The 55,251-nt window shown below is 59.4% G+C and carries 60 protein-coding genes (2 of these 60 cut by a window edge); 29 read left to right on the plus strand and 31 right to left on the minus strand.

Going from position 1 to position 55,251, the window contains the following annotated elements; translation table 11 throughout:
- The 3 genes from SynNOUM97013_RS13170 to SynNOUM97013_RS13180 all read right to left on the minus strand — a co-directional run.
- Positions 1-238, minus strand: the beginning of a protein-coding gene (locus SynNOUM97013_RS13170; protein WP_186480182.1) for an alpha/beta hydrolase. It extends 1,382 nt beyond the left edge of the window; only the first 238 of its 1,620 coding nucleotides appear in the window; its start codon is at positions 236-238; the stop codon falls past the left edge of the window.
- A 72-nt stretch (positions 239-310) separates the two neighbouring features.
- Positions 311-1,117: an HAD-IIB family hydrolase gene (locus tag SynNOUM97013_RS13175; RefSeq protein ID WP_186480183.1), complete on the minus strand. Its 807-nt coding sequence runs from the start codon at positions 1,115-1,117 to the stop codon at positions 311-313.
- A gap of 5 nt (positions 1,118-1,122) precedes the next feature.
- Positions 1,123-2,850 (minus strand): alpha-amylase family glycosyl hydrolase, encoded by a 1,728-nt coding sequence (locus SynNOUM97013_RS13180; RefSeq protein WP_186480184.1) that lies wholly within the window; start codon positions 2,848-2,850, stop codon positions 1,123-1,125.
- A gap of 69 nt (positions 2,851-2,919) precedes the next feature.
- Here SynNOUM97013_RS13180 and SynNOUM97013_RS13185 point away from each other — a divergent pair, with 69 nt between their 5' ends.
- Both SynNOUM97013_RS13185 and SynNOUM97013_RS13190 read left to right on the plus strand, forming a co-directional pair.
- Positions 2,920-4,218: a glycosyl transferase gene (locus tag SynNOUM97013_RS13185; protein WP_186480185.1), complete on the plus strand. Its 1,299-nt coding sequence runs from the start codon at positions 2,920-2,922 to the stop codon at positions 4,216-4,218.
- Between the two features lie 163 nt (positions 4,219-4,381).
- Positions 4,382-4,621: a DUF1830 domain-containing protein gene (locus SynNOUM97013_RS13190; RefSeq protein ID WP_186480186.1), complete on the plus strand. Its 240-nt coding sequence runs from the start codon at positions 4,382-4,384 to the stop codon at positions 4,619-4,621.
- Positions 4,622-4,716: 95 nt separating this feature from the next.
- Here the strand turns inward: SynNOUM97013_RS13190 and urtE are convergent, their stop codons facing one another.
- The 8 genes from urtE to ureE all read right to left on the minus strand — a co-directional run bounded on the left by urtE (position 4,717) and on the right by ureE (position 11,842).
- Positions 4,717-5,427 carry an urea ABC transporter ATP-binding subunit UrtE gene (urtE, locus tag SynNOUM97013_RS13195; RefSeq protein WP_186480187.1) on the minus strand — a complete coding sequence of 237 codons (711 nt, stop codon included), beginning with the start codon at positions 5,425-5,427 and terminating at the stop codon, positions 4,717-4,719.
- Positions 5,424-6,179, minus strand: coding sequence for an urea ABC transporter ATP-binding protein UrtD (urtD, locus tag SynNOUM97013_RS13200; RefSeq protein ID WP_186480188.1), 756 nt, complete (start codon positions 6,177-6,179; stop codon positions 5,424-5,426). The genes urtE and urtD overlap by 4 nt, the downstream gene beginning before the upstream one ends.
- On the minus strand, positions 6,176-7,438 hold the full coding sequence (urtC, locus tag SynNOUM97013_RS13205; RefSeq protein ID WP_255442820.1) for an urea ABC transporter permease subunit UrtC: 1,263 nt from the start codon (positions 7,436-7,438) through the stop codon (positions 6,176-6,178). Before urtC ends, urtD begins: the two co-directional genes overlap by 4 nt.
- 4 nt (positions 7,439-7,442) lie before the next feature.
- Positions 7,443-8,597 (minus strand): branched-chain amino acid ABC transporter permease, encoded by a 1,155-nt coding sequence (locus SynNOUM97013_RS13210; protein WP_186480189.1) that lies wholly within the window; start codon positions 8,595-8,597, stop codon positions 7,443-7,445.
- A 92-nt stretch (positions 8,598-8,689) separates the two neighbouring features.
- On the minus strand, positions 8,690-10,000 hold the full coding sequence (gene urtA, locus SynNOUM97013_RS13215) for an urea ABC transporter substrate-binding protein (protein WP_186480190.1): 1,311 nt from the start codon (positions 9,998-10,000) through the stop codon (positions 8,690-8,692).
- A 119-nt stretch (positions 10,001-10,119) separates the two neighbouring features.
- Positions 10,120-10,725 carry an urease accessory protein UreG gene (gene ureG / locus SynNOUM97013_RS13220; RefSeq protein WP_186480191.1) on the minus strand — a complete coding sequence of 202 codons (606 nt, stop codon included), beginning with the start codon at positions 10,723-10,725 and terminating at the stop codon, positions 10,120-10,122.
- Entirely contained in the window at positions 10,725-11,393 is a 669-nt protein-coding gene (locus SynNOUM97013_RS13225; RefSeq protein WP_186480192.1) for an urease accessory protein UreF, read from the minus strand. Before SynNOUM97013_RS13225 ends, ureG begins: the two co-directional genes overlap by 1 nt.
- The gene (ureE, locus tag SynNOUM97013_RS13230; RefSeq protein ID WP_186480193.1) at positions 11,390-11,842 is read right to left on the minus strand and encodes an urease accessory protein UreE; all 453 of its coding nucleotides are present in this window, start codon (positions 11,840-11,842) and stop codon (positions 11,390-11,392) included. The genes SynNOUM97013_RS13225 and ureE overlap by 4 nt, the downstream gene beginning before the upstream one ends.
- Before the next feature lie 100 nt (positions 11,843-11,942).
- On the opposite strand from ureE, the gene SynNOUM97013_RS13235 reads away from it, so the two are divergent.
- From SynNOUM97013_RS13235 to SynNOUM97013_RS13260, 6 genes are all read left to right on the plus strand, one after another.
- Positions 11,943-12,881: an urease accessory protein UreD gene (locus tag SynNOUM97013_RS13235; protein WP_186480194.1), complete on the plus strand. Its 939-nt coding sequence runs from the start codon at positions 11,943-11,945 to the stop codon at positions 12,879-12,881.
- Between the two features lie 18 nt (positions 12,882-12,899).
- Positions 12,900-13,202 (plus strand): urease subunit gamma, encoded by a 303-nt coding sequence (locus SynNOUM97013_RS13240; RefSeq protein WP_038552166.1) that lies wholly within the window; start codon positions 12,900-12,902, stop codon positions 13,200-13,202.
- Between the two features lie 10 nt (positions 13,203-13,212).
- Positions 13,213-13,533 carry an urease subunit beta gene (locus SynNOUM97013_RS13245; protein ID WP_114988750.1) on the plus strand — a complete coding sequence of 107 codons (321 nt, stop codon included), beginning with the start codon at positions 13,213-13,215 and terminating at the stop codon, positions 13,531-13,533.
- A 3-nt stretch (positions 13,534-13,536) separates the two neighbouring features.
- The gene (gene ureC / locus SynNOUM97013_RS13250; protein ID WP_186480195.1) at positions 13,537-15,246 is read left to right on the plus strand and encodes an urease subunit alpha; all 1,710 of its coding nucleotides are present in this window, start codon (positions 13,537-13,539) and stop codon (positions 15,244-15,246) included.
- A 14-nt stretch (positions 15,247-15,260) separates the two neighbouring features.
- Complete coding sequence (locus SynNOUM97013_RS13255; RefSeq protein WP_255442821.1) at positions 15,261-16,004, plus strand: type 1 glutamine amidotransferase; 744 nt, start codon at positions 15,261-15,263, stop codon at positions 16,002-16,004.
- A 197-nt stretch (positions 16,005-16,201) separates the two neighbouring features.
- Positions 16,202-16,369, plus strand: coding sequence for a DUF4278 domain-containing protein (locus tag SynNOUM97013_RS13260; RefSeq protein WP_186480197.1), 168 nt, complete (start codon positions 16,202-16,204; stop codon positions 16,367-16,369).
- 303 nt (positions 16,370-16,672) lie between these two features.
- Here the strand turns inward: SynNOUM97013_RS13260 and SynNOUM97013_RS13265 are convergent, their stop codons facing one another.
- The 6 genes from SynNOUM97013_RS13265 to SynNOUM97013_RS13290 all read right to left on the minus strand — a co-directional run bounded on the left by SynNOUM97013_RS13265 (position 16,673) and on the right by SynNOUM97013_RS13290 (position 23,592).
- The gene (locus SynNOUM97013_RS13265) at positions 16,673-17,350 is read right to left on the minus strand and encodes a DUF1028 domain-containing protein (protein WP_186480198.1); all 678 of its coding nucleotides are present in this window, start codon (positions 17,348-17,350) and stop codon (positions 16,673-16,675) included.
- Positions 17,347-18,636: a Zn-dependent hydrolase gene (locus SynNOUM97013_RS13270; protein ID WP_255442822.1), complete on the minus strand. Its 1,290-nt coding sequence runs from the start codon at positions 18,634-18,636 to the stop codon at positions 17,347-17,349. The genes SynNOUM97013_RS13265 and SynNOUM97013_RS13270 overlap by 4 nt, the downstream gene beginning before the upstream one ends.
- Before the next feature lie 95 nt (positions 18,637-18,731).
- Positions 18,732-20,756: an asparagine synthase (glutamine-hydrolyzing) gene (asnB, locus tag SynNOUM97013_RS13275; RefSeq protein ID WP_186480200.1), complete on the minus strand. Its 2,025-nt coding sequence runs from the start codon at positions 20,754-20,756 to the stop codon at positions 18,732-18,734.
- 9 nt (positions 20,757-20,765) lie between these two features.
- Complete coding sequence (locus SynNOUM97013_RS13280; RefSeq protein WP_186480201.1) at positions 20,766-21,836, minus strand: aspartate carbamoyltransferase; 1,071 nt, start codon at positions 21,834-21,836, stop codon at positions 20,766-20,768.
- A 188-nt stretch (positions 21,837-22,024) separates the two neighbouring features.
- Positions 22,025-22,168, minus strand: coding sequence for a hypothetical protein (locus SynNOUM97013_RS13285; protein ID WP_186480202.1), 144 nt, complete (start codon positions 22,166-22,168; stop codon positions 22,025-22,027).
- A complete protein-coding gene (locus tag SynNOUM97013_RS13290; RefSeq protein WP_370586432.1) occupies positions 22,165-23,592 on the minus strand; it encodes a sodium:solute symporter family protein in 1,428 nt (475 codons plus the stop codon). Before SynNOUM97013_RS13290 ends, SynNOUM97013_RS13285 begins: the two co-directional genes overlap by 4 nt.
- Before the next feature lie 318 nt (positions 23,593-23,910).
- Here SynNOUM97013_RS13290 and SynNOUM97013_RS13295 point away from each other — a divergent pair, with 318 nt between their 5' ends.
- From SynNOUM97013_RS13295 to SynNOUM97013_RS13305, 3 genes are read left to right on the plus strand one after another with little or no spacing between them, the layout of a single operon-like run.
- The gene (locus SynNOUM97013_RS13295) at positions 23,911-25,386 is read left to right on the plus strand and encodes a circularly permuted type 2 ATP-grasp protein (protein ID WP_186481652.1); all 1,476 of its coding nucleotides are present in this window, start codon (positions 23,911-23,913) and stop codon (positions 25,384-25,386) included.
- The gene (locus tag SynNOUM97013_RS13300) at positions 25,380-26,375 is read left to right on the plus strand and encodes an alpha-E domain-containing protein (RefSeq protein ID WP_186480203.1); all 996 of its coding nucleotides are present in this window, start codon (positions 25,380-25,382) and stop codon (positions 26,373-26,375) included. Before SynNOUM97013_RS13295 ends, SynNOUM97013_RS13300 begins: the two co-directional genes overlap by 7 nt.
- The gene (locus SynNOUM97013_RS13305) at positions 26,348-27,241 is read left to right on the plus strand and encodes a transglutaminase family protein (RefSeq protein ID WP_186480204.1); all 894 of its coding nucleotides are present in this window, start codon (positions 26,348-26,350) and stop codon (positions 27,239-27,241) included. The genes SynNOUM97013_RS13300 and SynNOUM97013_RS13305 overlap by 28 nt, the downstream gene beginning before the upstream one ends.
- Here SynNOUM97013_RS13305 and SynNOUM97013_RS13310 read toward each other — a convergent pair.
- Both SynNOUM97013_RS13310 and SynNOUM97013_RS13315 read right to left on the minus strand, forming a co-directional pair.
- Complete coding sequence (locus SynNOUM97013_RS13310; RefSeq protein ID WP_186480205.1) at positions 27,229-27,720, minus strand: redox protein; 492 nt, start codon at positions 27,718-27,720, stop codon at positions 27,229-27,231. The two genes, SynNOUM97013_RS13305 and SynNOUM97013_RS13310, sit on opposite strands and share 13 nt — an antisense overlap.
- Before the next feature lie 82 nt (positions 27,721-27,802).
- Positions 27,803-28,189, minus strand: a complete 387-nt coding sequence (locus SynNOUM97013_RS13315) for a hypothetical protein (RefSeq protein WP_255442825.1) — start codon at positions 28,187-28,189, stop codon at positions 27,803-27,805.
- Between the two features lie 70 nt (positions 28,190-28,259).
- Between SynNOUM97013_RS13315 and SynNOUM97013_RS13320 the strand changes: the two genes are divergently transcribed.
- Positions 28,260-29,129, plus strand: coding sequence for a hypothetical protein (locus tag SynNOUM97013_RS13320; RefSeq protein WP_186480207.1), 870 nt, complete (start codon positions 28,260-28,262; stop codon positions 29,127-29,129).
- Positions 29,130-29,139: 10 nt separating this feature from the next.
- Here SynNOUM97013_RS13320 and SynNOUM97013_RS13325 read toward each other — a convergent pair whose 3' ends face one another.
- Positions 29,140-30,189: a GTP 3',8-cyclase MoaA gene (locus SynNOUM97013_RS13325; protein WP_186480208.1), complete on the minus strand. Its 1,050-nt coding sequence runs from the start codon at positions 30,187-30,189 to the stop codon at positions 29,140-29,142.
- Complete coding sequence (locus tag SynNOUM97013_RS13330) at positions 30,186-30,773, minus strand: molybdenum cofactor guanylyltransferase (protein ID WP_255442826.1); 588 nt, start codon at positions 30,771-30,773, stop codon at positions 30,186-30,188. Before SynNOUM97013_RS13330 ends, SynNOUM97013_RS13325 begins: the two co-directional genes overlap by 4 nt.
- Before the next feature lie 250 nt (positions 30,774-31,023).
- On the opposite strand from SynNOUM97013_RS13330, the gene SynNOUM97013_RS13335 reads away from it, so the two are divergent.
- Together SynNOUM97013_RS13335 and SynNOUM97013_RS13340 are read left to right on the plus strand one after the other, a co-directional pair.
- Positions 31,024-32,577, plus strand: a complete 1,554-nt coding sequence (locus tag SynNOUM97013_RS13335) for an MFS transporter (protein ID WP_186480209.1) — start codon at positions 31,024-31,026, stop codon at positions 32,575-32,577.
- A gap of 98 nt (positions 32,578-32,675) precedes the next feature.
- Positions 32,676-34,904 carry a molybdopterin oxidoreductase family protein gene (locus tag SynNOUM97013_RS13340; protein WP_186480210.1) on the plus strand — a complete coding sequence of 743 codons (2,229 nt, stop codon included), beginning with the start codon at positions 32,676-32,678 and terminating at the stop codon, positions 34,902-34,904.
- On the opposite strand, the gene SynNOUM97013_RS13345 is transcribed toward SynNOUM97013_RS13340, so the two are convergent.
- Positions 34,885-35,352, minus strand: a complete 468-nt coding sequence (locus SynNOUM97013_RS13345; protein ID WP_186480211.1) for a nitrate reductase associated protein — start codon at positions 35,350-35,352, stop codon at positions 34,885-34,887. The genes SynNOUM97013_RS13340 and SynNOUM97013_RS13345 overlap by 20 nt on opposite strands.
- 294 nt (positions 35,353-35,646) lie before the next feature.
- On the opposite strand from SynNOUM97013_RS13345, the gene SynNOUM97013_RS13350 reads away from it, so the two are divergent.
- The 3 genes from SynNOUM97013_RS13350 to glp are packed head-to-tail and all read left to right on the plus strand — an operon-like array spanning position 35,647 to position 37,606.
- Positions 35,647-35,862, plus strand: coding sequence for a hypothetical protein (locus SynNOUM97013_RS13350; RefSeq protein ID WP_186480212.1), 216 nt, complete (start codon positions 35,647-35,649; stop codon positions 35,860-35,862).
- Positions 35,863-35,895: 33 nt separating this feature from the next.
- Entirely contained in the window at positions 35,896-36,372 is a 477-nt protein-coding gene (gene moaC, locus SynNOUM97013_RS13355; protein WP_186480213.1) for a cyclic pyranopterin monophosphate synthase MoaC, read from the plus strand.
- On the plus strand, positions 36,353-37,606 hold the full coding sequence (glp, locus tag SynNOUM97013_RS13360) for a gephyrin-like molybdotransferase Glp (protein ID WP_186480214.1): 1,254 nt from the start codon (positions 36,353-36,355) through the stop codon (positions 37,604-37,606). The genes moaC and glp overlap by 20 nt, the downstream gene beginning before the upstream one ends.
- A gap of 9 nt (positions 37,607-37,615) precedes the next feature.
- Here the strand turns inward: glp and SynNOUM97013_RS13365 are convergent, their stop codons facing one another.
- Positions 37,616-38,437: a hypothetical protein gene (locus SynNOUM97013_RS13365; protein WP_255442827.1), complete on the minus strand. Its 822-nt coding sequence runs from the start codon at positions 38,435-38,437 to the stop codon at positions 37,616-37,618.
- A 38-nt stretch (positions 38,438-38,475) separates the two neighbouring features.
- Here SynNOUM97013_RS13365 and SynNOUM97013_RS13370 point away from each other — a divergent pair, with 38 nt between their 5' ends.
- Positions 38,476-39,339, plus strand: coding sequence for an NAD-dependent epimerase/dehydratase family protein (locus SynNOUM97013_RS13370; RefSeq protein ID WP_186480215.1), 864 nt, complete (start codon positions 38,476-38,478; stop codon positions 39,337-39,339).
- Here the strand turns inward: SynNOUM97013_RS13370 and SynNOUM97013_RS13375 are convergent.
- Together SynNOUM97013_RS13375 and SynNOUM97013_RS13380 are read right to left on the minus strand one after the other, a co-directional pair.
- On the minus strand, positions 39,303-39,731 hold the full coding sequence (locus SynNOUM97013_RS13375) for a molybdenum cofactor biosynthesis protein MoaE (RefSeq protein ID WP_186480216.1): 429 nt from the start codon (positions 39,729-39,731) through the stop codon (positions 39,303-39,305). The genes SynNOUM97013_RS13370 and SynNOUM97013_RS13375 overlap by 37 nt on opposite strands.
- Before the next feature lie 3 nt (positions 39,732-39,734).
- Positions 39,735-39,998: a MoaD/ThiS family protein gene (locus SynNOUM97013_RS13380; RefSeq protein WP_255442828.1), complete on the minus strand. Its 264-nt coding sequence runs from the start codon at positions 39,996-39,998 to the stop codon at positions 39,735-39,737.
- 18 nt (positions 39,999-40,016) lie between these two features.
- On the opposite strand from SynNOUM97013_RS13380, the gene moaB reads away from it, so the two are divergent.
- Complete coding sequence (gene moaB, locus SynNOUM97013_RS13385; protein ID WP_186480218.1) at positions 40,017-40,514, plus strand: molybdenum cofactor biosynthesis protein B; 498 nt, start codon at positions 40,017-40,019, stop codon at positions 40,512-40,514.
- Positions 40,515-40,522: 8 nt separating this feature from the next.
- On the opposite strand, the gene cobA is transcribed toward moaB, so the two are convergent.
- Both cobA and SynNOUM97013_RS13395 read right to left on the minus strand, forming a co-directional pair.
- Complete coding sequence (gene cobA / locus SynNOUM97013_RS13390; protein ID WP_186480219.1) at positions 40,523-41,311, minus strand: uroporphyrinogen-III C-methyltransferase; 789 nt, start codon at positions 41,309-41,311, stop codon at positions 40,523-40,525.
- Positions 41,308-41,913 (minus strand): DNA mismatch repair protein MutS, encoded by a 606-nt coding sequence (locus SynNOUM97013_RS13395; protein WP_370586433.1) that lies wholly within the window; start codon positions 41,911-41,913, stop codon positions 41,308-41,310. Before SynNOUM97013_RS13395 ends, cobA begins: the two co-directional genes overlap by 4 nt.
- An 81-nt stretch (positions 41,914-41,994) precedes the next feature.
- On the opposite strand from SynNOUM97013_RS13395, the gene SynNOUM97013_RS13400 reads away from it, so the two are divergent.
- From SynNOUM97013_RS13400 to SynNOUM97013_RS13415, 4 genes are all read left to right on the plus strand, one after another.
- Positions 41,995-42,243: a hypothetical protein gene (locus tag SynNOUM97013_RS13400; RefSeq protein WP_255442829.1), complete on the plus strand. Its 249-nt coding sequence runs from the start codon at positions 41,995-41,997 to the stop codon at positions 42,241-42,243.
- A 251-nt stretch (positions 42,244-42,494) separates the two neighbouring features.
- Entirely contained in the window at positions 42,495-44,036 is a 1,542-nt protein-coding gene (locus SynNOUM97013_RS13405) for a ferredoxin--nitrite reductase (protein ID WP_186480221.1), read from the plus strand.
- Between the two features lie 298 nt (positions 44,037-44,334).
- The gene (locus SynNOUM97013_RS13410) at positions 44,335-45,225 is read left to right on the plus strand and encodes a formate/nitrite transporter family protein (RefSeq protein WP_186481656.1); all 891 of its coding nucleotides are present in this window, start codon (positions 44,335-44,337) and stop codon (positions 45,223-45,225) included.
- Between the two features lie 9 nt (positions 45,226-45,234).
- The gene (locus SynNOUM97013_RS13415) at positions 45,235-45,966 is read left to right on the plus strand and encodes a HEAT repeat domain-containing protein (protein ID WP_255442830.1); all 732 of its coding nucleotides are present in this window, start codon (positions 45,235-45,237) and stop codon (positions 45,964-45,966) included.
- An 83-nt stretch (positions 45,967-46,049) separates the two neighbouring features.
- Here SynNOUM97013_RS13415 and cynS read toward each other — a convergent pair whose 3' ends face one another.
- Entirely contained in the window at positions 46,050-46,502 is a 453-nt protein-coding gene (cynS, locus tag SynNOUM97013_RS13420; protein WP_370586481.1) for a cyanase, read from the minus strand.
- A 181-nt stretch (positions 46,503-46,683) separates the two neighbouring features.
- Here cynS and SynNOUM97013_RS13425 point away from each other — a divergent pair, with 181 nt between their 5' ends.
- Both SynNOUM97013_RS13425 and SynNOUM97013_RS13430 read left to right on the plus strand, forming a co-directional pair.
- Entirely contained in the window at positions 46,684-46,848 is a 165-nt protein-coding gene (locus SynNOUM97013_RS13425) for a cyanate hydratase (RefSeq protein ID WP_186480223.1), read from the plus strand.
- A 73-nt stretch (positions 46,849-46,921) separates the two neighbouring features.
- The gene (locus tag SynNOUM97013_RS13430) at positions 46,922-47,992 is read left to right on the plus strand and encodes an anthranilate phosphoribosyltransferase family protein (RefSeq protein ID WP_186480224.1); all 1,071 of its coding nucleotides are present in this window, start codon (positions 46,922-46,924) and stop codon (positions 47,990-47,992) included.
- Here SynNOUM97013_RS13430 and SynNOUM97013_RS13435 read toward each other — a convergent pair.
- Positions 47,953-48,420: a GNAT family N-acetyltransferase gene (locus tag SynNOUM97013_RS13435; protein WP_186480225.1), complete on the minus strand. Its 468-nt coding sequence runs from the start codon at positions 48,418-48,420 to the stop codon at positions 47,953-47,955. The genes SynNOUM97013_RS13430 and SynNOUM97013_RS13435 overlap by 40 nt on opposite strands.
- A gap of 48 nt (positions 48,421-48,468) precedes the next feature.
- On the opposite strand from SynNOUM97013_RS13435, the gene SynNOUM97013_RS13440 reads away from it, so the two are divergent.
- The 4 genes from SynNOUM97013_RS13440 to SynNOUM97013_RS13455 all read left to right on the plus strand — a co-directional run bounded on the left by SynNOUM97013_RS13440 (position 48,469) and on the right by SynNOUM97013_RS13455 (position 53,784).
- On the plus strand, positions 48,469-49,719 hold the full coding sequence (locus SynNOUM97013_RS13440) for an MFS transporter (protein ID WP_186480226.1): 1,251 nt from the start codon (positions 48,469-48,471) through the stop codon (positions 49,717-49,719).
- A 79-nt stretch (positions 49,720-49,798) separates the two neighbouring features.
- The gene (ppk1, locus tag SynNOUM97013_RS13445; protein WP_186480227.1) at positions 49,799-51,934 is read left to right on the plus strand and encodes a polyphosphate kinase 1; all 2,136 of its coding nucleotides are present in this window, start codon (positions 49,799-49,801) and stop codon (positions 51,932-51,934) included.
- A gap of 181 nt (positions 51,935-52,115) precedes the next feature.
- Complete coding sequence (locus SynNOUM97013_RS13450) at positions 52,116-53,135, plus strand: RpoD/SigA family RNA polymerase sigma factor (protein WP_186480228.1); 1,020 nt, start codon at positions 52,116-52,118, stop codon at positions 53,133-53,135.
- A 4-nt stretch (positions 53,136-53,139) separates the two neighbouring features.
- A complete protein-coding gene (locus tag SynNOUM97013_RS13455) occupies positions 53,140-53,784 on the plus strand; it encodes a diacylglycerol/polyprenol kinase family protein (protein ID WP_255442834.1) in 645 nt (214 codons plus the stop codon).
- On the opposite strand, the gene SynNOUM97013_RS13460 is transcribed toward SynNOUM97013_RS13455, so the two are convergent.
- Together SynNOUM97013_RS13460 and SynNOUM97013_RS13465 are read right to left on the minus strand one after the other, a co-directional pair.
- Positions 53,781-54,101: a hypothetical protein gene (locus SynNOUM97013_RS13460; RefSeq protein ID WP_186480229.1), complete on the minus strand. Its 321-nt coding sequence runs from the start codon at positions 54,099-54,101 to the stop codon at positions 53,781-53,783. The two genes, SynNOUM97013_RS13455 and SynNOUM97013_RS13460, sit on opposite strands and share 4 nt — an antisense overlap.
- Positions 54,102-54,205: 104 nt before the next feature.
- Positions 54,206-55,251, minus strand: the 3' portion of a protein-coding gene (locus tag SynNOUM97013_RS13465; protein ID WP_186480230.1) for a 3-deoxy-7-phosphoheptulonate synthase. 34 nt of this gene lie beyond the right edge of the window; 1,046 of the gene's 1,080 nt are visible here — the last part of the coding sequence; its start codon lies off the right edge, out of view; it ends in the stop codon at positions 54,206-54,208.

Below are 55,251 nucleotides of genomic sequence, written 5' to 3' on the forward strand. Positions count from 1 at the left end.
GCTGACTGAGCGCCGTGCGCAGAGCCTCTCGCTCCGCAGGTTTCAAACGCCGCAGGATCGGTTTCAGTCCTGACGCGACGGCACCGGTCTCGCTGAATTGCCGCAGCTCCGGCACAGAAACATCTCTGGCGAACTCGCCAAAGCGAAACACAATGCGCTCAGCCGCCACACTCGCTGATCCGGAACTGACAAGTAGTCCGGTGATCAGAGAACCGAGCCAAGAACGCAGACTGCTCATCTTGATACCACCACTGGCTGCATGATCACCCGCATCCGAGTGCAAGCCAAAGCGGAACAGCATCCACCCGCCCTACAGACCAGGGATGAGACGCAGCACGGCCTGCGACCAGCCGACCCCGTGCGGTGATGGTGCCAACTGATAAAGACCCGCCTCAAGGCCTGATTTCAAAGCCGGGTGCGGTCCATTGGCACCGGGAACCACCACCGCACAATCGCTGGCGTCCAGCAAGGGCAGATCGTTCGGCGAATCACCAAGACCCAGCACCTTCACATCCGGACACCCCAGATGCTGCTTCAGCCGCTGCAACGCCTTGCCCTTGCTGACGCCCAGACCCAAGAGGTGCCCGAGGCGATTGCCTTGCACCACCGTCAGTTGCCGTTGGGCCGCGAGAGCCTTCAGCTTGTCGCGTGACGCAGGGTCCGTCGGCGACACAAAAGGAACGCTGCATTGACGCCGCTGCGCCTGGAGCAATGCGTCTCCCTGGAGCCCCAGCAAGCGGTCAGCATCGTCGGCATTGAGATCATCCAGGGCCTGCAAGGGTTGCCCCAAGTCCTGGGCGAGCTGATTCAACTGTGGTCGCAGCTCTTGCCAGCTGGGGCCCAGAGCCAGATGCCAGGGTTCGCCATCCGGTGTTTCCCCGTGAATCGCCCCACCGTTTTCAACAATGAACGGGTCACGCAATCCGATCTGCTTGCGAAAACGCGCCACCTCTTCGGCGGTCTTACTGGTGCAAGGAATCACAGGGACACCACAACGCTGCAGTCGCTGAATGGCTGCTTTGGCGGGGGACCAGTCGTAGTGATGGTCCATCAAGGTGCCGTCCAAATCCGTGACGACCCACCACAGGGATTGCGGAGTCGGGGATTGGGTAGTCATTGTCATCACTGAACCAACCACAGCACTGCGTAAGGCTCCAGGGCATGCAGCCTGCGCGGGTCAAGCACCTGACCGCTGAAACAATCGGTCCAGGCCGTCTCTGGATCACCGCCGAGCCGTGCTGGGTCCAAGGTCAGACGGGATGACGTCATGTTGTGCACGGCCACAAGACTCTGACCGCCATGGGTGCGGCGCAACACCACGCGATCCATCCTCTCGGGACTGAGCAGCTCCATGTCGGCATCGGGATGGAGCGCTGGCAACTCCGCCCGTCGTGCGAGTGCTTGCTTCATCACCGTCAGCACGGCCGTCGCATCACTCTCTGGATCCTCAAGACGACGTTCCAGCGTTGATGCCTTGAACTGAGGCCGATTCAGATCGCGGCGATGGCCACTGATGCGGAATCGGGCCAGATCATTGGGTGTGGCAAGGATGGCAGGGAGATAGAACGCCGGCACTCCGGGCAGCACCAACATCAGCAGATGGGTCAGCAGAAACCGTTCCCGCTGAAGGTGAGCGGGATCGATTCCCCCATCAGCCATCGCACTCCACCAACTGATGTTGATCTCATAGGGAACCTCCTCTCCCGAGGCCAGGCGGCGATGACTGACCAGACCGCCACGCTGTTCACAGTCGATCAACAGATTCAACAGACGCTGCTGCGGCATCAATCCCTCCAAGGGTCTCAATCCCACGCCGTCGTGGCAGGCGGTGAAATTGAGCAATGAGGTGGATTTCGGCAGGTCCGGCCAACGGGCCAACCAGCTGTTGAGCAGATCTGCAGAGCCACTGATCGCTGCTTCCAGCAGCAGGGGTGGCAAGGGAAAGTTGTAGGCCAGATGCGCCTCTCGCCCACTGCGCAGATAAGACAGGTTCTCCTGTTCAGGAACGTTGGTCTCGGTCACAACGACACCACCGTCGCCACAAGCATGGGACATCAAATGGCGCAGCACTTCCACCAGCTGATGCGCCTCAGGACGGTGAATGCAGTCGGTGTGCGGCTCTTTCCAGACGAAACCCACGGCATCGAGTCGAATCCAGCGCACGCCATGGGACAGCTTCTGTTTCAGCAGGCGCACGAATCCGAGCAGCACCTCTGGATGCCGCCAGTTCACATCCACCTGATCGGGACCAAACGTGGTCCACACCTGACGCTGGCCGGAAGGGCCCTGCAAGCGGGTGAACAATGCGGAACTGCGGGGGCGCACGACTGAATCCCAGCAGGGATCCGGCTCTGCCTCCAGAACACAGAACCGACCGGGTGCCTCGTCGCGCAGAAACTGACGCACCCACGGGTGAGACGCCGACACATGATTGAGCACCAGATCGGCCATCAAACGTCGGCCTTCAGCCAAGGCCGCAAGATCACTCCACTCGCCATGACGGGACGCCAGACGTTCATGACTGGCAACGGCGAACCCGCCGTCGCTGGTGGATTCCAGAAACGGCAGAACGTGGATCACCGGCGCAAACAGGCGCAAATGGCGGTTCACAAACGTGCTCAACCCTTGCAACCCAGGCTTTTGCTCGCCGAGGACGGCATCGGCGTAGGTGATCAGCACGACGTCATCGCCAGACCACGGCTCAACGTCGACAGATCTGTCGGCATGAACAGCAGCGTGACCGAGAATTTGCAGCAATTGCGACGACAACTCTTCGAGATCACCGGAAGAATTACCCGGGTAGAGATTTCCCAGCAGAGCTCGCAGCGTTTCATCACGCGGAGACTGCATCACGCTTCCACTGAACACGTGTCAGATATGGAGCAGGACTCTCTCCTCTGTTGTCGCATTGGACACCGCATGGATTTTCAGCAGAGTCTGATCACCACGGTTCATGACTACAGCCTTGGCAATCTCGATGCCATTGCCTTCAACAAAGAGCTCAAGCAGCGACCAACGGCTCTGCTGATTCCGTGCCTGATGGAGGAATTCAGTCGTCCGGCCCTGACGCTGATCCGCGACACCCTGGCGTCGCTCACCGAGCTGACATCCCTGGTGATCGCACTCTCGGCCGACAGTGCTGAGGATGTCGCGGAGGCGGAGCGCTTCTTCGCCGACATGCCCTTCCCAGTGCGCGTGCACTGGACCAACGGCCCCGCCGTGGGCGAGGTGCTGTCGTCCATGGCAAGTCTTGGGCTTGACCTAACCGGCCCTCCCGGCAAGGGCTGGGCTGTATGGCAAGGCCTGGGCGTCGCCTGCCAGGACGCTGAGGTCATCGGCCTGTTCGACGCCGACATCCGCACCTTCGGATCGGGCTATCCCGAACGGATGCTGCGGCCGTTGCTGGACCCCTCCCACGGCATGGCCTACGTGAAGGCCTTTTACAGCCGCCTCTCCCTGGAAACCCAGGCACTTCAAGGACGTGCCACACGCTTGTTTGTGGGACCGCTGCTGGCCAGTCTCGAGCAGATCTTCGGCCCACTCCCCTACCTGCGCTACCTGCAGACCTTCCGTTATCCCCTCGCCGGGGAGTTCGCGTTCACCCGCGATCTGGCCATGAACCTGCGCATTCCCTCCGACTGGGGCCTGGAAATGGGACTGCTGTCTGAGGTGTACCGCCACGTGGCACCCAGCCGCATCACCCAAGTGGATCTGGGCCTGTTTGACCACAAACACAAAGGGCTCGGCCAGAAGCCCAATGAGGGCCTGCAACGCATGGCCAGCGAGATCTTCTGCACGGTGCTTCGCAGCCTCATGGAGCATGAGGGTTGCGTGGTCTCCATGGATCAGCTCCCGACCCTCGAAGTGCTCTACCGACGCGTCGGAGAAGATCGCGTGCGCCAGTTCGGTCTGGACTCCGCCATCAATCGACTCCCCTATGACCGCCATGGAGAGGAACTCGCTGTTCACCGATTCGCCGATCTGCTGCGACCTGGTCTCGCCTCCTTGATGGAATCCCCCATCGCCCATCAGCTACCGAGCTGGTCGCGCCTGAACAGCTGCAATCCTTCCTTCGCAGACGACCTGGCGCAGGCCGGACAAGCTGATCGTTCCACTTACAGCACCACTACGGTGCGTCGACCGCGCAGACCCAACTGCGAGACCATCAGTCCTCGTCCGGCGCGCCCCAGCCGACCCTCCGCGCCCACAGCCGCCTGAATCGCCATCATCCAAGTCGTCGATGCATGCAGCAATCGCTACACAAATCGAGCATTTGGTATCAACAGGGAAAATCAATTCCAATTCAATGCTGATTCGGTGACCAATCAGACATTGACCTTGCTGCGGGCTCGCAACATTGGGAACATTATTTTTGACTCCAATGCTTGAGTGCGTATATCGCAACGACACCAACCGGATGGTGATCGTGAAGCTGATCGGCGATCAACACTTCTATCGAGAAAAGGTGGTCATGCCAATGGAGGTGTTCTGGTTCGAAGCGCCGGAACAAGCGCGTCTTGAGATCTGGCAGATGTCGGCCCAGGGGCAGATGCTGCATGTGCGTGCTGATATCACCGACTACGTTCATGTGGAAGAGACGGCAGCAGCGAAGAGTGCCTGAACTGCACCGGCTAGGGCTGGCCTGACAGAAGACCTGCACAGACCGAGCAGACCCGGTGGGTCCAACTCGGCCTTGAACACAGCATGGTCCTCAGCTCAGACACTGAGAAACGCATCCACCACCGACTGACTGAGCTCACTGGTGGGGCCACTCGCAACGATTCCGCCCCGCTGCATGGCGTAATAACGATCGGCTTGTCGAACGAAATGAAGGTGTTGTTCCACCAACAGAACACCGATCCCCGTCTCAGCAATGATCCGCCGCACCGCCGCCTCGATGTCCTGGACAATGTTGGGCTGAATGCCCTCCGTGGGTTCATCCAGTAACAGCAGCTTTGGCTTGCCGAGCAGAGCGCGAGCGATGGCCAGTTGCTGCTGTTGACCGCCACTCAAGTCACCGCCCTTACGTGGGAGGAACTCCTGCAAGACAGGAAATAGCTCATACACGATGGGATCAATCCGGCGATTGCGACCCAGGCCACCGGGCAGCGCCTCCATCCCCAGCAGCAGGTTTTCCTCGACCGTGAGTTGAGGAATAATTTCACGGCCCTGAGGGACATAGCCCAAGCCGGCCCGGGCCCGTTGATGGGGAGCCGCACGATCCAGTCCCCTGCCATCGAAACTGATCTGTCCGCTGCGCGGAGACAACAGGCCGATCAAGGACTTCAACAGGGTGGTCTTGCCCACACCATTGCGTCCGATCAGGCAGACCATCTCGCCAGCCTTCACCGTGAGATCCACATCCCGAAGGATGTGACTCTCTCCATAAAAGGTGTTGAGGCCTCGGATCTCTAGAAGCGTCGTCATGCGTTGTCCTCCTCAGTGCTGCCGAGATACACATCAATCACGCGTTGATCGGCCTGAACCTGATCCATGGTTCCCTCACAGAGCACATGGCCCTGATGCAGGACCGTGACCGGACTCTCAAGGCGCCGGATGAATTCCATGTCGTGTTCGATCACCAGCACGGTGTGATCGCCGGCCAGAGACTTGAGCAGATCCGCGGTGAGGTCCGTCTCCTCATCCGTCAGGCCTGCAACCGGCTCATCCACCAGCAACAAGTCAGGGTCCTGACCGACAAGCATCGCAATCTCCAACCACTGCTTCTGTCCATGGGACAGGGAGCCGGCCTTCCAGTCGGCACGGGATTGCAGATTGACGATGCCCATCAAGTGATGAACACGGTCCCGCTGCTCAGCACTGAGGCCTCCGAACAACAAAGGCCAGGGTTGCTTGGGTCGACTCACCGCCAGGGCAAGGTTCTCCTGGACCGTGAGCTTTTCAAACACCCGCGGGCTCTGAAACTTGCGACCGATCCCCAAGCGTGCGATGCGGTGCTCGCTCGTGCCAAGCAGCGAGAGACCCTTGAACACCACGTCCCCTTGCGTTGGGGGCGTTTTGCCCGTGATCACATCCAAGAAGGTGGTCTTACCGGCTCCATTGGGTCCGATCACAGCCCGCAGCTCACCGGGCTGCAAGGAAAGATTGAGATCGCGAAGGGCCAAAAAGCCATCAAAGCTGACGGTGATCTGACGCAGTTCCAACAAGGCATGGCTCATGGCTGCACCTCCTCCTGACCTTCAAATTCGAGTTGCGGGTACGTCCCACTACGACGCACGATCCCAAGGCTGTTAAGGGACTGACCACGCCGCACCAGCGCGATGCCAAGACGATTCGTCACCGTGGAAGCAAAGCTTGTATCGATCAGCGCATTGCCCCAGGCAATCAATTGATTGCCCAATTGATTGAGCAAGGAACCCACACGGTTGAACGCATTGCCAGGCCCATCACCACGGAACCACCCGATCACACCTTCCGGCAGAACCGTCACCACCAGGATGAACAATCCACCCTGAACGAACAGCCAGCCCTGCGGATACACCTCACTCACCAGACTCTGGGCGTAGTTGATCACCACAGCACCGAGAATCGCGCCCACCAAGGTGCCGCGTCCGCCGACCGCCACCCAGATCACCATGTCAATCGACATCGGCACCTCCATGAACTGCGGGGAGGCGCTACCGGATTGAACGGTGTAGAGAGCTCCACCTATGCCCGCCAGGGCACCGGCCACACCAAACACGATCGTCTTGAAGAACGTGGGGTTGAAACCAGCAAAGCGCAGACGCGGTTCGTCATCACGGATGGCGATCAACACATCACCAAAGCGACCGCGCACCACCCAGCGGAGGAAGGCCCACACCCCAATCACCAACACGGCGGTGACCCAGAAGAACCACCGCTGCATCAATTCAGACCCGACGTACTGACCGAACAATTTGGTTGCCGGTGTCTGCAACCCGTTGGTGCCGTTGATCAGTTTCTGCTGGCCATTGAAGAAGTTGTAAAAGACGAGCAGAGCTGCCTGAGTCAGGATCGAGAAATAGACCCCCTTGATCCGGTTGCGGAACACCAGACCACCCAAAACGGCTGCGAGAAGTCCGGGGACCAGCCAGATGGCCACCAAGGTGAACCATGGCGAAGCGAAGGGGTGCCAGAAGAACGGCAACTCACTGACGCCGTAAAGACTGAAAAATTCGGGAATTCCATTGAGAAGATCGCCAGCGCTGCTGAGCTGCAGATACATGGCAGCCGCATAACCACCCAACGCGAAGAAAATTCCCTGACCAAGACTGAGCAGGCCCGTAAAGCCCCAGATCAGATCGATGCCGAGAGCCACGATCGCTAAAGCCAGAAAACGACCCAGCAGATTCAGCCTGAACTCCGACAGCACAGCAGGGGCCGCCACGATTGCGGCAATGATCACCACCCAAAGCAGAAGCTGACGCCAACGGCTCTGTTGAAGGAACTGGAACATCGGATCAGGCCTCCACCATGCGTCCCTTTTGCGGGAACATTCCCGCAGGACGGAACTGCAAGAACACCACGATCAGAGCGAAGATCATCACTTGGGCCATGCTGGTGGTGGCAAAGAAGGTCACCGCACCGGCCAGCGGGGTAGGCATGTCAGGCCAGAGCGTGAGCAGGCGGCCAGCCCCGATCAGATCGGTGAGCCAACCGATGGCGAAGGAGGCGAGCACCGTGCCGAACAGATTGCCGACACCGCCAAGCACCACAACCATGAAACAGCCCACGATGTAGGAGTTGCCGACATTGGGGCCCACGGACCCCAGCAGGGAAACAGCCACACCGGCCACACCGGCCAAGCCTGAGCCGATGCCGAAAGTCAAAACATCAACCGTGTCGGTCGCAATCCCCAAACAGTCACTCATGGATCGGTTCTGAGTCACGGCGCGAATGCGCATGCCCCAGGCACTGCGGTTGAGGAACCACGTGACGCCAACCACCGCCACCAGCGTGACCACAATGATCACCAAACGCGGCACCGGGACGGTCATACCAAGCAGGTCGATGCCGCCACGCATCCACTGCGGGGCAGTGACATCCACATTGCGGGAATCAGGCTTGGCCAGTCGGCTGATCCACGAGCCCAGGCCATTCGCCAACAGAACGCCGAACAGGGCTGCGACGCCCCAGCTCCCGGCACGAACCAGCCGTGAGCGCGGACCATTCAACCAACGATCCGGGAGAAATAACGGCAGACCGAAGCCCAGCACCAGCGCAAGAATCAAGCCCGACGCATTGGCCATCGGGACACTGCGCACGAACTGCTGAAGGATCAAACTCACACCCCAGGTCGCCAGCAATGTCTCCAAAGGATTGCCGTAAAGACGACGAATCACCGTGCGTTCCAACAACACACCAACGACGCCACTGACAACAAACGCGATCGGAATCGCCACCAGCACGTAGAGGTTGTAGACGGATGCCAACGCTGGCTGCTTGAAAATCATCTGCACCACGAAGGTGGTGTAGGCCCCCAGCATGATCAGCTCACCGTGGGCGAGGTTGATCACACCCATCAAGCCAAAAACAATCGCCAATCCAAGGGCGGCCATCAGCAGCACTGAGCCGATGGCCACTCCGTTGAACAGACTTTCAAAAAGCAATTGCACGACTGTCTGAAACGAAGCGTTCAGGAAAACAACAAAAGAGGAGCCCGAAAACGAGCTCCTCTGCGAAAAAAGATCAGGCTTTGATCAGAAGATCAGAGCTTGTACTTGCCGCCCTTGGAGGCATCGGTCCAGTCGCAGGCGAAGCCGGTGGAATCCGGGTGGATCTGGTTCCAGGCCTGGGGAGCGATGGGGCCATCGGTCTCCTCGAGAATGGCGAACTGACCATCCTTGGTGATCTGACCGATGCGCACGGTCTGAGACAGGTGGTGATTCGGCATCACAGTGACCTTGCCCTGAGGCGCATCAAATTCGATACCGACGAGAGCTTCACGCACCTTGTCGTTGTCGAAGCTGTTGGCCTTCTCAACAGCGGCTTTCCAGAGATAAACCATGTTGTAGGCAGACTCCTGAGGGTCAGCCACCTGACGGTCTTCGCCGTACTTGGCCTTGAAGTCAGCAGCGAACTTCTTGGAAGCAGGCGTGTCGATCGACATCATGTAGTTCCAAGCGCCGTAGTGGCCCTCGAGGAACTCAGGTCCAATCGTGCTGATCTCTTCTTCCGCGATGGAGTAGCTCATCACGTAGTAGCCATTGGCAGGCGTGAGGCCGGCGTCCTGAATCTGCTTGAAGAAAGCGACGTTCTGGTCACCGTTCAGGGTGTTGATGATCACACCGCCATCGGGCAGAGCCTTTTTGATCTTGGCGATGATCGGAGCCACCTCGGTGTTACCCAGGGGCAGGTAGTCCTCGCCGACAACCTTGCCGCCCAGCTGCTCCACCTGAGATTTGGTGATGGTGTTGGACGTGCGGGGGAAGACGTAGTCCGAACCCACGAGGAAGAAGGGCTTGCCAGCAGCAGGCGACTTCTCATACATGAACTTGGTGGCAGGCTCCGACTGCTGGTTCGGAGTCGCACCGGTGTAGAAGATGTTGTTGGAGCACTCCTGACCCTCGTACTGAATCGGGTAGTAGAGGAAAGCGTCCTTGGACTCGTAAACCGGCAGCATTTCCTTGCGGCTGGCGGAGGTCCAACCACCGAAGACCACGGGCACGTTGTCCTGGTCAATCAGCTTTTTGGACTTCTCAGCGAAGGTGGGCCAGGAGGAAGCACCGTCTTCAACGATGGTTTCGATGGTGTATTTCTTGCCATCCACTTCAACGCCACCGGCGGCGTTGATCTCTTCGATCGCCAACTCTTCGGTATCGACGAGCGTCTTCTCCGAGATCGCCATCGTGCCGGTCAGGGAGTGCAGGATGCCGACGGTGACGGTGCAGTTTTCGCCATTGTCATCGCACTTGGCATTGGTGCTGGCCTTCTCACCACCGCCACAGGCGGTCACAGCCAGACCCAGCGACGTTGCGGCGAGGCCGGCAAACAAACGCTTTGAGAGAGAGGAGCTCATGAAATGTGCAACACGGTGATGAACGGTCGTCTCACGACGAACGAACCATGACCATGCACTTCAGACGCACCACGAGAATGTATCAACTGGAACACTTCTGCCCTCCGGGTAGGCCGCGATCAGGAATTGGGTAACTGTCGATACACAAACTCAACGATGCGCTCCAGTCCCTCTCCGCTGTGGAGGTTGGCGAAGCACCAGGGACGCTCCCCGCGCATGGCCAGCGTGTCGCGCTCCATCACCGCCAGATCGGCGCCGACCAACGGGGCCAGATCAATCTTGTTGATCACCAGCAGATCCGATCGGGTGATACCAGGCCCGCCCTTGCGCGGAATCTTGTCGCCGGCCGCCACATCAATCACGTAGATGCAGAGATCCACCAGTTCCGGACTGAAGCTGGCCGCGAGATTGTCACCGCCGCTTTCCACCAGCACCAGATCCAGCCCAGGGAACTGATCCTCCAACTCGGCAACGGCTGCACGGTTGATCGAGCAGTCCTCACGAATCGCCGTGTGAGGGCAGCCACCCGTCTCCACCCCACGAATCCGCTCCGGCTCCAGAGCTCCAACACGGGTGAGGAACTGAGCGTCCTCATGCGTATAGATGTCGTTGGTGACCACAGCCAGCTGCAGGTGATCACGGAGGCGACGACAGAGGGCTTCAACCAGAGCCGTCTTCCCCGAACCCACCGGACCGGCCACCCCAAGACGCAGCTTGCTGCTCATCAGCTTCGAAACAGGCGTGAATACAACTCAGCATGGGCGAGCTGGGCCATCCCCGCACCCACGCCACCAGTCCAGAGCGTTTGGAGGTCACAGCGCAGCAACTGGTCGGCTTCACCCCGGATCAACGGCTGCAAGCGGTGCTGCAGCACCTGAGCCCGCGTCGGCCCCAGCGGCAGCAGCCGAACAGCGGCACTGAGCTGATTGGCAACCCAGCCGTAGAGATAACCCTCCACCATCTCTTCCTGGGACACCTCCAACGCCAATGCCGCAGCAGCCCAGGCAGCCGGCCAGCTCAACGGCACCGCTTCAGGGAGGGGCCGGTCCATGTCAGCCAAAAGCTGCAACAAGGACTGGCCCATCTGACGCTGTTGCGCACGCAGCTCAGAGGCTTCACGGGTGGCAAGCAACCAGCCGTCCAGGTCGATCAAACGCTCCTTCGCCGCAGCCTCACCTGCCGACCAGGCCGCAAGCTCGCGTGCCAGAGACGGAAGCGCTGCAGCCTCCAACCGCAACGCACCGCGCTGCAGTTCAGCCTCCAGCCAACCCTGCAACTGAAAATCATCCGCAATCGCCCCCGACTGAATCAACACCTCCAGCCCCTCGGAGTAACTGAAAGCACCCACCGGAAGGGCAGGACTCACCAGCTGGAGCAAGGACAGCGACGTCATCCGTGGGAATGCTCCGCATAGGCACCACTCTCAGGAGCAAACGGCTGGCAGCAGCGGCTCACCCGCAGCCCCCGACTCTCGAGCATGCCGGCCAGCACAGAGTCGTCTGGCAACAGCAGCTGTCGCTCATGCAGCTCGAGAGCCACGTGGCGATTGCCCAGGTGATAAGCCGCCTGCAGCAATTCCAGGGCAGAACCCGCTTCCACCCGCAATAACGCTTCCGGTGCGGCGGCAATCTCAACGCGCACGGAGCCAGCCTGATCGGTCAGGCAATCCCCGGGCTTCAAAGCACCATGCCTCGGCAGCTGCAGCAACACCTCGCGACCGCAAGCCGTCTGACGTCGTCCCCGCAGCACGGTGCGCTCATCGGCCGTCAGTGGCAGCCGCAAACCAGCCATCGCCCCGTCTCGCTCACAACGCTGCACCAACACGATCACCGTGTCATTCACAAGCACCCTCCAGCCTGCGGAAAGCCTGCCCAGCGATGTCCTCGCGTTTTGGTGCGCATTGCTACAAAACAATCGGTCATTGACATCCGAGCCTTCTCCAATGAGAGGTCTTGAGCCCTGGCACGGAAGTTGCCACCTGCAATTTCAGCTGGATCAGCTCGGCCGCACCCGACACCAGGGGGGCTGCAGTGCGCCTTTCAAACTGATGCGTGCCGAAATCGGCGGCGATGGCCGCTGCGACATCCCCCTGCTGCACACGGCCGGAGGGCTTGTTGGGGGTGACCGCCTCAGCATCGATCTGCATCTTTCAGAACACAGCCGCGGCCTGGTGACCAGCGTGGCTGCGCAGAAGGTGTATGGCTCGATCGGCCTCAGCCGCATCCAGCCCCAAGGCTCCTGGGCAGAACAAACCGTGAAGGCAGAGCTCAGTGACCACGCGGATCTGGAGTGGCTCCCCCAGGAACTGGTGCTCTACGCCAACGCGCTCTACGCACAAAGCCTGCGCGTGAGCTTGCCTGACAACGCCTCGTTCCTCAGCGCCGAAATTGTGCGACTGGGCCGCACCGCTGCCGGCGAACAACTTGACCAGGGGCGTTGGCGCTCCAGCCTGGAGATTCAGCGTTGTAGCCCTGCAGGACGTCGCTGGGAGCTCGTGGACCGAATCGAACTGGGAGGCGACAGCCTGAGTGACAGTCACGGCATGGGCGGAGCCCCGGTGTACGGATCGCTGGCGTGGGCCGCCCCGCTCAGCCTGGAACCGGAGCAGATCCAAAACCTGCTGGACGGAGCAAGGGCTGATCGTGAAGGACTGGAGGGCACGATGCGCTGCAGCGCGCTGGCACAAGGACTGGTGGCTCGCTACAAGGGTCACTCCAGCCGCGATGCCCGCTTCTGGTTCAGCAGGATCTGGGCCCGCACCCGCCGTTTGCGGACCCTGAGTCAACCCGAGATTCCACGGGTTTGGCCCTTGCAGGAACTGCCCTTGCGGCGATCAGAGTCCACACTGAACACTGCGCCGACGCCGGCGGAGACACACTGAAGAAGACCGAGCTTCGCCATGCATCTCAGTCCCCAGGAAAAGGACAAGCTCCTGATCGTGACCGCAGCCCTGCTGGCCGAGCGGCGTTTGAACCGCGGCCTCAAGCTCAACCACCCCGAAGCGGTGGCCTGGCTCAGCTTTCTCGTGCTGGAAGGCGCCCGTGATGGCAAGAGCGTGGCGGAGCTCATGCAGGACGGCACCACCTGGCTGCGTCAGGACCAGGTGATGGAGGGCGTGCCCGAGCTCGTCCATGAGGTGCAGATCGAGGCCGTGTTCCCCGATGGCACCAAGCTCGTCACCCTGCACGATCCGATTCGCTGAGGCAGAACCCATGGCACCTCTCATTCCAGGCGAACTGCTTCCCGAACCGGGTGAACTGGAGCTGAATGCAGGCCGACCCGTCACCACACTGAGCGTCTCCAACAGCGGCGACCGGCCGGTGCAGGTGGGCTCCCATTTCCATTTCGCCGAAGCCAATGCCGCCCTGCAGTTCGACCGGACCGCAGCCCGCGGTCAACGGCTCGACATCCCCGCCGGCACCGCCATCCGCTTCGAACCCGGCGACAGCCGCGACGTGAACCTGATTCCCTTCGCCGGTGCGCGACGCGTCATCGGCTTCAACGGCCAGATCAACGGACCCCTCGACGCCTGACCCATGCCCTACCGCATCTCCCGCCAGGCCTACGCCGAGACCTACGGACCCACCACCGGCGACAGGGTTCGCCTAGCCGACACCGAGCTGATCCTGGAAGTCGAGAAGGACTACACCGTCTACGGCGATGAGGTGAAGTTCGGCGGCGGCAAGGTGATCCGCGACGGCATGGGCCAATCCCAGACCCCTCGCGCCGAGGGCGCCGTCGACACGGTGATCACCAACGCCCTGATCCTCGACTGGTGGGGCATCGTCAAAGCCGATGTCGGCCTCAAGGACGGCCGCATCGTCGGCATCGGCAAAGCCGGCAACCCCGACACCCAGGAAGGGGTGACGATCGTGGTGGGCCCAGGCACGGAAGCCATCGCTGGGGAAGGGCACATCCTCACGGCCGGTGGCATCGACACCCACATCCACTTCATCTGCCCCCAGCAGATCGAAACGGCCCTGGCCAGCGGCGTCACCACCCTGATGGGCGGCGGCACCGGACCGGCCACCGGCACCAATGCCACCACCTGCACCCCTGGCGCCTTCCACATCGGGCGGATGCTCCAGGCCGCTGAAGGCCTGCCGGTGAACCTGGGCTTTTTCGGCAAGGGCAACGCCAGCACCCCGGAAGCGCTGGAAGAACAGGTGCGTGCCGGCGCCTGCGGCCTGAAGCTGCACGAAGACTGGGGCACCACCCCCGCCACCATCGATGCTTGCCTGTCGGTGGCCGACCGGATGGACGTGCAGGTCTGCATCCACACCGACACCTTGAATGAAGCCGGCTTCGTGGAAGACACGATCGCCGCCATCAAGGGACGCACGATTCACACCTTCCACACCGAAGGCGCCGGCGGTGGCCATGCCCCAGACATCATCAAGATCTGCGGTGAAGCCAACGTGCTGCCGAGCAGCACCAATCCCACCCGGCCCTACACCCGCAACACGCTCGAAGAGCACCTCGACATGTTGATGGTGTGCCACCACCTCGACCCGAAGATCCCCGAAGACGTGGCCTTCGCGGAATCGCGGATCCGGCGCGAAACGATCGCCGCCGAAGACATCCTTCACGACCTAGGCGCCTTCTCAATCATTGCCAGCGACTCCCAGGCCATGGGCCGCGTCGGCGAGGTGATCACCCGCACCTTCCAGACCGCCCACAAGATGAAGGTGCAGCGCGGTGCCCTGCCGGAAGACTCCGCTCGCAACGACAACCACCGGCTGAAGCGCTACATCGCCAAGGTGACGATCAACCCGGCATTGGCCCACGGCATCAGCAGCGAAGTGGGGTCGATCGAAACCGGCAAGCTCGCTGATCTGGTGCTGTGGAAGCCGGGCTTCTTCGGCATTCGCCCGGAACTGGTGGTGAAGGGCGGTTCGATCGTCTGGGCCCAGATGGGCGACGCCAACGCCTCGATTCCCACCCCCGGCCCGGTGCACGGCCGACCGATGTTCGGCGCCTTCGGCAAAGCCCTCGCCCCCAGCTGTCTCACCTTTGTGAGCGAAGCGGGGATGGATGCCGACATCCAACGTCAGCTGGGGCTGGAGCGCACCTGCATGGCGGTGAAAGAGACCCGCAGCGTGGGCAAGAGCGCCCTCAAGCTGAATTCAGCCCTGCCCAAGGTGAGTGTGGACCCGCAGACCTATGAGGTATTTGCCGATGGTGAACTGCTCACCTGTGAGCCCGCCGAGGTGCTGCCCCTCGCCCAGCGCTACCTGCTGCTTTGAGCCCCACGCTGCTGGTGGTCCAACATGTGGACCACGAAGGGCCTGATCTGATCGGCCGTTTGGCAAGTCAACAAGGCCTCACCATTCGAACCGTGCGTCCGGACCGGGGCGATGCGCTGCCCGCACCGAGCGATTGTCCGGACTGCCTGGCTCTGGTGCTGGGGGGACCGATGGGAGTCAACGATCGACACAGCGCAGGATTGAATTGGCTGCAAACGGAACTCGATTGGCTGGCGGCGTGGCACCAAGCTGAAAAGCCGGTCATCGGCATCTGCCTGGGAGCACAGCTCCTGGCCGTCGCCGCAGGCGGTTCAGTCGAGGCACTGCAGGTAGGTGAACCACCTCACCCCCTAAAAGAAGTGGGACTCGGGGCGATTCACTGGCTGGTGGGAGCCGACGCCGAACCGTTGCTGGAAGACTTGGGCACAAGCACCACGGTGCTGCACTGGCACGGCGACCGCATTCGTCTTCCCGAACAGGCCACACTGCTGGGGTCCTCGCTGCACTGTGCGGAACAGGTGTTTCGGATCGGTCGCCACGCCCTGGGCCTGCAATGCCATCTCGAGGTGAGCACGGCGTCACTCGAGCAATGGATCACACAAGACGAGGCCTATTTGGTGAGCGCCATGGGCACGCAAGGCCCTGCGCAGATCAAGCGAGTGTGGCAACGCGTGGGGAACGACCTGCAAATCCAAGGCTCACGCTTCTTCGCAGCCGCTCTGCGGCAGTTGCTACCGCTCACAACAAAAAGAAGCTGAAGCGAATTAGTTCTCGCCAAGCAAAAATCAAAATCAAAAATTTTCTAAATTTGTATCAGCCTGAACGACCAAAGAAGAGACGCATTACAGACAATCGCTGCGTAGCAGTTGCTACAAAACGTTCACCACGTAACACACGTGGCGCAGTACGACTCAGGCCATGGAACGGGGACCTGGGCTTGCTTCGTTGAACAACCATGAGCACACTCCTCTATCGCGGACACACCTACAGCCCTAATCACTGCGCCGCACAAAAGCCGGTGATTCAGCTGACGTACCGCCGCAATGTGTATCAGTCACGGCAGACATCTCCTCAAAGGATTCCCGTGGAGTTGATTTATCGCGGTGTTCAGTACACACGCTGAGCAATTCGCAACTCGGTATCAAGAAAAACAACTGAGGCCAGGCTCTAAAGGGGTTAATAGATCCAGCGATGCATAAGTTGCGTGGATCTAATCGCACAACCCCACGACTCTGATCTGGTGCTGCTGCAACCAGCGAGCATCCACGGAGTGTTCTGGCTTCAGTGCCACTTTCCTCAAAGTGAATGGGACGCTCTGCTCTCAGGGCAGGCCGTGTTTGAAGTGAGCTGCATGAAGCAATTGGCTCAAGATGCCCGACTGGCAGGCGTCAGCCTGGATTGGGCAACTTCTGTAGCTTCCTGAGGCCTATCCAGCCATCAAACGGTTCAAGCGTGGCAGCTCGGTGAACGAATCACGCCACTCTTGAACCCAAAGCTCTTGGCTGCGTTCGTACACACGCATCAATTCTTCGACAGCAGCATCACGAAAGTCGACGCGTAAATCCAAAAGTGGAAAGGCGGCTTCACCACTGACCTGAACCGCAGCCGATGTGGATGTTTCAGAACGATGGTCACCGCCTGCGGCTTCACCTGCCTGTAGAGCCAACATCAATCGCCTACCCAATTTCCATGTCGGGTCGCTGTTGAGAAATCCCTCCTCGATGGCTGCAAGCACCTCTTCTCCGACCAGGTAATTCCCTGCCACCGAAAGATTTAAGTGATGGCGGTGGCCAGCCCAGCCACCACAGGATTGACCAGTCCAACAGGCTGTCCGACCTGCGGAATCAATGAGATGAAACTGACGCTGATCGCGGTGGGGATCATCGGCAAGCAGGCTGCTGAGCACCCCATCGGCATCGGCACTTTGTTCGAGCCGTTCCAGACCACAGATCCCGAGATAGGGATTGGTGTGTGCCTGCGTGGCCACAGCACCGACACCAGAACGAATGTGAGGAACAGTGGATCCAACTGCTAAGTGACAGGTCGCCACGGCTACTCCAAAACGGCCGTTGCTTGGATCTCGGGCAACGATCGAAAAGGTCATGTCAGCGCACAATCGAGCCGCTGAATGGTTTCCAGCAAGACGGCCGTGCCATCCACACACTGGCGGTCACTGGTGAATTCAGCCGCTGAATGGCTGAGACCATCTCGACTGGGAACAAAAATCATGCCCATCGGCCAGCGACGGCCAATCTCTTGGGCATCGTGGCTGGCGCGACTCGGAAGGCCGCTCCAGTTCAAGCCGAGATCCGTCGCCACGGACGCGATCGTTGACATCACCATGGCAGAAGCAGGAGTCGGCTCCACCTGGAACTGGGGCTCCAAGCGAATCGGGCATCCCGTCGCTGTGGAGATCCGTTCCAGCTCATCCTCCAGGCTGGAGACCAATTGATCCAGCACAGCTGGGCTGAGATCCCTAATGTCCACCGTCATCGAAACGGAACCGGGCACCACGTTGGCGGCATTGGGCCAAACCTCCAGTCGACCCACCGTCGCCACAGGATCTCCTGGATGCTGTTGGGCGATGGACTCCACCGCGAGCACAACTCTGGACGCTGCAGCCAAGGCGTCCTTGCGCAAGGTCATCGGCGTCGTGCCGGCATGGTTGGGCTGACCCTCCACCTGAATGGAGAAACGCCGCTGACCAACGATGCCCTCAACAACACCAATGGCGTCACCACGATGCTCCAGAACAGCCCCCTGCTCGACGTGCAACTCCAGAAAAGCAGCAACCGCATGATCCGGGCGACAGGCAGACGCCAATGCAGGCCAGTGCCCACCAATACGCTTCAGATTGACGTCAATCGGCTCACCATTGCTGGTGGCATAGGCCGTCGGCTCCGCAGACGCCGTTCCAGCCATGCCCTTGCAGCCAACCATCGTCGACTCTTCGTCGGCAAATGCGACCACCTCAAAGGAATGGCGTAACTGAAGGCCTGCATCCTTAAGGGCTCGTGCAACCTCAAGACCGGCCAACACCCCCAGCACCCCATCAAAGCGACCGCCGGTTGGCACCGTGTCCAAATGGGAGCCCGTCATCAGCACGGGCAACGCAGGATCCTGCCCTTCCAAGCGACCGATCAAATTGCCAGCGGTATCAACGCGAACCTGCATGCCGGACTCTTTCATCCAGGCCGCTAACTGATCACGACCCTGCACATCGGTCTCACTGAAACCGCGCCGACAAACACTGCCATCCGCTTGCAGGCCGATGGAGGCCATCTGATCGAGCGTTTGAAGCAGACGACCACGGTTGGGAATCACCGCTGTTTTCCGAACCGCCGCCTCCACTGGAGTGACTTGTGGACGATTGGAAAGCAGTTGTGGCAACGATCGTGACCTTCGGTTCAAACCAAAGGTCAGCATCGCCCGAGTTTCCAAAACCTCCTGTCGTCAATGCAACGGTTTAACGCTGATCAAAGAATTCAAACGGGCATCAACACGCGCCAGCCCAACCGCTCCGCTTCCTCACGGGCCTGAGCAGGGACATCAGCAGCCACGAACATGCGATGCAACATCTGCACCCCCAGCAGATGGTTGATCACAGCATCCATCTGAACACGTTCAGAATCCGTGGTCTGCGGGTCGTCATGGCGATCAAAGAGAGCCCGCACACCCTCTTTACTCAAGAGTCCAGCGGCATCAATCGCTTCATCACTGAGATAGTCGTCCGCCAGCTGTTTCATCTGCGCCCACTTCTCCGGCTCGGTGTGGGCGGGTGGCGCCATGAAGGCAAACTTCTCACGCTTGTAGAGCACCTCTGGAAGCAGCCCAGCCATCGCTTCCCGCAACACGTATTTCTCTGTTTTGCCTTTGATCCGCAATTCCGGTGGAACCTGCACCGCTGCGGCGGCGAGATGGTGATCCAGGAATGCCGGACGGGCCTCCATGGAATTGGCCATGTCGACCCGGTCGCCACCCCAGGTGAGGATCTGGCCCTCCAGCATGGTCTTGATCCAGACGTACTGGGCCTTGTCCAAAGCGTGGCGACCCTCCAGCTGATCGGGGTCAAGCTGTGCGGCAATCGCCTGGCCAGGCGAGTAGCCCTCAAGCGCCTGGCGGCGAGGCTCCGCCAGCAATGCCGGAACGAGCGGAGCACAGGCAAGCCAGGGTTGCAGGCAACTCGGAGTGAAACCCACCACGGCCTCCAGAGCAGGATCATCCACTTGATCGGCTGCCAACATCGCTCCCTGCACCAGAGCATTCGACTGCTGCAACAGCAACTCCCAATTGCTGCGTTCCTCCTGCGGAAGATCATCAAGACCGTGCAGAAACATGTCGCGGCGAAACGCGGGGTAGCCGCCGAACAACTCGTCGGAGCCTTCACCCGTCATCACCACCTTGTAGTCCACGTTGTTGACGTGGCGACTCATCAGAAATTTGGCCACCGCCAGGGTGTTGTAGATCGTGCGCTCCGTATGCCAGATCGTGCGCTCCATGAATCCATAGAGCTCTCGCCCTGACAGGCGCATCACATCCTGTTCCGCTCCCGTGGCTTCCGCCATTTCCTGGGCGATCGGTGATTCGTCATATCGGGCATCATCAAAACCGATGGTGAAGGCCCGCACCGGGGACTGACTCACCGCAGAGGCCAGACCAAGGATCGAGCAACTGTCGATCCCTCCGGACAGGTAGCAACCCACCGGCACGTCAGCGACCATGCGCAGTTCCACCGCTTCCAACAGCGCTGCGCGAACGGCCGCCACGTGATCCGCTTCGCTCAGGCTTTGATCGCGCTCATCTTTGCGCGGGAAATTCAGATCCCAGTACGACCACTCGGACACCTCGAGCTGACCTTGGGCACGCTGCACCTTCAGCACATGCCCCGGCTTCACCTGATGAACCCCTGCAAACGCGGTGGTGCCAGGCACCATCGTCTGCATCAGCTGATGGAACAATCCTTCTGAGGTGAAACGCCGCTCCACCGCAGGATGGGCAAACAACACCTTGAGCTCCGAACCGAACACCAGTCCCTCGGAGGTCATCGCCCAGTACTGGGGCTTGATCCCGAAACGATCCCGCACCAGATACAGACAATCCTCTTCGCGATCAAATAACGCGAAGGCGAACTCCCCGCGTAACAAGGGCAGGGTCGCGTTCAAGCCTTGACGCTGATACAGCCGCAACAGAATCTCGGAATCGCTCTTGCTGCTGAAGCGAACTCCCTGAGCGGTGAGATCGGCGCGAATGCGCTGGAAGTCATAGAACTCACCGTTGTGGGCCATCAACACCTCACCGTCATCGGTGAGAAAGGGCTGCCGCGCCCTTGACTCGTTCAGATCAATGATCGACAGACGGGCATGGCAGAAGCCAACCCCGGCCTGATCGAGACACTCCACCCCGAATCCATCCGGCCCGCGATGGGACTGGATCGCTGCCATGTTGACCAGCAGCTGCCGATCGACCGTCTGGTCACGATCAGCGTTGAACACACCTCCGATGCCGCACATAAGCCTGATTCAGACGACGTCCATGACCCGGTCAGCCCGGTCCACCATGCAGGTGAGCAGAGCCATGCGCAGAAACACCGCTCCCCGTGCCTGGCTGAAATACCAGTTCTGAGGTGTTTCATCCATGCAGGTGCTCAGTTCGGCTCCGCGGGCCAGCGGATGCAGAACGATCGAGCCATCTTTGTAGGGCAGATCCTTGGTCAACCGAAACTGCGACCCATGCACCTCGAAACTGTCGCCCACCCAGGCAATGGCATTGATGTAGGTGACATCCAGGTGGGGCAATTCCGTGCGTAAGTCCGCGCTGCAACGCAGCTTGAGACCGGCCTCCTGGAGCTCCTCAAACTGGCCGGCATCAAACAACGTGTCTTCAGGATCCGCATCAGCGGAATGAATCACCACAACCTCCTCAACGATCTGAGGGAACTTGGCCAGGATCCTGAGCAGCGAACGCACCGTGCGCATCCTGGACGGCACACCGATCACGCCGATCCTGATCCTCTGGTCCGCAGCAACGACGAGCTGGGCCAGGCTCGGACGCCACTTGAAAATCGTGAATAGATCCGCCATTGCCTGCGTGGGGTGCTCATCCAGGCCATTCCCGGCATTGATGATCGGAATGCGCAGGGTTTGCGACATGGCATAAACCGCGCCGGGATCGCTGTCCCGCAGCACCACGCAGTCGCCGTAGTTGTTGAACATGTGCGCCACATCCTCGAGCGATTCGCCTTTGGCAATCCCCGTGGTGGAGCGGTCTGTGATGTTGATGGAGCTGCCACCAAGCCGATGCCAGGCACTGTCGAATGACAAGCGCGTGCGCGTGCTGGGCTCGTAGAAGGCGTTGATCAGAATCTTGCCCTGCAGCGGCATGTTGTGGGTGATGTAGCGCTCGGGATTGCTCTCGTACTTCGCCGCCAGCCGAAACAACTGCAGCAGCGTTTGCGGACGAAACGACTGGATCGAAACCACGTGCTGATCCACCAGATCGAGCAGCGGTTCCGCCTCCTCCTCAATGCAGGTCAGCAGCGACTGAGGCTGCGTACGGCCATAGACATCTGGGCCGAGAGGGTCGAACCGCATGGGCGCCTCCTCAACCTCCAGAGCAACTTGTTTGGTATTCAACATCGAGGCTCCCGGGCGCAATCCCGATCAAACGGAACGTGAGCAGCGCCATCCATGTGACTTAAATCACCCTCTAGCAACAGAGGGCAGCGAAGCCAGCAAATCCAGGAGATCTTTGGAACTGATTCCAAATTCAGTCGCAACCACTACCAAACTCGGCCATTGCGCCACTCCACAAACCAGATCAGCAGCAACACCACCACCGACAGCGACAGCGCCAGCTGACTGCCCAGCAGCACCAACTCAAACCCCTTAAGGCCGAGTACCACCGCAAACAAGGAAGTGATCATGCGTCCTCCTTCAAGAGTGCGAAATCAAACCGTTCCGGCCAAAAGCGGCTGCCCACCAGCATCACCAGCGCAGAAATGGCTGCTGAAAACACCGCAGCGCAGTAGGGCGCAATCAACACGTAAGCGGCCAGGCCCACCAGGCTTCCACTGAGCATCGCCAGGATGGCTGCTCCACGGCTGGCGGAGCGCCAGTACAAACCGCAAGCCACCGGCCAAACGGTTGACGCCACCAGAGCACCGGTGAAGAACAGCACCGATGCCAGCGAATCCAGCCGCGGCCAGGACAGCGCCAGGGTGACGACGGCCAATCCCACCACCATCAGCCGCGCCGCTTGCTTGAGCTGCAGATCACTGGCCTGGGGCCGCAACAGCCGGAAATACACATCTTCCGCCAACAGATCGGCGGTGGATGCCAGCAACGAATCCAAGGTGGAGGTGAGCGAGGCAAACACCACCACAAACACCAGGGCCGCGCCGCCCGCCCCGAGCAGATCAGCTGCCATCACGGGGAACACCATGTTCACCTGCTCGAGGGGCAACGCACGGGCCAGAGCCACCAGGCCGATGGAGCCCGTCACCATCGGCACACTCATCCAGGCGATGCCCCCCAACACGAACGAGGTCATCACCACCGAGCGCCGACTGGCGAAGACCCGGGACCACCAGATGTTGTTGTGAAACACCTCTCCCATCGAAAAAAGGGCGGAATTCCAGGCGATCAACAAACCCGCCGGCAGCAGCAGATCAAGCCGATCGGGATGCCGATTCACCAGGGCGGCATGCACATCCGGCATCGGGAACTGGCGAAACGCCAGAACAGCCACCACCGCCAGCAACACCATGATCAACAAGGACTGAATGAAGTCCGTGCCGATCACCGCACGCATGCCGCCATACAAGGTGTAAAGGGTCGCGACGCCGATCACGACCACCATGCCGACGTGGTAATCGAAGCCTGAAAGCGCTTGCAGCAACAGGCCCGCACCCATCGCCTGGGTCATCAGAAAACCCAGGGTGTAGATGGCCGTGATCACCATGAACACCCACCAGGCCAACCGGCCGTAGCGCAGGCGAATGAAGTCGCCGCTGGTGCGCCCGTTGGGCATCAACTGCTTGATCCGCGAGGCCAGGGGAGCGAACAGGATCAAGCCCAACCCGGCTAGGGCATAGCTGAACATCCCCCAGAGCCCGGTCTTGTAGCCAAACTCCGGAGCCAGCAAGGTGGTGTTGCCGGTCACCCAAGAGGCCATCAACGTGGCCGTGCTCAAGGCCAGGCCGATGTTGCGGCCAGCCAGCATGTACTCATCGGCATCACCCTTGCCCCGTCGCCCCCAGGCCACACCCAGGGCGACCCAAAGCACAGAGAACAGAACCACCAGAGCCCAAGCGATGCCAGGGGCTAAGAACGGAGTGCTTCCAGCCATCAGTCAGCCCCCCGATCACGCCAATGCAGGTGGCCGCGCACAATCATCACCACAGTCGACACTGTGACCAGTGCGCCAAGGGCGAAGATCAATCGCGCCCAGAGCAGTTCATTCAAGACGAGAGAGGGTGTTGGCTTCGCTGATCAGATAAGCAAACACCGCATGCGAGGCCGAGGACTTCTGGCGATTCCAGTGCTCGGGACTACGCAAAACGCCAAGCCATAACGCATTCCCAAGCCAAATTGCGGAATGTGTAGCAACCACAACCCGTGAGGGGGCAGGCGGAGGTCTTGGATGCCGGTCCACCAAGGTTTCGGGATGTTCACCGACTACAAACCCTCGGTCGGCTACGACGAATATTTTTGCAGCAGCACGGCATCGCCCAGGGCAGACCTAGCGCCTCTGCTCTCATCTCTCGGCCAAATGGGGTTGCAGGAACTGAACCGCAACCATGCTTCCGCGAGCCACCTGCTGCGTCGATTGGGCGCCACCTTCCGGCTGAATGATTCCGGACTAAGCGGCAGTGAACGCATCCTTCCCTTCGATCCACTGCCGCGGTTGATCAGCCGCGGTCAGTGGCAGCGCCTAGAGCAAGGCCTGCTGCAGCGACTGGAAGCGATTGACTGCTTTCTGGCCGATATCTACGGGCCCCAGCAGATCCTCAACGACAAGGTGATTCCCAGGGAGGACGTGGAAAGCTCCTCGGGATGGCGACCACAACTGCAGGGGATCCACCTGCCGCTGAACCGTTGGTGCCACATCTCCGGACTGGATCTGATCCGTGATGGGGAAGGCACCTGGCGCGTCTTGGAAGACAACCTGCGCTGTCCCTCCGGCGTGGCCTACTTCCTAGAGAACCGGCGGGTGATGAAACGGTTGTTCCCCAGTTTGTTTGCGGGACGCACCGTTCAACCGATTGACGACTATCCCTCCCATCTGCTGCGCACGCTTCAGGATCTGGCGCCCTGGAGTGATGCCCCACGGGTCGTGATCCTGACGCCCGGGGTGTTCAACAGCGCTTACTTCGAACACAGCTATCTGGCGCAACAGATGGGCATTCCCCTTGTGGAAGGTCGGGATCTGATCTGTGAAGACGGGCGCACCTGGATGCACAGCACCAATGGACGAACCCCGGTGGATGTGATCTACCGGCGCATCGACGATGACTTCCTCGATCCGACCGTCTTCCGCAGCGACTCGATGCTGGGCGTTCCGGGCCTCATTGACGTGCTTCGTCAGGGACGGGTCGCCATTGCCAACGCGCCTGGCACCGGCATCGCCGACGACAAGCTGATCTACGCCCACGTGCCGACGATGATCCGCTACTACCTCGGTGAAGAACCGATCATCGAAAACGTTCCCACCTACCTCTGTGCCCGGCCCGACGACCGCGCCTACGTGCTGGAGAACCTCGAGCGACTGGTGGTGAAATCGGTGGCAGAAGCCGGTGGCTACGGAATGCTCATCGGACCTCAGGCCAGCCGATCGGAACTGGCCGACTTCGACACGAAGATCCGTGCGAATCCGCGCAACTTCATCGCCCAGCCAACCCTTCAGCTTTCCACCGTTCCCGCCCTCAGCGACGGGGAGCTTTACCCCTGTCATGTGGACCTGAGGCCCTACGTGCTCCGAGGCAAAAGCAGCTGGGTCAGCCCCGGTGGCCTGACCCGTGTCGCCCTCAAACGCGGCTCACTAGTGGTGAATTCCTCGCAGGGCGGGGGCTGCAAGGACACCTGGATCGTCGATGAACAACAGGTGACTGCAACGCCACAGATGGAGGCCGTGCCGTGCTGAGCCGGGTCGCCGACTCCCTCTACTGGATCAACCGCTATCTCGAACGGGCCGAAAACATCTCCCGCTTCCTGGAGGTGAGTGAAGCGATGGCCCTGGATTGCCCGCCAGGCAGCGCTGAACCATGGCTGCCACTGGTGGATGCAACCGGTGACCGCCGCAGCTTCGATCAGGCCTATCCAGCCGGGACACCACGCGATGTGAGCCGCTTCCTGCTGCTGGATCGCGAGAACCCCAACAGCATCGTGAGCTGCATCGGCATGGCGCGTGAAAACGCCCGACAGATCCGGGACGTGATCACATCAGAGATGTGGGAACAGATCAATGATCTGCACTGGAGCCTCCAGGACGGGGAGGCGATCTGGCAGGAACACACACAGGAGCAACTGCGCATCATCCGACGCGGGTGTCAGATCTTTTACGGCATCACCGACACCACACTCAGCCGTGACCTGAGCTGGCTGTTCAGCCAGCTGGGCCGGCTGATCGAACGGGCAGACAAAACCTCACGCATCCTGGATGTGAAGTACTACCTGTTGCTTCCCACGCCGGAAGAGGTGGGCGGAGTGCTCGATGAACTGCAATGGATCACCCTGCTGCGAACGGCCGGTGCTTACCAGATGTATCGGCAGAGCATTCAGCAGGCAATCAACCCTGTATCCGTCGCAGGGTTTCTCTTGCTCGATCCGATCTTTCCACGCTCCGTGCGTTACTGCCTTCAGGGGATTAATGACACGCTGCAGCAGATCCAGACCCAGCCCGTTCAGGGAGCGCCCGATGACCTCGACTGCCTACGCGGTCAGCTGCTGGCCCGATGGAGCTACGTGCGCATCGACAACCTGATTGAGGGCGGTCTACATGAAGCGATCGACGGACTGCAACAAGATCTCAATCGTCTGCACCAACTGATTCAGAGCCGCTATTTCACCAGCACCGAGCTGCATTCCACCCCTACCGAAGTTCTATGCGCGCCCGGATCCTTCACCGCCTGACCTATCAATACGCGGCAGCGGTGAGCCTTGGCGAACACCGCCTCTGCCTCAAACCGCGGGCCCAGGGCTTTCAGACCCTGATCGAGCATCAGCTCACCGTGACACCTGAACCCCATCAACGTCGGGAACTGCTGGCCGCCAGTGGCGATGAAATTCAACGGCTGATCTTTCTCGGCCACACCGATCAGCTCCGCTTTGAAGCCTGCAGCCTGGTGGAAACGCGCCCTGCACCGGCACTAGAAGCCTGCTTCAACGGGCTGGAACCTCCTTTGCCTTACCCGCGCGGCCAACTGAATGTTGACCTTCAAGGAGCACTGGATAGCTGGCTGCCGAATGGTCAGCACGAACCTTCGGTGATCGACCTCACCCAGGAAGCGCTGATGGGAAGCAACCAACAGACGCTGGCGTTTCTCAAACAGCTCATGGATTTGATTCAGGAGCGTGTCAAATACACCCAACGCCATGTCGGCCCCGCCTGGCCGGCGGGCCGAACCCTGCGAGAACGGATTGGATCCTGCCGCGACCTGGCCATGCTGATGGTGGCCTGTTGTCGGGTGGTGGGTCTGCCGGCCCGCTTCGTCAGCGGTTATCAGCTGCTGGAACCGGCACCCGATCAGTACGACCTGCACGCCTGGGCTGAGATCTACCTCCCGGGCGCCGGATGGCGGGGCTTTGACCCCAGCGCGGGCGGTGAAGTCACACCGCGCTACGTGGTTCTGGCCACATCATCCAAACCCGAACTCACGGCGGCCGTAAGCGGCAGTTTTAGTGGACCACCCGGGACAGCCAGTGAGCTCAGTTGGTCGATCAGCGTGGAGGAGAGCATGGTCAGCGACTGTTCTCCAGCCGTTGTTCATGCCGCCTGAAGCAACGGTTCCACACCATGAAGCCGCGGCTTCATGGCCGTGCTGACCGTGGCGGCCATCAGCGCAGGGATGCGGGCACTGTTGTAAACGCGGAACTCATGCAGCAAGGAAACACCTGATTCGCGCACCGCTTGATTGAGAACCACCGATCCATCGGGATCCGAAATCGAACGATGGAACGTGCCCGGTGGAATGCGCAGGATGTCTCCGCCACTTTCCAATCTCACGATGTGAAAGGGCTGTTCCCAGGCCAGGTTGACCAGATAAAACGTGCGGCCACCACTGGCTGCGAGGAGATTGTCCTCTTGGTGGGGATGCAGGTAAAACTGCCAAGCACCAGAATCAGAATCATCCGGAGGACTGACAGCCGGACCGGAATGAATCACAAGGTCACGGGCATTCGACGTGTCCACCGTGACGTCGAAAAACCGAACCGATGGCGTGTCGCGAAAGCGCTCGTAGGGCAACAGTTCGAACATCACCGATGGGCCGAAGCACGACCCGAACTCTCACCCGTTTGTACCGAGCTTTTCGCGTAGAAACGGTGACATCGACGACGGTTCAGCCGCCCAGATAGGCCATTTCTGCTCGAGGGACAGGATCAGCCTTGCAATGCCGCTCCTCGCTGTAGCGATCAGATCGTCGCTGCCAGAGAGCACGGATGACCTGCTCCAACTCCTGATCGGAGCCCATCGCTGGGTTCAGATCGGTTCCCTGTGAAGCAAACAGGCAAGTGAAGGCTTGACCATCGGCCGTGATGCGCAGACGGTTGCAATCGCCGCAGAACGGCTCACTGATGGAGGCGGCCACGCCCAAACCACTCACATCGTCGTGATAACGCCAACGGCGAGCGGTGCCTCCACCGTTCCGACCCAGTGGACTGAGGGGCCACCGCTCAGCAAGGCGCAGCACCAATCCATAGTCAAATCGATCTACAAACGCTGACACGCAACTCGAGACCGCCAAATTCATGACTAGAAACTTCTAATAAGCTAATTCAATATCAATTATTATCCCAATGCTTACAATAGAGCAGCAACTTTTGGAAAGTGCTTATTCAAGCCAGACACAAAAACTTCGCGATATCTACCCATTGACATGGATATATGGCTCAAGAATATTTACCTCAGATTCCACTTCAAATTTCACTTCAAATTCCTCAGCCCAGTCCCCACAAGTACAACGCTCCCTAATCCCCAACCACACAAGAGACAATGATGTAACGCAGCAATCGATAGCCCAAGACGTAACATTCACTTATACGCCCGAAGAATTTTTTCCAGGTTTCCCAAGGCCAGGTACCATGGAATTTGGGGAAGCCATTGTAAGCGTCGGATTAGACGAAAGCGGTAAAGTACTTTCATTCATCTGCCCTCAAGCCGAGCAAAATTTTACACAGAACCTTGCTATTGGCTTAGTCGAACTTTCTGGAAAAGTAGAGGCTGAAATAGGCCAGATCGGTGGCAGCATTGATCCCATAACTGGTATTGGGACCGTTTATCTTGATGATGTGCAATTGTTGTTTTGGGGTGAAATCACAATCGATCCACTGTTGGGTCTGACTACCAATTTTTATCTCGACAAAGACGAAGCCGCATTCATTCCACTCACCAATCTACAGGGAGGCAGTGAACTGGTAGTGGATAGCTCAGGTGCTCCCAATGACAATACATTCGCAAGACTCGAAATTTCGGCATTACAAGGCGTCAATCGAGGAGTTCAAGACGGCTTTTTACAGGAACTAATTATTGAAGGCATTAACCTTGAATTGCCCGGATTCGCAATCAAGGGGACCGGCCTTGAATGGACCGTCAATCTGCAAGATCCCCAACCTATCTCTGGTGAGGCCTACGCGGAACAAGCTAACGACTTACACATGGGACATTGATTCAATTAATTCAACCGCCCAGATAGGCCATTTCTGCTCGAGGGACAGGATCAGCCTTGCAATGCCGCTCCTCGCTGTAGCGATCAGATCGTCGCTGCCAGAGAGCACGGATGGCCTGCTCCAACTCCTGATCGGAGCCCATCGCTGGGTTCAGATCGGTTCCTTGGGCAGCGAACAAACACGTAAAGGCCTGACCATCGGCCGTGATGCGCAGACGGTTGCAATCGCCGCAGAACGGCTCACTGATGGAGGCGACTACACCGACATCACTCACATCATCGTGATAGCGCCAACGCCGAGCCGTTCCTCCATCGTTGCGACCCAGTGGACTGAGGGGCCACCGCTCAGCAAGGCGCTGCACCATTAGCTCGGCCGGCAGCACTTGATCCATCCGCCAGCCATTGCGATTACCCACATCCATGTATTCGATCAGGCGCAGTTCCATCTGCTGGCTGCGCGCCAGCTCCGCCAGAGGAATCAACTGATCGTCGTTCACACCGCGTTGAATCACCGCGTTGAGCTTGAGGGCACCCGCAGCAGGGTTGAACCCAGCGTCTCGTGCAGCGACCAGACCAGCCAGCACCTGCTGCACCAATCCTTCACCGGCGATCCGTCCGCCACGCAGCCCAGCCATCCTTGCCGCGACAGCGCCATCGACCGCATCCAGACTCACGGTGATGCGATCCAGGCCTGTCTTCTTCAAGGCCTTGGCGCGCTGCTCCGACAACAACACACCATTGGTGGTGAGTGCCACGTCACGCAGACCAGCCAGAGGGTCACCAGGGGTGCGCCTGCCATCAGCCACTCCTGCCAACAACGGCATCAGCCGATCACTGAGCAGAGGTTCGCCACCAGTGAGGCGAAGGGTGTGCACACCAAGGCGCGCCGCAACGCGAATCAAACGCAGCTGCTGCTCCAGCGTCAGCATGACCGGAGGATCAACAGAATCCGGACAGCAATAGGGACACGCCAGATTGCAACGGGCGGTCAACGAGAGCCTCAGCACCCCCAGGGGCCTGGTGTGTTGATCAAGCGTCAACGCTGGAGAGGCGCAAGTCATCCAACCAACGCTGCCAGATCGGCTGGATGATTCACATTGCTGAGCTGCTGTGCAGGCAGTTGCAGAGTGTCGTGATCAATCCGCTGAAGCCAGCCAAACCATCGCGCCTGACCATCACGGAGTTCAGCATCCAGCCCCGCACGATTGCTGGCACTGCATGGATAAATCCCCAACAAGGGCTGAAGGCGTTGACCGTCATCGGCCACCAGCGCTCGCGATTCATCCCGACGCCACACATCCAGCAGCGCTTGCAACGCATCCACCTGCAGCGCAGGCATGTCCACCGGCAAAGTCAGCAGAGCCTGGGTCTCATCAGCAGTCAAGAGGCAACTGAATGCACGCAGAGGCCCGGACGGACTCCATGGTTCGGCCTGCACCGTGACCCCGGGCCAACCGGACAGACAGCGTCGATGGGTGGCATGCGCGCTCATCACACACACTTCAAGCCCCAGTGAGCGCAATAGCCGAACCTGCCGCTCCAACCAGGTGAATCCGTCCGCAGTGGTGATCAGCGCTTTGTCGGTGCCCATCCGACGACTGGCACCACCGGCAAAGACCACCGCTCTGAGCGATCGCGAGCCCACAACGAACCTCAGAACGTCAATTAATTAAAGAACGTGCTGTGCAAGTAACAACAGCTACGAATTGACGTGTTGCAGCCCTGAACTTTCAGCGTCAAGCCACCCGAGCCGATGATTTTGGTAGCGAAGACAACGAATCCTCTGCACCCCGAATGGTGCAATTATTCGGCGGTCTGCATGAGCGCCGCATCTTGAAATCCTGGGCGCCTTCGTTTCGACGCCGGGGTTTGACTCTCCATCCCAAACAAACCCCATGCTTGGCGAACTCTGGTCGTTCCAGGGGAGATACCGAACACTTCATCTCACCTGGATCGCCTTCTTCCTGACCTTCGTGGTCTGGTTCAATTTGGCTCCTCTGGCTTCCACCGTGAAAGCCGACCTTGACCTGACAGTGGGTCAGATCCGCACGGTGGCCATCTGCAACGTGGCCCTCACCATTCCCGCTCGTGTGCTGATCGGCATGCTGCTGGACAAATTCGGACCCCGGATCACCTATTCCTCGATCCTGGTGTTCTCCGCCTTTCCCTGTCTGCTGTTTGCTGCCGCTCAGGATTTCAACCAACTGGTGGTGGCACGTCTGCTCCTCTCCATCGTTGGTGCTGGCTTCGTGATCGGCATCCGCATGGTGGCTGAGTGGTTCCCGCCCAAGGAGATCGGCTTAGCTGAAGGCATCTACGGCGGCTGGGGCAACTTCGGCTCTGCCTTCTCTGCCCTCACCATGGTGGCCATCGCTGGCTTCCTGTCTTTCTCCGGCGGTTTTGAACTGCCCACCGGCGCAGTTCTCAACTGGCGCGGTGCCATCGCCCTGAGCGGCATCATCTCTGCCATCTACGGCGTCTTCTACTTCTTCAGCGTCACCGACACCCCTCCTGGGAAGGTTTACCAGCGCCCTGAGAGAACAGCTGGTCTGGAAGTCACCTCCATGCGTGACTTCTGGGGACTGCTGGGAATGAATGTTCCTTTCGCAGCCATCCTCGCCGTGCTGTGCTGGCGCCTGCAAAAGGTCGGCTTCCTTACCCCTGCCACCTATCCACTGGCTCTCGGTGCCGTTGCGGTCTGGTTCATCTTCCAGACCTGGGGAATCATCCGCACCAACCGCGAATTAATCCTCGGCAACAAGGTCTATCCCAAGGAAGACCGCTATGAATTCCGGCAGGTGGCCATTCTTGAGCTCACCTACATCGTGAATTTCGGCTCCGAGCTTGCTGTGGTGTCGATGCTTCCCACCTTCTTCGAAACCACCTTCGATCTGCCGAAGGCCACCGCAGGCATTCTCGCCTCCTGCTTCGCGTTCGTGAATCTGGTGGCGCGTCCTGCCGGCGGCCTGATCTCTGACAAGGTCGGTAGCCGCAAAAACACCATGGCCTTCCTCACCGCTGGCCTTGGCATCGGTTACCTGGTGATGAGCATGATCAAACCCGGCACGTTCTCCGGCCCGTCTGGAATCTTCGTGGCTGTGGTAATCACCATGCTCGCCTCCTTCTTCGTGCAATCCGGGGAGGGTGCAACCTTCGCTCTGGTGCCTCTGGTGAAGCGCCGCGTCACCGGACAGGTGGCAGGCCTGGTGGGTGCCTACGGCAACGTTGGTGCCGTGACTTACCTCACCATCTTCAGCTTGCTGCCCATGTGGATGGGTGGTGGTGCCGAGCCCGATCCGACGGTGATCGCCAACTCCAACAGCCGCTTCTTCCAGATTCTTGGAATTGCTGGTCTGATCGTGGCCTTCTTCTGCTACTTCTTCCTCAAGGAACCCAAAGGGTCCTTTGCGGATCTGCATGAAGGCGAAACGGAAGAAGCACTCGCCTGAAGATAAAAATCCACTTCTGATCGGAGTTTGCAGCTCGACTGCCATCCGAATGCCCGGGGGGACTTCCCCCGGGTTTTTGATTCTCTGCCTCTCAGGATGTGACTGATTCCAGAGCCAATCCCACAAGCCAATGTCCTTACTGCGGCGTGGGCTGCGGCCTGGAACTGCTGCCTCCAGGCGAAGCAGGCAAATCCGTGAAGCGGGATGCCGACGGCAATCCCATGTGGGCAGCACGGGGAGATCGCCAACACCCATCCAGTCTTGGACAGGTCTGCATCAAAGGCGCCACGGTGGGTGAAACCCTGGCCCGCGGACGCCTGAGCCAACCGCTTTACCGCCCCACACTCAACGACGACTTTCAACCCATCAGCTGGGACAGCGCCTTTGACCTACTGACCGGACGCATCCGCAGCACGCTGGCCGGCAAAGGCCCCAATGCCATTGCCATGTATGGGTCAGGGCAATTTCACACCGAGGATTACTACCTGGCTCAGAAACTCCTGAAAGGAGCGCTGGGAACCAACAACTTCGATGCCAACTCGCGGCTGTGCATGAGCTCCGCAGTGGCCGGATACACACGAAGCCTGGGATCCGATGGTCCTCCTTGCTGCTACGAAGATCTGGACCATTGCTCCGTGGCCTTCCTGATTGGCACCAACACGGCCGAGTGCCATCCCGTGCTGTTCCAGCGACTGCTGAAGCGCAAGAAACGCGACCCGAAAGGGCTCACCATCGTGGTGGTGGATCCGCGCACGACCGACACCGCCAAGATCGCTGACCACCATCTGGCGATCGCTCCAGGCACGGACCTCGCACTCCTCCACGGCCTGGCACGACTGGTCATCCAGGACAACGGCTTCGATAGCGATTTCATCGATGCAGCCACCGAAGGCTTCGCGTCGTACACCCAGACCATCAATGCCTGGACCCCCGGCAAAACCGCCAAGTTCTGTGGGATCACGGAACAGGATCTGCGCGCCGTCGGCCGACTCTGGAGTCGCAAAGAAGGCGTCCTCAGTCTCTGGTCGATGGGGGTCAATCAACGCCGGGAAGGAACGGCCGTGGTCAGTGGGCTGATCAACCTGCACCTGCTCACTGGAGAAATCGGCAAGCCAGGTGCCGGGCCCTTCTCACTCACCGGTCAACCCAATGCCATGGGCGGCCGTGAAGCCGGAGGGCTGGCTCATTTGCTTCCTGGATACAGGCTGGTGACCAACCCGGAGCACAGGGCAGAGGTGGAGCAAGCCTGGGGGTTCGCCAAGAACTCCATTGCTGCAACACCAGGACTGAGTGCCTGGCAGCAGGTGGAGGCCATGGAACAGGGCAAGCTCGATCTGTGGTGGGTGGCAGCCACCAATCCCCTGGTGAGCATGCCCGACCTGGAAAGAGTGAAGAACGCCATGCAGCGCTGTCCGCTCGTGGTCGTCAGTGAGGCGTACGCCGATACGGAAACTTCCCACTACGCCCATCTGCTGCTGCCCGCAGCGCAGTGGAGCGAAAAGGCGGGTGCCATGACCAATTCAGAGCGACGGGTCACCTACTGCCCGTCGTTTCGGCCACTCCACGGCGAAAGCCGTCCTGATTGGGAGGTGTTCGCTGAACTTGGACGTCGACTGGGATTCACCGAGCAGTTCTCATATAAATCCTCAGCGGAGGTCTACGCGGAATTCACAACGCTCACCGAAGGCCGCGTCTGTGATGTCTCCGGCCTCAGCCATGGCTTGCTTCAGGCCCATGGGTCGCAGCAATGGCCTTTCCCCAAGGGACATGAGCCAACCCGCATCTCCAAGCGTCTTTACGTCGGCAAACGATTCCCGACAGCCAGTGGTCGTGCACGTTTCCAGTCAGAAGCACCGCTCGGCCTTGCCGAGCCACCCTGTGATGTCTATCCGCTCGTCCTAACAGTGGGCCGTTATCTCGGCCAGTGGCACACCATGACTCGCACCGGCATGGTGCAACGACTCAACGACATGCATCCGGAACCACGCCTGGAGATGCATCCTGAGGATGCCAAGGCCTACGGCCTCGACGACAACGGACTGGCCGCGATCACATCCCGGCGCGGCACCCTGACCGCCCGCGTGACGTTGACGGATCGCATTCGCCGCGGCTCGGTGTTTCTGCCGATGCACTGGGGTTTCACCCAAGCCGAAGCCTGTGAAGCCAACACCCTGATGCATGAGCAGTCCTGCCCAATCTCCAAACAGCCGGAACTCAAAGCCTCAGCCGTTGTGGTGGCCCCGGCCGTGTCGGTCATGAAACCCGCTGAGCAGCAGACCGGACGGCTGGAAAGCCTGCGCCGACTGCTCATCCCAGCACTTCGCTGAAGGCCGCCTCGAGATTGTGGTGATCGTGCCCTGACCTGGCCAGCTTGCAGAGGGCAAAGCGATCGAGCTCACGCATACCCTGCCAGGCCTGCGGTGTGAGCTGAACACCACGCGAGCGCGCTGCGTCCAGGAGCTGATCCGGCAGACGATCCGGTTGCTGCCAGGGCTCATCCACCGCTGGCGGCAGATCTTTCACCACACCATCCGCCATGGTCACGGTGCTGAGCTGCAAATGCTCTCGCATTTGCTGCAGGTGTTCGCGTGAATCTCCCCAATCCACCAACTGCTGACGCTGCGCCTGGGTCATCGCCAGCCAATGACTCAATTTGAGCTTCACACCAGCCAAATCCAGCTTGCGGCGGACGCACAGTGGAATGCATCGCCAAGATCCGACGAAATCCTGCTCAAAGGCAAAACAATGCCGCGCCTGATCCAGCTGCGAATGCATTGGTAGCCAAAGCGACGATTTTTCTATCTCTAGCTGGAAACGGTGACAACAACGACTATCAATTGCAGCCAAAACAAAGAGTCTTGTCTCAACTTTGGACGCGTCAATGCGCTTCGCTCTGAGCCTGGGATTGCTGCTTGGATCCGCTCACGGATGGCTGGCTTCAGAGGGGTTGGCAACCGGTCTGCTTGTTCTCAATCACGAAGCCAACGGGTCAAATCTGCAACATTTCAGTGCTTTTGGTAGCAACGAGTACATTCTGTATCCATAGTGAATGTCTCCGACATTCGTTCAATGGCCTTCAGCACCACCACCAGCCAGGTCCAGCGCAGCCCCCTGACCGTTGCAGCAGGCTTCGTTGGCGCCTTCATCGTGGCCTCCCTCGCTGTGCAGATGGTGCTGAGCCAGAAGGCAGCCAACGCTCCATCCACCGCTGCAACAGCAACCACACAGGTGGAACCGGTGGTGACCTCCCAAGCCGCCATGTGGTCAGTGCTCGGCGAGCGCTGATCAACACTGGAGCGGTCAACAACCCGTTCACGCATGGCTGACGAGCTCTCGCACCTCACCGATCAAGGTGAGGTGCACATGGTGGAGGTTGGCGATCGCGCGATCACCAAACGGGAAGCGACGGCCGCCGGAACACTGGTGATGCAGCCCTCCACGCTGGAGCTTGTGCTGCGTGGAGACACCCCAAAAGGAGACCTGCTGGCGGTCGCACGCATCGCGGCCATCCAAGGGGCGAAGCGCACGTCCGAGCTGATTCCCCTCTGTCACCCGCTGCCGATCAGCGGCATGGACATCAGCATCGAGCCCGATCCCTCCCTGCCAGGACTCAAAGTGCAGGCGAGCTGCCGCACCACAGGTCAGACCGGGGTCGAGATGGAAGCGATCACGGCGGTCTCCATCGGTCTGGTCACGCTCTACGACATGTTGAAATCCGTGGAGCCAGGCATGACGATCAACGGCATCCAGCTGCTGCACAAGGACGGAGGTCGCCATGGCAGCTGGAGCTGCTGAGCCCTACGGCCGTGAAGGTCTCCCCCTCGAGGAAGCCCGGAGACGTGTCTTGGCAGCCATCACGCCGCTAAATCAAAGCGTCACCGTGCCACTCAACGAGGCCTTGGGTCGTGTGAGCGCTGAAGCGGTGATTGCCACCGTTCCAGTGCCTGGGTTCCGCGCATCAATCATGGACGGTTATGCCCTGGGGCAAGACCGTCAACCGACCGTGGGCGATCGCTGGATGCTGAAGGGACGCGCTTCTGCGGGACAGCCTTTCAACGAGAAGCTCTCAGCCGGTGAGTGCATCCGAATTCTCACGGGAGCACCCCTTCCGGAGGGCGCTGGCTGGGTCCTTCCTCAGGAACTCATCGCGGTCGACAGCAACCAGATCCAATTAAGCCAGGAAGCCTCTGACCGGCCCTGGATCCGCGCGGCAGATGAAGAATGTCGGCCCGGTGATCCACTTCTGGCCGCCGGCCAGCGGCTAGGACCTGCAGACCTGGCCCGGCTCGCCAGCTGCGGCGTAGCCGAGCTGACCGTGCAGCAAAAACCACGCATTGGCCTATTGATCAGTGGCGATGAACTGGTGCCACCTGGGGCCCCGAGACCGCCCGGCACCATCTGGGAAAGCAATGGCACACTGCTGGAGACAATGCTCCAGGCCCTCGGACACCAGGTGCATCAGTGCTGTGTGGTGGCCGATCAACCTGATGCCTTACGCGTGACCCTTGGTGAGCTTGCCGATTGCTGCGATGTGGTGGTCAGCACCGGAGGCGTCTCGGCGGGGGACAGCGACTGGATTCGTCCGCTCGTCGCTGAACTGGGCGCGGTGGACTTCTGGAAACTGTTCCTGCGGCCTGGCCGCCCCTTTGCCTTTGGTGCCCTGCATGATGGCGTGCCCTTCTTCGGCCTACCGGGCAATCCCGTGGCCGCCGCAGTGACGGGATTGCAACTGCTCTGGCCGGCACTTCAGGTGCTGGAAGGCCAAAGCGAACCAGAACGCTTCCCCCGGATCCAGGTGGAGCTGGCGGATCCGCTGACGCGACGTCCCGGCCGGCCGGAACTCGCGCGCGCGCGACTGGAAACCAGCAGTGACGGAGCTCTGATGGCACGCGTGGATGGTTCACAGGCGTCATCGCGCATCGGCTCCCTGCAGGAAGCCGATCTGCTTTTGGAACTGCCGGCAGATGCGGGTGATCTCAAGCCCGGCGAACGGGTCTGGGCCCAGCTGATCCGCAGTCGCCTGTTTTAAATCGCCTCCTCAGCTGAGGGGAACTGGTTGAAAGCTGGAGCGGTCCCATTGCAGGAGCCGTCCATCAGCATCAAAACAAATGCTGACCTGCTGGAACCGATCAGCGGCAAGCCGTGCACCGATCTCCAACGTGCATGCTGAATCGGGCAACCGTTCAGGCGCCGAAAACACCAAACCGTCCGGCATCACTGCACTGCAGTCATGACGCAGCAGCTGATCCGGTTCAAACACCACAGACCGTGGATCACTGGCTCGTGCCATCACCCCTGGCTGTGGCCGAAGCGATTCGGCCTGGCCCGGCCAACCCCGCAAGGGTTCAAGCAACGCCTCGGGTGTCCCGCACGTGGGACGCTCAGGTTCGAGATCTGCAGCATCGCGACAGCGAAAGGCCACCGCTCCCACGGCCTGCAACCACCAGGCGCCATCACGCGGCTCCCAGAGCAGCACCAACATCGAACGGGAGCGGCCTTGGAAGAGATTGATCTCATGGCCGAAGCGACCGCGCGCCGCATCAAGCCGCAGGCTGGATTGGCCGCCAGCACCCTCAAATTGCCAGCATCCGCCGCCAGCGTTGTAACTCTGCCGGTTGATGGCATAGGTGGCTTGCCCTCCCGGAGTGAAGGCCAGGCCTGAACCATCCCAAACACCATGGTCTGCATCACTGAAGCGGATGACGTAGGTGGTGGGATCAATCACCCGTTGCGGCGTGGTCAGATCCAACCGATCCGAGCCATCACGCCCAAACCAGGTGCCGGGTCCCTGCCAACAGCCGGCGAAATTGATTCGATTCAACACCCACTGATCGGTCATCGAAGTCACCGTGAAAGCCATCAAACGTCTTTAAGGTCGTCAAACTGTTCGCGCCAGTGATGGGACTCACGATCATTGGTTGTGGCTATGTGGGTCAGGCCTTGGCGAGAAGGCTGCAGCCGCAACGACCGCAGCTGGGCTTGACCCTGACCACGACACGGCAGGAGCGTCAGGGCGCACTGAGGCCCTTGGCTGATGAGGTCATGGTCTGCGATGCCACGGATCCAGAGCAACTGCTGAAGAGCCTTCAAAACAGTCGCACCGCAGTGTTCTGCCTTGGTCCAAAAGGGAATCAACAGGTGGATGAAGAGGGCTACAGGCACACCTTCGTCGACAGCTTCCACTGCCTGAGGTTGCTGTTGCCACAACTGCCGCAACTGCGTCAGATCCTCTACACGAGCAGCTGCTCGGTCTATGGCGATGCCAACGGCGATTGGGTGGATGAGACCACACCTGCCAGCCCAGGCCCCGGCCATGGCTCCGTGCTCCTAGAGAGCGAGCAGCTGTTGGGCGCCATCAACGACAGGACGGTTTGCATCCTGCGCTTGGGGGCCCTGCATGGACCAGGCCGTGATCTCGACGAGCGCCTCAAAGGTTTGGCCGGCCAAGCACGACAGGGGGAAGGCAACACCTTCACCAACTGGGTGCATGTAGACGATGCCGCTGGTGCCCTGGAGGCTGCTGTCGATGGGCATTGGAGCGGTGTGGTGAATGTGGTCAATGACCAGCCCATCCGGGTGCGGGACCTCGTGGAACAAAGCCTGGCGCATCAAGGGCTCGCGACGGTGCAATGGATGGGAGGTCTGGAACCGCAGTCCGATGGAAGGCGCATCCGCAACCAGCGGTTAAAGCAATTGGGCTATCGATTGCTGCACCCCAACGTGGATCAGAGTGGTGTGTTCTCCGCCAACCAGGTGCCCTGATCGCTGCACCACTCCCTCTTCCAGAACGGCGCCCGATGCTTGAGCTCCTCCAATAGCTCCGCTGAACAGCGCTGGGCGGCCCCCCGCCGATCCGCCTCGACAGCCACCAGCACGATCGGCTCACCCGGACGCAACAGCCCAACCCGATGCAGAACCAGCATCGCTCCTGCCCCGTGCTGCTGCTGCAGTCGCTCTGCCATGGCTGTGATCTGGCGCTCACACAATCCGGGATAGTGCTCCAACTCCAATGCCTGAAGCACCCGACCATCGATTGCGATCGGTCGCACGCGGCCGACAAACACCGCCACCGCTGCAGGATCGCCGCCCCAACGCATCAGCTCCAGCCAAGGGTCGAAGGATGTCGAACGAATTTCAACCTGGATGCCATTCATCCCTCAACCTCCCGTGAAGGGAGGCAGAAAAGCCAGCTCATCACCGGCATGCAGGGGCTGATCCAGCTCCACCAACTGCTGGTTGACGGCAACACTGATGCCCTGCAACGAGCCGAGATCCAACTGGTGCCAGACCTCACGGGCTGTGACCGCCTCTGATGACAGCGGCAGTGAGCGCTCGGCCCAACCCGCCCTTTCGCGCAGAGAAGCGAAAAGCAACACGTGCAGCACCACGGCCGTTGCAGCTGAAGAGGTTCTAGCGTCCAAGCTCGCCGCCGCCGTTCCGTGGGCCTCGCGATTGCCTTGCTCACCATTTCCGACACACGCACCCTCGATGAGGACAGCAGCGGCGATCAGCTGCAGCGCAGCATCGAAGACGCTGGCCATCAACTCCATCAGCGTGCCCTCTGTGCGGATGATCGCTATCAAATCAGGGCGGAATTGAGCCGCTGGATCGCGGACCCAACCGTTGACGTGGTGATCACCAGCGGCGGGACCGGCCTGACCGGCCGGGATGGCACACCGGAAGCGGTTGCACCGCTGCTGGACAAAACCATCGACGGCTTCGGAGAGCTGTTCCGCGTGATCTCGTTTGACAGCATCGGCACCAGCACCCTGCAAAGCCGCTGTCTGGCAGGCGTTGCCAATGGCACCTTTGTGTTTGTGCTGCCTGGCTCCCTGGATGCCGTCACCACGGCCTGGCAACGGTTGATCCGAGCACAGCTCAATCCCGAAACCCGACCCTGCAACCTGGCGCAACTACGGGCACGACTCAAGGAGTGAGGCGCCGATCAAAACGGAATCGGCATGGTGACCGCTGCAGGTGACGGCTTGCAAGCTTCAACCTGATGATCAACCACGTCTCCGACCACAACGATGGACGGTGACTTGAACTCCTGCGCTCTGGTCTGATCGGCAACATTCGCGAGGGTGGCCTTCAGACAACGCTGGCCAGCCACTGTCCCCTGCTGAATCACGGCAACGGGCGTCTCCGGCACGAGCCCACCCGCCATCAGCTCTTCCGCGATGCGAGGCAGGTTGTGCAGACCCATGTAGATCACCAGCCCATCGCTGGAAGCAGCGAGGGAACGCCAGTTGACGGAAGGGCGCCGCTTGTCGATCTCCTCGTGACCGGTCACGAAGGTGACGGAAGAACCCGCACGCCGATGGGTCACCGGGATGCCGGCATAGGCCGGTGCAGCAATTCCTGCGGTCACCCCTGGCACTACCTGCACAGGGATCTGTCGTTCCGCCAGATACGCCGCCTCCTCTCCACCTCGGCCAAACAGGAAGGGATCCCCACCCTTCAGCCGAACGACGGTTGCGTGCTTCTCGGCCATCTCCACCAGCACCGCGTTGGTGCTGGGTTGAGGCACGGAATGATGACCCCGACGTTTCCCCACAAACCGGCGCTCACAGCTCTCCGGCACCAGGTCCAGCACTTCTTCGGGGACCAGGGAGTCGTACACAAGCGCATCGCAACTGCGCAGCAGACGATGCGCCTTCACGGTGAGCAGTTCAGGATCCCCGGGGCCTGCTCCCACCAGATAAACAGTTCCGAGTTGTTGAGCGGTGGTCACGGCAGAGCGATCAGCAAATCAATCAGGCCCTGACGAATCAGGGAATGGTGCAGAAGCGGTTGCAAACCTCCAGCCTCGCTCAGCGACTCCGTCATGCGATTGGGAGCCAAAGCGAGGGGGAATGCCTGGGCTTTGGGGTGATGCAGGAGGTACTCCGACCACTGGTCGGACGGGAGCAAGGGAACGGACAGTCGCTTGCTCAACTGTTGGAGAAAACGATCAGCAACTCCAGGGCGAAGGGGATGGTGAAGCAGCACGACTTCAGCAGTCAACAAAGGATCGAGCGCTTCTGACACCAGCGACCACCAACGCGACCAGGCCCCAAGAAACGGAAGGAGTGTGACATCCGCACCTTCCGAACGCATGCGCCGCCGAATGGCAGGCACATCATCACGAGCATGCGCCCCTGGCCACAACAGCAACGGCACCAACCAGCTTGACGCGTCAGGGCACGGCGGCGGAGCATCAGCCGTCAGCACCTCGAGCTGAACCGGAGCTGAACGATGCTGTTGGAGCTCCTGCCTCAGAGCCGTCAGGGCCTCGGGCACCACGCCCCCCGAGCGACCATGCACCACCAAACGGATGGCCCGCTCGGATTGCAACTTTCGATTCCGTAGCAATGGCCACGGATCGATGGCCGAACCGACTGCTGACATCACACCATCGTCAAGGTTTTTCGTCTCATGTCCCGACGTCAATACTCCGAACGCGCTGCTTTGGAGGGACGCTCCCGCAGAGAGTTCTCCGATCAAAGCTACCGGTCGAGACGATTTGAAGAACGCGAAAGCTTTGGCAGCAGAGGGCCGAGACGTGCCGACAGAGCTCGTTTTCAGAGCGAGCTTGAGCGGGATTTCGCGGCGATGAAGCGCGTCTGGCAGATGCTCCGTTACGGAGCCGTTCGCATGCTTGGCGAAGTTGGACGCCAATACTGAGACCTCGGAAGGCAGCCTTCTACGGCTCAGCCGGGGACAGCAGATGTAGCCACGGCAACCATTTGCTCCATTCGACAACGGCAGGGACTCAACAGCCAAAACTGTTCGAACCAATACCGACAGGCGCACCACCGCCCTGTTGACTTCACATCTGAGCGCTCCCTTCATTCTGAGGCGCTGGTTTTAAACAACCAATTTGATTGATCCTCGCAGGTTTTGAACGATCAATCCGCTCTATTCGTATCAAGATCATGACTCTCAGCTCTCCCTCCAGGCCCTATCTGGATGGCAAGAAGCTCAACAAGATCGAGCAGAACAAGGCCACCAAAGATGGCTTGCTTGTGGGCAGCGAGATTGAAAAATTTGCAGAACTGGGCTGGGAGCAGGTCGATGAAACAGACCTTCAACTGCGCTTGAAGTGGTACGGCATGTTTTGGCGCCCGAAGACCCCGGGCAAATTCATGTTGCGGCTAAGAGTTCCGAATGGCGTGCTGTCGGCCGATCAGCTTCGCGTCGTCGCTTCCATTGTCGAGCGATACGGCGACGAAGGCAGTTGTGACATCACCACACGCCAGAACCTGCAACTGCGAGGCGTGCTTCTCGGAGATCTGCCCGAGATCCTTCGTCGTCTTGATCAAGCTGGGCTGAGCACCATCCAATCCGGCTTCGACAACCCTCGGAATGTCACCGGCAATCCAATCGCTGGCATTGATCCTCAGGAGATCGTTGACACCCGTCCTTACACGACAGAGCTTCAGAACTTCCTGACCAACAACTGCAAAGGAAATCCTGAATATTCCAATTTGCCTCGCAAATGGAACACTGCGGTCGCAGGAGCCAAGGACAATTTCCTGCTGCATAACGACATCGTCTTCCACCCCGTGGAAAACAACGGCGTGATGGGATTTGGCGTCTGGATCGGCGGAGTGCTCTCCTCCCAGATGAATGCCTATGCGATCCCGCTGAATGCCTGGGTCAAGCCGGATGAAATCTGCAAGATGACCGACGCCGTGATTCGACTCTGGCGAGACAACGGAGAACGGGACAAGCGTCCAAAGGGTCGCTTCCGCCTCTACCTGGATCAGGTGGGTCACGACACATTCCGCGCTCAGGTTGAAGAGCTGTTCGGCCCCCTCACCCCGGATCCCGGCTCCGTCTTCGACACAACCCCTCGCTCGCACTACGGAATTCATCCGCAAAAGCAGGACGGCCTGTCATACGCAGGGCTTCATGTCCCTGTCGGACGCCTGAAAGCTCAGGATCTCCAGGATCTGGCCACCGCAAGCCTCAACTACGGCAGCGGCGAAGTGCGACTCACTGAAGATCAGAACGTGATTCTGATTGGACTTCCTGCTGAAAAGCTGGAGGGTTTCAAAGCCGATCAGCTGCTCGAGCGCTTCCCGCTCGAGCCTGGCCACATCGCAGCGGGAACCGTCTCCTGCACAGGAAACACCTATTGCGGATTTGCACTCACCAACACCAAGGATCAAGCCCTCCAGGCCGCACAGGAGCTGGATCAGGAATTAACGCTCCCTGAAGAGCTGAAAATTCACTGGACCGGATGTCCAAACACCTGTGGACAGGCCTACATGGGTGCCATTGGACTGACTGGAACCAAGGCCAAAAACAGCGATGGCGAGATGGGCGAGGGCTACACCATGACCCTCGGGGGATCACAGGGCCCCAATCCAACCATGGGTGAAGTGCACCGCAAAGCCATTCCGGCGGATGAAATCAAATCTGCCTTGCGCGAAGTGCTGATCGAACGGTTTGGCGCCACACCCCGCGCCTGAACGTTCGCAACTCGATCAAAACCAACTCAGAGCTGGTGCAGACCTTTTGAGGCCAACTCTGATCGCTCGACGGCACTTGCCCTCCCACCCTTCATGGCAAATAGCAACGACATTTTCTCCCGTCTGGTCAACTGGTTCACCTCAGCTGGCCAAGACAAACAACCCATCAGCCTCGGAGCAGATCAACAAGATCTGTTTTCCAGGCTGATGAACAAAATCAGCGGTTGAATCGCGTCGAATTCAATCCTCTCCAACCATTCATCCCACTACGAAAACCATGAGTGAGTCGGCCTCACAGATGGACTACGTCCTACCCAACGAACTTGTCGACGGCATGATTGCCGCAGGCGGCAAAAAAGCAACCGTCAGCGTCAAGAACCTGCTGCTGCGTGGATTTTATTCCGGCGCCATCCTTGGCCTGGCTGTGATCCTGGCCCTGACCGTGGGCCTCAAGAGTGGTCAACCCTGGCTGGGTTCCCTGTTGTTCCCATTCGGCTTCGCCAGCATCGTGCTTTTCGGCATGGAGCTGGTGACCGGCAACTTCGCCCTGCTGCCCATGGCAACTTGGGCCGGGAAAAGCTCTTGGAAAGCAACCTTCCGCAACTGGGCTTGGGTTTGGTTCGGTAACTGGATCGGCACCGCTGTGGTCGCCGTGCTGATGGCGATCAGCCTCACCAGCGGCGGCACCGTGGATCCTGCCTCTGCTGCCGATGGCGGTGGCATGTGGCAACAGGTTGCGGCCAAGATCATTGGCCTCAACAAAACCAACGTTGTCACCAAGTACCAGGACCTCGAAACCCTCGGGTTTTTCCTGGCCATCCTGCGCGGCCTGATTGCCAACTGGCTGGTGTGCCTCGGAGTGACCATGGCTCTGGTCAGCAAGAGCGTTCCCGGCAAGATTCTGGCCTGCTGGCTCCCGATCACCGCGTTCCAATCGATGGGTATGGAACACATCGTGGTGAACCAGTTCCTGCACACCGCCGGCCCCATCCTGGGATCCGGTGTGAACTTCGGTCAGGTGATCTTCTGGAACTGGCTGCCGGTCACCATCGGCAACATCATCGGTGGCATGGTGTTCATTGGCATGCTCTTCTACAGCACCCACCGCACCAAGGTTGAGAACGTCTTGCCCTCCGAGCATGACGACAAACTGGAGCGCGAACTGGCCGCTGAACTCGGCGCCCGCTGATCAACTCCTGTGTCACAACCTGTGAATGAAGCCGCTCTATGGGAGCGGCTTTCCCAATCACGTCGGGCTCCTCTGGAGCCCCATTGGCTGGGGGAGGTTTACTCCCCCAGCCTTTCTGTTGATCTGCGCCGAGCCTTATGCGAAAAGCTTGGAATGCTTGGCGATCAGGGCTGGCCTCAGATTCAGAGCCTGATCGATCAGCATGGAGCGCTACCTGATCTGGTGATGGCAGCAGGCCTCTGCCACCAGACAGACGCCAGAGACTGGTTGCTGGATCAACTGACCAGCAGTTCCCAACTGGATGACATCAACCTCTGCATTCTTCAGTCCCTCTCTTGCTGGGGTGCCGATGTGCCTGAAACCGTCGTCAAAGAAAGCCTGCGCCATCCAGGGCAACAGCACCGCCTCGCTGGGTTGCAGTTGCTGAGCTTCCGAGCTCACAACCTGAGCGATGAAGAACTGCTGAGCTATTGCTCTGAACTGCTCGATGACTTCAGAGACCCTGTCGTTATCGCAGCAATCCGTGTTCTGCAGCGACGGGATGGCACCAGCATCAGCGAAAGGCTGGCGCAGCTCTGCATCGATGGATCGGATGGGGTCGCTGCAGCAGCGTTTCGAGCCCTCGGCTGCATCGCCACCCCCAGCAGCCAGCGATGTTTGTTGGAACTCAGTGAAACACTGAGCGACGACTCCCGACGGCACTTGGCACAACAACAGCTGGAGCAACAATTCCGTTCCTAACCATGAAAAAGCCCGGCCTTCGCCGGGCTTTCTGATTGAGGTTCTTGCTTGAAAGCGTCCAAGCAGAAGAGAGCCTTAAAAAATCACCACTTTTTGTAGGGGAGGAACTTGCCGCACATCGTGATCTTGACACGATCACCCTTAGGATCTTCAACCTTGTCAACATCAAGAGTGAAATCAATGGCGCTCATGATGCCATCGCCGAATTTCTCCTGAATGACATCCTTCAGAGGCATGCCATACACCTGCATGATCTCGTAAAAACGATAGATCAGGGGATCGGTGGGAATCACGGGCTCGAGGCTGCCCTTAGTGGGGAATTCCTTTATAGCCGCAGTAATTGCAGGATCCAAAGACAACAAAGAAGCGAGCTTTTCAGCCTCTTCAGCTGACGCTGTGGCCTGTCCATAAAAGAGAGACGCAATCCACACTTCATCCAAACCAAGAGCCGCTTCAAGATCAGCAAAACTCATGCCTTTGGCCTTCTTCGCAGCCATCAGGGAAGCGGTCACTGTGCTCTGCGAGGGTGCTGCCAGCGAAGGGGATGAGGTAGGCGTCAGAGTCATGGCGTTTGTTGCCGTTTACTAATAAATGCTCTCGCCATTACTGCCTAAGAAAAGCAGCAAGAGGCACAAAACCAGAAACCCATTTCAGACACATTGATCACAACTCAAGCCGTCCAACGCTGCTCTAATAGGGCCACTTGTTTCCTTAACCATGAGCGATCTGTTTCGGTCTCTCACATCTTTACTGAATAGTCAGCAGCTCGACTCCAGCGGAGCCACAAGTCTTGTGCTTGAGCGTCTGTATTACGCCGATGGACGGCAAAATCCCCGCCACCCCCGCCACGGCAGCTTTGAGGGGCTGTCCCTGCTGGACTGATGCAATCGGTATCAAGCGCTACCAACAAGGGTGACCGCGCTGCAGAACACTGCTTGTATTAGCGGTGTACCCCGTGACGAGCACTGTTCTCAGCGGTCGTGAACGCTTTAAACAGCACCTGCGCAAGGTGGGTAGCGGAGAACACACCAGCAAGGGATTGAGCCGTGAAGAGGCGGCTGATGCCATGTCCCTCATGCTCGATCAAGAGGCAACCCCCGCACAGATCGGTGCTTTTCTGATCGCCCATCGCATCCGCCGTCCGGAACCGCAGGAGCTGACCGGAATGCTGGACACCTATCGATCCAGGGGTCCAGTGGTGCAGAGCTCACCTGGCCAGAGGCCACCCCTGTGCTTCGGCATGCCCTTTGACGGGCGTACACGCACGGCACCGATCTATCCCCTCACCATGTTGGTGCTCTTGGCTGCTGGCCAACCGGTGGTGCTTCAGGGCGGTGAGCGCATGCCGATCAAATACGGCATCACAGCCATGGACCTTTTCGTTCTGCTGGACCTTGATCTGACCGGCCTTTCCCTCAGCCAAGTGCAAGCAGGCTTTGACACCCATGGCTTTGCCCTCATCCACCAGCCGGATCATTTCTCCATCGCAGACTCGCTGATCGGATACCGCGAAGACCTCGGCAAACGCCCACCAGTGGCCAGCCTGGAACTTCTCTGGACAGCCCATGAAGGAGCGCATCTGCTGGTCAGCGGCTTCGTACACCCCCCTACCGAAAGCCGAGCCTGGGAAGCGCTCAGGCTCGCTGGAGAGACCGATGTGCTCACCGTGAAAGGACTGGAAGGAGGAACTGATCTACCGATTGGTCGGGCCTGCATCACAGCCCGTGTCCGCCATGGCGAGGCCGAACGGCAGATCCTGCATCCCCGGGATCACGGCTGCCATGACGCCGACGTTGAGTGGTCCAACGACCAGAACTGGAAGGACCAAGCCCTGGAAGCCCTGTCGAATCGAGGCCCGCTCAGTGATGCTCTTCGCTGGAATGCCGGGGCCTATCTGTGGTTTGCCGGTCTCAGTGAAACGCTGGAATCTGGCATCCAGAACGCTGTGGCCATGCTGGAAGGCGGCCAAGCCCTGGCACAACTTGATCAACTGCGGGAGTGGCGCAACAACCTCTCCATCCGGTAACGCTCAAACATCACACCAGCGATGGCGATCGTTTCCGGAGCCACCACGGTCCAACCCCGTCGCTCCAGCAGTGAGCGACTGCACTGACTGGCCTCCGTGCGCAGACAGGTCACACCTTCGTCAGCCGCGTCCGCTTCAATTCTGTCCAACAGAGCTCCAGCATGACCCTGGCGTGCGGCTCGTCCGCGGCAGTACAGCAGTGCGAGACGATCTCGCGGATCGCGGATCGCAAACGCAGCATCGTCTCCACTAATCCAGCCGCATCCCTCCCGGAGGGTGCGATCGAGCACCCCAGGCAGCCAGGCCAGAGCCGACCATGCCCGCACCTGCTGCTCTGAATAGAGCGCCCTGGTCTGGGTTTCGATGGCATCGGCGTAGATCTCCCGCAAAAGGCCTTCGTCAGCTGGAACGATTGGTCGAAGTGCCATGGCCAATGTCCCTATGGGAGTGTGAGTCTTCTGTGCACGCAGGCGGCCTTGCAGCGTCCTCGCATTCCCACTCTGCTCAGCGCGTTTCTCACGCTGCTGAATGACCGCCTTAGCGAGAGCATTTTTCTGCCTCTGCTGCCTTTCCTGCTGGAAGACTTCAGCAGCAACGGCAGCACCGTAGGTCTGCTCTCAGGCACCTATGCCCTCTCCCAGTTCGCAGTGGCGCCGTTAATTGGCGCACTGAGTGACCGCTTCGGACGAAAACCCGTTATCAGCCTCTGCGTCTTTGGGTCGGTGATTGGCATGGGTCTATTTGCCACCACCTTGACCGTGCCTTGGCAACAAGTATGGCCAGAAGCCGCAGCAGCAGGACTGCCACTCGCCATGTTGTTTATGGCGCGAATCATCGATGGGGCAAGCGGAGGCACTGCCGCCACAGCCACAGCTGTCTTGGCCGACATCACCACACCAGAAAACCGGGCCAAAGCCTTTGGCCTCATTGGCGTGGCCTTCGGCCTGGGGTTTGTCCTTGGTCCTGGTCTTGGTGGAGTGCTTGGTGATGTCAACCGCATCCTTCCCGCCTGGGCTGCAACAGCCTTCGCCGTCGCGAACCTGATCGTGGTTCTGGGACTCCTCCCGGAAACTCATCCGATAACAGCTCGAAAGCAACTGCCCCGTAGACGCGAGCTCAATCCAGTCACCCTCTTGGCACGAGTGTTTGCCAAACCAGAGGTGCGTCGCCTCTCGATCGCTTTCTTTGGCTTCTTTATGGCCTTCAACGGTTTCACCACCGTTTTAGTGCTGTATCTGCGCAACAGCTTCAACTGGACTGAAGGGATGGCTGGAGCTGCATTCGCCCTAGTCGGGGTCATCGCGATGGTGGTCCAGGGGGGCTTAATCGGGCCGCTGGTGCAGCGTTTCGGTGAACTCCGCTTGACCCTCGTTGGTCTTGGTCTTCTTACATCCGGATGCCTGTTGGTGCCCTTGGCAACACCTACAAACTCCATTCCAGTGGTGTACACCGCCGTGTCATTGCTGGCACTAGGCACCGGACTGGTGACCCCCTGCCTACGTGCTTTGGTCTCCCGTCGTCTTGGCAGCGATGGCCAAGGCTCAGCACTGGGTGGTCTGCAAGGTCTGCAAAGCCTTGGCACATTCCTTGGAGCCTCCGCCGCTGGCTTCAGCTATGACCGAATTGGCGTCACCAGTCCTTTCTGGTTCGGCAGCATGATGTTGGTCGGAGTTGCCCTTCTGGTGGGTGGCAGCATCCGGAATCGGCCTCAAGCCAACCAGGCCTGAAGAGCCTCCAGAACACTTGCAGCAACAACGTGATTGCTAGCTTGCAATCAACAGCCTTCGCACCCGCTTTTCATCTGTGATGGCAGAGCGCTCCCTGGATCCTGATCTCTACATCAATCGGGAGCTCAGCTGGATTGCCTTCAATGAAAGGGTTCTGATCCAAGCACTGGACGAACGCACCCCACTGCTGGAACAGGCAAAGTTCAGCGCCATCTTCAGCAACAACCTCGATGAGTTCTTCATGGTGCGAGTCGCATCACTGAAGGCTCAGGTTGAAGCGGGGATCAACAAACGCAGCGAAGACGGACTGACACCGGTCGAACAGCTGCAGGCCATTCGTGAAAACCTCGCGCCTCTGCTGCGTCGTCAGCAGGAGCACTACCGCACACGACTGAAGCAGCAGCTGCACGACCACGGTGCCCATCTGCTCGACTATGCACAGCTCAATCAACGCCAACGACTCTGGGTTGACAACTACTTCCAGACGGCAATCTTTCCTGTGCTCACACCCCTGGCGGTGGATCCGGCACACCCCTTTCCCTTCGTCAGCAACCTGAGCCTGAATGTGGCGGCGCTGATTCGAGATCCGGAAACCGGCCAGAGCCTGCTGGCCAGGGTGAAAGTGCCGCAAACGATCCTGCCCCGCTTCGTTGCCATCCCAACGGATCTCGCCGATGCCAAGGACAGGCCGGTCCACACCGCCGTGCCTTTGGAACAGGTTGTGGCCTTCAACCTGGGTTTGCTGTTCCCCGGCATGAGCATCGAAGGGCATTACTTCTTCCGCGTTACCAGGGATGCCGACCTGGAACTGCGGGACCTAGAAGCCGACGATTTGATGATTGCCATCGAACAAGGTCTGCGCAAGCGACGCATGGGTGGTGAAGTCGTGCGCTTGGAAGTCGCCGATGAAATGCCGCACGACATGGTCGACATGCTGCTGGATGGAATGTCCGTGGAGGAGAACGACCTTTACCGCGTTGATGGACCCCTGGGGCTGGACGATCTCTTTGGGTTGATGGCAATCCCCCTGGCAAAACTCAAAGACGAATCCCACTCAGGCATGACACCGGCGATTCTTGGCCGGGCCCAGCGGAGCATGCTTGAAGACGGCTCCATCAAGGAAGAAGAGTTTGAAAGCATCTTCTCCGTGGTGCGTCGGCGTGACGTACTCCTGCATCACCCCTACGACCTGTTTTCGACCTCTGTCGAGGAGTTCATCAACCAGGCTGCGGACGATCCTCTGGTGATGGGGATCAAGATGACTCTGTATCGCACCTCGAAGGATTCACCGATCATCGCCGCTTTAATCCGCGCCGCTGAGAACGGCAAACAGGTGATGGCCCTGGTCGAGCTGAAGGCACGCTTCGATGAAGACAACAACATTCAGTGGGCAAAGCAGCTGGAAAGCTCAGGTGTGCACGTTGTCTATGGCGTTCTTGGCCTGAAGACACACACCAAGATCGTGCTGGTCGTACGCAAAGAAAAGGAACGGCTGCGCAGTTACGTGCACATCGGAACCGGCAATTACAACTCAAAAACCTCTCGCCTCTACACCGACCTCGGGCTGCTCTCCGCACGTCCAGAGCTTGGTCAGGATCTGGTGGAGCTGTTCAACTACCTCACTGGTTTTTCCAAACAGCAGGAATTCCGGAAACTGCTTGTCGCACCAGTGTCACTACGCAAGGGCATGGAAAACCTCATCCGACGCGAAATCAAACATGCCCGCAATGGGAATGGCGGCCACATCAAGGCCAAGATGAATTCTCTGGTGGATCCTCAGATCATTTCGCTTCTCTACGAGGCATCGCAGGCCGGCGTCACCATCGAACTGATCATTCGTGGCATGTGCTGTCTTTACCCGGGACGCGAAGGTGTCAGCGACAACATCAGCGTGGTCAGCATCATTGGGCGGTTCCTCGAACATTCCCGCATCTTCTGGTTTGCCAATGGAGGTGAACCGGAGGTGTACATCGGCAGTGCCGATTGGATGCCACGCAACCTCGATCGCCGGGTGGAAGCCGTCACACCCATTGATGAACCTGCGCTCAGGGAACAATTAGAACGCTTGTTGCAACTTTACTTAGACGACAACCGAGGCTCTTTCGACATGCAGGGAGACGGCAGCTTCCGCCAGCGCAATCCCGAAGATGTTGTGCGTAATTCTCAACTGCATCTAATTGAACACTGGAAAAAGGGACTACAAACCAACGCATGAGCAACCGCAGCTCTGTATTGATCGATACAGCCATCGGGCTCGTTTCAACCTCTTTATTTCACATTTGACTCATACGACTTAACCGCCGTTTGCAGATTCGGAAAAACTTTCGATTCATTCAGGCCAGATTTAGGGACGGGTGCTAAATTTTGCCCAAATCTAATTTCAGGAGGCCAGGGTGATGGGGATCCCTCTGGAATCTGAAGAAGTGACGAAAAAAGTCTCTTCTCCAGAACCTGTATTGCCGACCACCGGTCGACGAAACAGCGCTGCGCGTTCACGAAACACCACCAGTCGCTCGTCTCGCCAGAGTGGTCGATTGGCTACTGACTCGATCGGCTACTACCTGAGCAGCATCGGGCGTGTGCCACTGCTCACGGCAGCCGAAGAGATCGAGCTGGCACATCACGTGCAGGCCATGAAGGAACTGCTCGAAGTTCCTGAGGGTGAACGCACGCCGCGGCAGCGTCACCGCATCCGCATGGGCAAACGTGCGCGCGATCGGATGATGGCTGCCAATCTCCGCCTGGTGGTCAGCGTGGCGAAGAAATATCAGAACCAAGGTCTCGAACTGCTGGATCTGGTGCAAGAGGGTGCCATTGGTCTTGAGCGTGCGGTCGACAAATTCGACCCCGCTATGGGCTACAAGTTTTCGACCTATGCCTACTGGTGGATTCGCCAGGGCATGACCAGGGCCATCGACAACAGCGCCCGCACCATTCGTCTACCGATTCACATCAGTGAAAAGCTGTCGAAGATGCGGCGCATCACGCGTGAGCTGTCGCATCGTTTCGGTCGGCAACCCAATCGTCTGGAGTTGGCGAGCGCGATGGGAATCGAACCGCGCGACCTCGAGGATCTCATTGCCCAGAGTGCACCCTGCGCCTCACTCGATGCCCATGCACGTGGCGAAGAAGATCGCAGCACCCTCGGCGAATTGATTCCGGACCCCAACGGGGCAGAGCCGATGGAAGGGATGGATCGGAGCATTCAGAAGGAACACCTCGGAGGCTGGCTCTCGCAACTCAATGAGCGGGAACAGAAAATCCTCAAGTTGCGTTTCGGCCTGGATGGAGCGGAGCCACTCACCTTGGCGGAAATTGGTCGTCAGATCAACGTGTCGCGTGAGAGGGTTCGTCAGCTCGAGGCCAAGGCCATTCTCAAGCTCCGTGTGATGACCAATCACCAGCAGGCAGCCTGAGCCATTGCTTCTTTCCCTGCTGATCATCAGCACCTGGATGCTCCTGGTGCTGTCAACAGCAGTGATCTGCAGGAGACAATGGCCTCAACGCCGAGAACTCAGCCGCAAGATTGTTCACATCGGCACCGGTCCGGTGATCGCTATGGCCTGGTGGCTTGAGATTCCTGAATCGATCGCTTTAACGGTGGCCACCGCGGTCACCTTGATCACTGCAATCAACCACCGCTGGAAACTGCTCCCTGCCGTTGAGGATGTGGATCGCCACAGCTACGGAACTGTGGCGTATGGGCTTGCAATCACAATTCTGCTGGCTTTGTTCTGGCCTGATCAAGCGATTGCCGCCTGTGCCGGCGTGTTGGTAATGGCCTTCGCCGATGGCCTTGCAGGCTTGATGGGACGGGGCATCAAGTCACCCAGCTGGACGTTTTGGCAACAGCACAAATCCGTCGCTGGAACACTGACGATGGCCCTGGTCACGGCCTTGGTGTTAATCGTCCTTGCGCTAGTCAGCCACAGCTCTCTTCATCCCCTACGCCTGTTTGCAGTCACTGCCCTAGCAGTAGGCCTTGAGCAACTGAGCCGCTGGGGAATCGACAACCTCAGCGTGCCGTTGTCCGTTGGGTTGTGCTGGTCCTGGATTGTGATCTAAGCGCGAAGCAGACGCTCCATGTGACGACACCAGTCACCTCTGCTGCCCAATGCAGCCACGAGGGAGTGATCATCGGGCAGATCATGCAATCGCGTCTGCCAGAGCTGAATCTGTGCAGCCTGACTCACCCAGAAATGCATCACCTGCCGGTGCAGGGCATCGACATCCCAATGCTGCTGATGGGCCACACCCTGAGACCAACCCAGCAGATCATCCAGCTGAAGCGGTCGGAACCCTCGCACCCACAAACCGGTGTCACGATCCAACTCATACAAACGAAGTGGATCGCCAAAACCAAAAATATGAAGTCCAATCATTGAACCAACCTCCAAGAGGATGTGGCCCAACGTAAACACATCAAACCAAGGCAAAGTTCAATATGAACAGATCACTTAAAAGGTCTAAAACATCCGACTGAGTTTCAAGAAACTGGCACTCCTGTCGATCGAGTGCCAACTTGTTTCACCGCATTGGCCAGCTCTTCGAGCAAATCAGCCGTTGTTTCAAGGCTGATGCAGGCATCGGTCACGCTTTGGCCGTAAGTCAGTGCAGAACGATCAGCGGAGATCTTCTGATTCCCCTCAACGAGATGACTTTCCAGCATCACCCCCATCACGTGGGTTGAACCCTGGTCGACCTGGGACGCCACAGCCTTGAGCACCTCACCTTGACGGCGGTAATCCTTGTTGGAATTGCCATGACTGCAATCCACCATCAGCCGATCGGGCAGACCCGCGCCATCCAGTTCAGCTGCGGCTTCCTGGATCGCCTCGAGATGATAATTGGTGCCGCGATTGCCGCCCCGGAGCACCAGATGACCATCCGGATTGCCGGTGGTGCTTACGATGGAGGCATGGCCTTCATGATTGATGCCCAGAAAATGGTGCGGCTTTGAAGCGGCCTGCATCGCATTGATCGCGATGGTGGCGCTTCCATCGGTGCTGTTTTTGTAGCCGATCGGCATTGACAAGCCTGAGGCCATCTCACGATGAGTCTGGCTTTCGGTGGTTCGAGCACCAATCGCCGTCCAGCTGATCAGATCGGCGATGTATTGAGGCACCACAGGGTCGAGCAGTTCCGTGGCCGCGGGCATGCCATCCCTGGCCAAATCCAGCAGCAAGGCACGGGCCATGCGCAGGCCGGTGTTGATGTCGTAGGAGCCGTCGAGATGCGGGTCATTGATCAGCCCTTTCCAACCCACCGTGGTCCGAGGCTTCTCGAAATACACCCGCATCACCACTTCCAGTTCCGCAGCGTGGCGTTCCCTTAAAGGTGCCAATCTGCGTGCGTAATCGCGGGCAGCATCGACGTCGTGCACCGAGCACGGTCCAACGATCACCAGCAGACGCTGATCCAAACCGCGGAGGATGGCCTTAATGCGACTTCGCGCAGTGGCAACCGTTTCGGTGGCCTTGGAATCGATGGGCAGATCACGATGCAGCAGTGCTGGAGGCACCAGTGGCCGAG

The organism is Synechococcus sp. NOUM97013 (genome assembly GCF_014279815.1).
In the GTDB taxonomy this organism is placed as follows: domain Bacteria; phylum Cyanobacteriota; class Cyanobacteriia; order PCC-6307; family Cyanobiaceae; genus Synechococcus_C.

What these genes read in the sequence shown, in the direction of transcription:
- urtD (WP_186480188.1), bottom strand. Translation starts at nt 6,179, where the DNA reads ATGAGCCATGCCTTGTTGGAACTGCGTCAGATCACCGTCAGCTTTGAT.
- SynNOUM97013_RS13295 (WP_186481652.1), top strand. Translation starts at nt 23,911, where the DNA reads ATGTTCACCGACTACAAACCCTCGGTCGGCTACGACGAATATTTTTGC.
- SynNOUM97013_RS13370 (WP_186480215.1), top strand. Translation starts at nt 38,476, where the DNA reads ATGGGACTCACGATCATTGGTTGTGGCTATGTGGGTCAGGCCTTGGCG.
- SynNOUM97013_RS13185 (WP_186480185.1), top strand. Translation starts at nt 2,920, where the DNA reads ATGGATTTTCAGCAGAGTCTGATCACCACGGTTCATGACTACAGCCTT.
- SynNOUM97013_RS13350 (WP_186480212.1), top strand. Translation starts at nt 35,647, where the DNA reads ATGGCCTTCAGCACCACCACCAGCCAGGTCCAGCGCAGCCCCCTGACC.
- SynNOUM97013_RS13435 (WP_186480225.1), bottom strand. Translation starts at nt 48,420, where the DNA reads ATGGCACTTCGACCAATCGTTCCAGCTGACGAAGGCCTTTTGCGGGAG.
- asnB (WP_186480200.1), bottom strand. Translation starts at nt 20,756, where the DNA reads ATGTGCGGCATCGGAGGTGTGTTCAACGCTGATCGTGACCAGACGGTC.
- SynNOUM97013_RS13335 (WP_186480209.1), top strand. Translation starts at nt 31,024, where the DNA reads ATGCTTGGCGAACTCTGGTCGTTCCAGGGGAGATACCGAACACTTCAT.
- SynNOUM97013_RS13325 (WP_186480208.1), bottom strand. Translation starts at nt 30,189, where the DNA reads ATGACTTGCGCCTCTCCAGCGTTGACGCTTGATCAACACACCAGGCCC.
- SynNOUM97013_RS13400 (WP_255442829.1), top strand. Translation starts at nt 41,995, where the DNA reads ATGTCCCGACGTCAATACTCCGAACGCGCTGCTTTGGAGGGACGCTCC.
- urtE (WP_186480187.1), bottom strand. Translation starts at nt 5,427, where the DNA reads ATGACGACGCTTCTAGAGATCCGAGGCCTCAACACCTTTTATGGAGAG.
- SynNOUM97013_RS13240 (WP_038552166.1), top strand. Translation starts at nt 12,900, where the DNA reads ATGCATCTCAGTCCCCAGGAAAAGGACAAGCTCCTGATCGTGACCGCA.
- ureG (WP_186480191.1), bottom strand. Translation starts at nt 10,725, where the DNA reads ATGAGCAGCAAGCTGCGTCTTGGGGTGGCCGGTCCGGTGGGTTCGGGG.
- SynNOUM97013_RS13280 (WP_186480201.1), bottom strand. Translation starts at nt 21,836, where the DNA reads ATGCGGTTCGACCCTCTCGGCCCAGATGTCTATGGCCGTACGCAGCCT.
- SynNOUM97013_RS13375 (WP_186480216.1), bottom strand. Translation starts at nt 39,731, where the DNA reads ATGAATGGCATCCAGGTTGAAATTCGTTCGACATCCTTCGACCCTTGG.
- SynNOUM97013_RS13365 (WP_255442827.1), bottom strand. Translation starts at nt 38,437, where the DNA reads ATGGCTTTCACGGTGACTTCGATGACCGATCAGTGGGTGTTGAATCGA.
- ppk1 (WP_186480227.1), top strand. Translation starts at nt 49,799, where the DNA reads ATGGCAGAGCGCTCCCTGGATCCTGATCTCTACATCAATCGGGAGCTC.
- SynNOUM97013_RS13425 (WP_186480223.1), top strand. Translation starts at nt 46,684, where the DNA reads ATGAGCGATCTGTTTCGGTCTCTCACATCTTTACTGAATAGTCAGCAG.
- SynNOUM97013_RS13245 (WP_114988750.1), top strand. Translation starts at nt 13,213, where the DNA reads ATGGCACCTCTCATTCCAGGCGAACTGCTTCCCGAACCGGGTGAACTG.
- moaC (WP_186480213.1), top strand. Translation starts at nt 35,896, where the DNA reads ATGGCTGACGAGCTCTCGCACCTCACCGATCAAGGTGAGGTGCACATG.
- SynNOUM97013_RS13190 (WP_186480186.1), top strand. Translation starts at nt 4,382, where the DNA reads ATGCTTGAGTGCGTATATCGCAACGACACCAACCGGATGGTGATCGTG.
- glp (WP_186480214.1), top strand. Translation starts at nt 36,353, where the DNA reads ATGGCAGCTGGAGCTGCTGAGCCCTACGGCCGTGAAGGTCTCCCCCTC.
- SynNOUM97013_RS13260 (WP_186480197.1), top strand. Translation starts at nt 16,202, where the DNA reads ATGAGCACACTCCTCTATCGCGGACACACCTACAGCCCTAATCACTGC.
- ureC (WP_186480195.1), top strand. Translation starts at nt 13,537, where the DNA reads ATGCCCTACCGCATCTCCCGCCAGGCCTACGCCGAGACCTACGGACCC.
- SynNOUM97013_RS13460 (WP_186480229.1), bottom strand. Translation starts at nt 54,101, where the DNA reads ATGATTGGACTTCATATTTTTGGTTTTGGCGATCCACTTCGTTTGTAT.
- SynNOUM97013_RS13405 (WP_186480221.1), top strand. Translation starts at nt 42,495, where the DNA reads ATGACTCTCAGCTCTCCCTCCAGGCCCTATCTGGATGGCAAGAAGCTC.
- SynNOUM97013_RS13450 (WP_186480228.1), top strand. Translation starts at nt 52,116, where the DNA reads ATGGGGATCCCTCTGGAATCTGAAGAAGTGACGAAAAAAGTCTCTTCT.
- SynNOUM97013_RS13225 (WP_186480192.1), bottom strand. Translation starts at nt 11,393, where the DNA reads ATGACGTCGCTGTCCTTGCTCCAGCTGGTGAGTCCTGCCCTTCCGGTG.
- SynNOUM97013_RS13285 (WP_186480202.1), bottom strand. Translation starts at nt 22,168, where the DNA reads ATGATCACTTCCTTGTTTGCGGTGGTACTCGGCCTTAAGGGGTTTGAG.
- SynNOUM97013_RS13180 (WP_186480184.1), bottom strand. Translation starts at nt 2,850, where the DNA reads ATGCAGTCTCCGCGTGATGAAACGCTGCGAGCTCTGCTGGGAAATCTC.
- SynNOUM97013_RS13345 (WP_186480211.1), bottom strand. Translation starts at nt 35,352, where the DNA reads ATGCATTCGCAGCTGGATCAGGCGCGGCATTGTTTTGCCTTTGAGCAG.
- SynNOUM97013_RS13320 (WP_186480207.1), top strand. Translation starts at nt 28,260, where the DNA reads ATGCTTACAATAGAGCAGCAACTTTTGGAAAGTGCTTATTCAAGCCAG.
- urtA (WP_186480190.1), bottom strand. Translation starts at nt 10,000, where the DNA reads ATGAGCTCCTCTCTCTCAAAGCGTTTGTTTGCCGGCCTCGCCGCAACG.
- SynNOUM97013_RS13310 (WP_186480205.1), bottom strand. Translation starts at nt 27,720, where the DNA reads ATGTTCGAACTGTTGCCCTACGAGCGCTTTCGCGACACGCCATCGGTT.
- SynNOUM97013_RS13175 (WP_186480183.1), bottom strand. Translation starts at nt 1,117, where the DNA reads ATGACTACCCAATCCCCGACTCCGCAATCCCTGTGGTGGGTCGTCACG.
- SynNOUM97013_RS13410 (WP_186481656.1), top strand. Translation starts at nt 44,335, where the DNA reads ATGGACTACGTCCTACCCAACGAACTTGTCGACGGCATGATTGCCGCA.
- SynNOUM97013_RS13265 (WP_186480198.1), bottom strand. Translation starts at nt 17,350, where the DNA reads ATGACCTTTTCGATCGTTGCCCGAGATCCAAGCAACGGCCGTTTTGGA.
- SynNOUM97013_RS13235 (WP_186480194.1), top strand. Translation starts at nt 11,943, where the DNA reads ATGAGAGGTCTTGAGCCCTGGCACGGAAGTTGCCACCTGCAATTTCAG.
- SynNOUM97013_RS13305 (WP_186480204.1), top strand. Translation starts at nt 26,348, where the DNA reads ATGCGCGCCCGGATCCTTCACCGCCTGACCTATCAATACGCGGCAGCG.
- SynNOUM97013_RS13290 (WP_370586432.1), bottom strand. Translation starts at nt 23,592, where the DNA reads ATGGCTGGAAGCACTCCGTTCTTAGCCCCTGGCATCGCTTGGGCTCTG.
- urtC (WP_255442820.1), bottom strand. Translation starts at nt 7,438, where the DNA reads ATGTTCCAGTTCCTTCAACAGAGCCGTTGGCGTCAGCTTCTGCTTTGG.